Raw genomic sequence first — 56885 nt, 5'->3', positions numbered from 1 at the left:
GCATTGCTGACAAAATCTCCTACATCTCTACTGGCGGCGGCGCGTTCCTCGAATTCGTGGAAGGCAAAGTACTGCCAGCAGTAGCCATGCTCGAAGAGCGTGCTAAAAAGTAAGAATTTAATGGGCAGGGAAACCTGCCCAATTATTAGCGCGCTTTAGGGCGCGCGCCCTTTCCAAGGCCGAAGATACAGGACTCGCAACATGTCTAAAATTTTTGATTTCGTAAAACCAGGCGTAATCACTGGTGATGACGTACAGAAAGTTTTCCAGGTAGCTAAAGAAAACAACTTTGCTCTGCCAGCTGTTAACTGCGTTGGTACCGACTCCATCAACGCCGTACTGGAAACCGCTGCAAAAGTTAAAGCGCCGGTAATCGTACAGTTCTCCAACGGTGGTGCTTCTTTCATCGCGGGTAAAGGCGTGAAGTCCGACGTTCCTCAGGGTGCTGCAATCCTGGGTGCTATCTCTGGCGCACATCACGTTCACCAGATGGCTGAACACTACGGTGTTCCGGTTATCCTGCACACTGACCACTGCGCGAAGAAACTGCTGCCGTGGATCGACGGTCTGCTGGACGCGGGTGAAAAACACTTCGCAGCAACCGGCAAACCGCTGTTCTCTTCTCACATGATCGACCTGTCTGAAGAGTCTCTGGAAGAGAACATCGAAATCTGCTCCAAATACCTGGCGCGCATGTCCAAAATGGGCATGACTCTGGAAATCGAACTGGGTTGCACCGGTGGCGAAGAAGATGGCGTGGACAACAGCCACATGGACGCTTCTGCACTGTACACCCAGCCGGAAGACGTTGATTACGCATACACCGAGCTGAGCAAAATCAGCCCGCGTTTCACCATCGCAGCTTCCTTCGGTAACGTACACGGCGTTTACAAGCCGGGTAACGTCGTTCTGACCCCGACCATCCTGCGCGACTCTCAGGACTATGTTTCTAAGAAACATAACCTGCCGCACAACAGCCTGAACTTCGTCTTCCACGGCGGTTCCGGTTCTACTGCTCAGGAAATCAAAGACTCCGTAAGCTACGGCGTAGTGAAAATGAACATCGATACCGATACCCAATGGGCTACCTGGGAAGGCGTTCTGAACTACTACAAAGCAAACGAAGCTTACCTGCAGGGCCAGTTGGGTAACCCGAAAGGCGAAGATCAGCCGAACAAGAAATACTACGATCCGCGCGTATGGCTGCGTGCTGGTCAGGCAACCATGATCACCCGTCTGGAACAGGCTTTCAAAGAACTGAACGCGGTTGACGTTCTGTAATTTACGCCGTTCCACGTGACATGAGGCCCGCAAATGCGGGCCTTTTTTATTGCTATGTCAACGTTCTGCTGGCAGAGAATTCTGTGATCTGTTTGGCAAAATCCAGGTTTATTGTTTACCCTTGTCAGGTTGCCAGTCCCGTTAGGGCGGCTTTATTTCTCCCGTTTGGGTAAGCAAAAAAGGAATATTGAATGGAAGATTTGAATGTTGTCGACAGCATAAACGGTGCGGGCACCTGGCTGGTGCGCAACCAGGAACTGCTGTTGAGCTATGCCGTCAACATCGTTGCGGCCATCGCGATTGTCATTATCGGTATGATCGTGGCGCGCATTGTATCAAATACCGTTAACCGCCTGATGCTGGCGCGTAAAATTGATGCCACTGTTGCCGACTTCCTCTCTGCACTGGTGCGTTACGGTATTATCGCTTTCACGCTGATTGCCGCTCTGGGCCGCGTTGGGGTGCAAACAGCCTCCGTGATCGCCGTTCTCGGTGCCGCAGGTTTAGCCGTCGGTCTGGCGCTGCAAGGTTCGCTGTCCAACCTCGCCGCAGGTGTCCTGCTGGTAATGTTCCGTCCGTTCCGTGCGGGTGAGTATGTCGATCTCGGCGGCGTAGCGGGAACCGTGCTCAACGTGCAGATTTTCTCCACCACCATGCGTACCGTTGACGGTAAGATTGTAGTGATCCCGAACGGTAAAATTATTGCCGGGAACATCATTAACTTCTCTCGTGAGCCGGTTCGTCGTAACGAATTTATTATCGGCGTGGCTTACGACTCCGATATCGATCAGGTGAAAAAAATCCTCACTGATATCATTCAGTCGGAAGATCGCATTCTTAAAGACCGTGAAATGACGGTACGCCTGAATGAGCTGGGGGCTTCCTCAATTAATTTTGTGGTACGCGTCTGGAGCAACAGCAGCGACCTGCAAAGCGTCTACTGGGACGTACTGGAGCGTATTAAGCGCGAGTTCGATGCCAACGGCATCAGCTTCCCGTATCCGCAGATGGATGTGAACTTCAAGCGTGTGAAAGAGCGCGCGGCAGAGTAATTACGCACCCGGAGGCGCTTTTGCTTTCCGGGCCGATAAAAACTTTCTTTCCATTAATTTCCCTAATCTGCGATTAAAATTATCCATTTCCGCTAATGTTTTCCCCGCGCTATAGTCTGCTCCTAAGAGAAACAGTTCGGGATGATTAACGTGTTATCGTATTACTTTCAAGGGCTTGCACTTGGTGCGGCCATGATTCTTCCGCTTGGTCCGCAAAACGCCTTCGTGATGAACCAGGGCATTCGCCGCCAGTATCACATCATGATTGCTTTACTCTGTGCTATCAGCGATTTAGTGCTGATTTGTGCGGGGATCTTTGGCGGTAGCGCCTTGTTGATGCAGTCACCATGGCTGATGGCGCTGGTCACCTGGGGTGGGGTGGCTTTTTTACTCTGGTACGGTTTCGGGGCGTTAAAAACGGCGATGAGCAGTAATCTGGAACTGGCCAGTGCCGAGGTGATGAAGCAGGGGCGCTGGAAAATCATCGCCACCATGCTGGCGGTGACATGGCTCAATCCCCATGTTTACCTGGATACCTTTGTGGTGCTGGGGAGTCTGGGGGGGCAACTGGACGTTGAGCCGAAGCGCTGGTTTGCGCTGGGAACCGTCAGCGCTTCGTTCCTGTGGTTCTTCGGTCTGGCATTGTTGGCGGCCTGGCTGGCTCCGCGTCTGCGCACTGCTAAAGCGCAGCGCATCATCAATACGCTGGTAGGATTAGTGATGTGGTTTATTGCTTTTCAACTGGCAAAAGAAGGTGTTGCGCACGTTCATGCGTTGTTCAACTAAGTGTTGTCTGATGGACAACGCAGCGAGATCGTCTAAGCTTGCCTGCATGTGCCCTGAGTTTCGGGGTAATTATTGAAACATGGAGGAACGACCGTGAAGTTCAAAATAATGGCCCTGGCGGCATTAGTCGGATTCAGCGCACTATCGGTACAGGCAAATGAGTTGCCAAATGGACCGCACATCGTGACTTCCGGAACAGCGAGCGTGGATGCGACACCAGACATCGCTACGCTGGCAATTGAAGTGAACGTTGCTGCCAAGGATGCGGCTTCAGCGAAGAAGCAGGCCGATGAGCGCGTGGCGCAATATCTGTCCTTCCTTGAACAGAACCAGATAGCGAAGAAAGACATTAGCGCTGCAAACCTGCGTACCCAGCCGGATTACGACTACCAGAACGGTAAAAGTATCCTCAAAGGGTATCGTGCGGTGCGCACCGTTGAAGTCACGCTGCGCCAGCTGGACAAACTTAACGCTCTGCTCGATGGCGCGCTGAAGGCTGGTCTGAATGAGATCCGTTCGGTATCGCTTGGTGTTGCCCAACCGGATGCTTACAAAGATAAAGCGCGTAAAGCGGCAATTGATGATGCTATTCATCAGGCAGAACAACTGGCTGCGGGCTTCAATAGCAAACTTGGCCCGGTGTACAGCGTGCGCTACCACGTTTCCAATTATCAGCCGAGCCCGATGGTACGGATGATGAAAGCCGATGCCGCACCTGCTGCTTCTGCTCAGGAAACCTACGAACAGCCGGTTATTCAGTTTGACGATCAGGTTGATGTCGTCTTCCAGATTGAGCCGACGGCGGGGCAATCAGCTGCAACGCCAGCCAAAACTCAGTAATTGTTGCAGACCCGGCTTTCCAGCCGGGTTTTTTCTGTGAGCAACTGTAAAAATGAGACTTCACATCCGGTCTTTTTTTTCGCCGTAATGAGGATAGGCCATAGCGATTTTTAAGGGGACGCTATGGATATTTTTATCTCGAAAAAGATGCGTAATTTCATTCTGCTGGCGCAAACCAATAACATCGCCAGAGCGGCAGAAAAAATACATATGACCGCATCGCCCTTCGGTAAAAGCATTGCTGCACTGGAAGATCAAATCGGCTATACGTTGTTTACCCGCAAAGATAACAACATCAGCCTGAATAAAGCAGGACAAGAGCTGTATCAGAAGCTGTTTCCCGTTTATCAGCGCCTCTCTGCCATTGATAACGAAATCCATAACGCCTCTCGCTGCTCGCGGGAAATTGTTATCGGCATCGACAATACCTACCCAACGATTATTTTTGACCAGTTGATTAGCCTTGGTGACAAGTATGACGGTGTGACGGCTCAGGCCGTTGAATTCAGCGAGAATGGGGTGATTGATAACCTGTTCGATCGCAAACTGGATTTTATTATCTCGCCGCAGCACGTTTCCCCCCGCGTGCAGGAGCTGGAAAATTTGGCGATCAGCGAACTGCCTCCGCTGCGTTTGGGGTTTCTCGTTTCCCGGCGCTATGAAGAAAAACAGCCGCAGGATCTGCTGCGCGAGCTGCCCTGGCTGCAAATGCGCTTCCAGAATCGCGCCAACTTTGAGGCGATGCTGGATGCATACATGCGACCCTGCGGGATCAACCCGACGATTATCTATCGTCCGTACAGCTTTATGGCCAAGATTAGCGCGGTGGAGCGCGGGCAGTTTTTGACGGTGATCCCTCACTTCGCCTGGCGGCTGGTGAACCCGTCGACGCTGAAATATTTCGACGCGCCCGGCAGTCCCATGTATATGCAGGAGTTTCTCTATTCGCTGAAAAATCATCGCTATACCGCCACCATGCTCCAGCATATTGCTGAAGATCGTGACGGTAGTGCAAGTTAACCTAGCATCGAGCCTGTTTCGAGAAGGTTGCGATGTAGATCGAACGCATGGCTGAGATCGTGATGGATATGCCCGCCGGGCGCTTTCTCCAGATAGCGGTGCAAGTAATCTCTGTAAAGCGGATGCGCACAGTTATTGATAATTGTGTGCGCCCGCTGCATCGGAGATAACCCACGCAGATCGGCAATCCCTTGTTCGGTCACGATCACTTTAACGCTATGTTCGCTGTGGTCGACATGGCTGCACATCGGTACGATGGTTGAGATTTTCCCGCCTTTGGCAATCGACGGCGCCATAAAGATAGACAGGTAGGCGTTGCGCTCGAAATCTCCGCTGCCGCCGATGCCGTTCATCAGGTTCACCCCCGCAACGTGCGTGGAATTGGCATGACCGTAGATATCAAACTCCAGACCGACGTTGAGCGCAATGACTCCCAGCCGACGAATGATTTCCGGATTATTGGAGATCTCCTGCGGGCGCAACACTATCCGGCTGGCGAAGAAGTCCATGTTGTCGTAAATCTTCTGTAGCGACGGGGCTGAAATGGTCAGGCTGGAGGCGCTGGCACCAGTTATCTTGCCCGTTTCCAGCAGATGCACCACCGACTCCTGCAACACCTCCGAATACATCATAAAGGGCGGGATATCCGGGTTCTCGCCCAGTCGAGCCATTACCGCGTTGTTGATATTGCCCACCCCGCTTTGTAAGGGCAGAAACTCAGCTGGAATGCGTTTGTGCGCCATTTCTGCCAGCAGAAAAGAGACTACGTTATCGGCAATTTGTTGGCTGACCGGATTGGTTTTATCCGATGCATTTCCTGCATCGGGCAGTTCGGTATCCACCACCGCAACCACCTTTTTGGGGTCTATCTGTACGCACTGACTGCCTACGCGATCCATGGTATGAAAAATGGGTACGCTGTTACGCCGCGGCGGCGCACCGGGTATCACGATGTCGGCAAACTCCGCCACACGCGGATTATGGTAATGATTCAATTCAATGATCACTTTTTTCGCCCGCAGCAGCCAGGTGGGGGCATTACCGATACCGCTGGACAGCCAAATCCGGCCATCCGGCGCGATGGCTGAGGCTTCAATGACGGCAACATCGATCTCGCCAAAAAAGCCGTAATTAACCATTTGCGCCACTTCGCTCAAATGGAGATCGACAAACCTCACCTGGCCCTGATTAATTTTCTCGCGCAGGCCCGATGACGTTTGATAAGGCGCACGCCAGGAAACGGCATCCGCCGCGGATAGTACATCATCAGCGGCGGCGCCAATTGATGCTCCGGTCAGCAGGCGGATCTGAAAAGGCTGTCCGTTCTGATGCTGTTCGCAGGCGCGTTGGGCAATTGCGGTGGGTAACGCTTTTGGCGAACCCGCGGGGGTAAAGCCGCTAAACGCCACCATATCATCGTGCTGGATAATTTCTGCCGCCTTTTCGGCGCTCATCCGTTTCATGGCCGTCTCCTTCCTCAGACGTGATTAATGGCCGACAAAATTAGGTTTACGTTTTTCCATAAACGCGTTCATCCCTTCCTGATAATCCTCGCTGTCGTACACCGCGCGGCGCATGCCCTGAATGCGCTCGAACTCATCGGAATTCATGGTGTGCGCTTCACCCAGTACGCGCAGCTCTTCTTTAATGACAGCGATCGCCAGCGGCGCTTTCTCCGAGATGTGGTGCGCCATTTGCAGAGTGAAATCCTCCAGTTCGTCTACAGGAACCACATGGTTGAGGATCCCGACGGCCATCGCACGCTGAGCGGTGATAGGTGAGGCGGTAAAGATCAGCTCTTTCACGATGTGAAAACCGGCGTCGCGAGTCAGGTTGTGGATGCCGACTAGGTTATACGGCACGCCGAGGTTGACCGGGGTCATCGAGAAGGTGGATGTTTCAGCGGCGATGATCAGATCGGAACTCATGATCATCTCAAATGCGCCGCCCCAGACGCTGCCTTCAACCATAGAGATCACCGGTTTTGGATATTTTTGGATCATGCGGGTTATCTGACGCAGCGGATCGTCATAGGAGAGCGGATCGCGACGTCCGGTCGGGAGTTCATGAATATCATGCCCGGCAGAGAAAACTTTGGCTCCACTCGGAGCGCGCAGAATGATGCAGCGAATGTCCGCACGATTGAGATCGCTCAGCGCCTGCATCAGATCGTCAATAAACACTTTACTCAGGGCATTGAGCTTGCGGGCGTAATTGAACTCAATAACCGCGACTTTCTGGATGATGACCACGTTGACGTATTGATAAGACATAATGTTCTCTTTATTGAAAGTAATGATGCTGGATAAATTCGCTGATGTGCCGCAGACCGGTGCGCGGCGACAGATCGTTATTTTTGACGGCCTGTAGCGTCTGCTGGAAATAGCGGTCGAAATCAGTCCGCGCAAACAGCAGATGTAGGGCTTCTTCTTCAGCCTGCTGGTGTAACCAGTCCACCGCCTGCTGCTGGCGGACTTTTTCCAGTCGACCGCTGGCGGTAAGGCACGTTTTAAAGTCGGTTATCGCCTGCCAGACCTCCTCAATACCGCGTTTTTCCAGGGCGCTACAGGTCAGAACCAGCGGCTGCCACTCGTCATATTTACGGCGCAGAATATGCAGGGCGGATTCGTACATATGGCGGGCGATGGCCACGCTGGCATGGTTCTCGCCGTCGTCCTTATTGATGACGACCAGATCCGCCATTTCCATCAGACCTTTTTTGATGCCTTGCAAATCGTCGCCACCGCCGGCAATTTGCAGTGAGATAAAGCAATCCACCATGCCTGCGACTTCGGTTTCTGACTGCCCAACGCCGACGGTTTCTACAATCACCACGTCAAAGCCAGCCGCTTCGCAAAGCAGCATTAATTCGCGGGCGCGCTGGCTGGCTCCGCCTAAATGACCGCTGGAAGGGACCGGGCGAATAAACGCAGATTCGGCGCGAGACAGCTCCGTCATGCGGGTTTTATCGCCAAGAATGCTGCCGCCGCTAACCGGGCTGCTGGGATCGACGGCGATCACCGCCACCCGTAATCCGTGACGGATTAACAGCATGCCGAATGCTTCCAGAAAGGTGCTTTTGCCCGCGCCCGGCGTACCGGTTATCCCCAAACGCAGGGCGTTACCGGTGAACGGCATAATTGCGTCCAGCAACTGCGTACTCAGCGGCTGGTGGCGCGGGTGGCTGCTTTCGACCAGCGTCATGGCCTGGGCGAGCGTTGCCCGTTCGCCAAGTCGCAAGCGACGGACGGTATCCTCAAGCGTGGCGGCGTTAATCATGATGCTGACTGATACGGGTTAGCACATCGCGGACGCTGTCGAGCATTGGCGTGCCGGGGCCATAAATGGCTGCCACGCCATGCTCGTGCAGGAAGGCGTAATCCTGTGGCGGAATAACGCCTCCTGCTACCACGCAGATATCTTCACGCCCCCATTTTTTGAGCGCGGTAACCAGTTCCGGGATCAGCGTTTTATGACCCGCCGCCAGTGACGATGCGCCTATTACATGCACATCGTTTTCTACCGCCAGACGGGCGATCTCTTCTGGTGTGGAGAACATCGGACTGAGATCGACATCGAAGCCGAGATCGGAGTAGGCGCTGGCGATCACTTTCGCGCCGCGATCGTGACCATCCTGGCCCATCTTGGCGATCAGAATCCTCGGTCGGCGACCATTTTCCGCGAGGAACTGTTCGGTTTGCGCAACGATGGCGTCGAACTCATCGGCGGATTTGTCGGACTGGTGATAGCTTTGCGCAATCACGCCGGTGACGCACTGGCTGGGAACCAGATAGCGGTCAAAAGCGGTTTCCAGTGCGTCGGAGATCTCACCGAGCGTGGCGCGAACGCGGGCGGCGTTAACGGCGGCGGCCAGTAGATTTTCATTATGCTGCGCGGCGTGGGTCAGCGCCGCGAGCGCGGCATTGACGGCATCTGTGTCGCGAGTTGCGCGGATATGCTGCAACGAGGCAATTTGCTCGTTGCGTACCTTCACGTTGTCGATTTCCAGTACCGACGTTTCGTCTTCTTTATCCAGCTTGTACTTATTCACGCCGACGATAACGCGTTTACCCTGGTCGATCAGCGACTGCTCGCGCGCGGAAGCTTCTTCGATCATCCGTTTAGGGAGCCCGGCTTCGATCGCTTTCGCCATGCCGCCTGCCTCATCAATTTGTTTGATGATCGTGCGCGCTTGCTTCACGATTTGATCGGTGAGCGACTCGACGTAATACGATCCGGCCAGCGGATCGACGGTGCGGCAGATCTCTGACTCTTCCTGAATGATGATCTGTGTATTACGTGCGATGCGGGCGGAGAAATCGGTGGGTAGCCCGAGCGCCTCATCAAAGGCGTTGGTATGCAGAGACTGGGTGCCGCCAAGCGTAGCGCCGAGCGCTTCAATGGTCGTGCGGATCACGTTGTTGTAAGGATCCTGCTCGGTCAGACTCCAGCCGGAGGTCTGGCAGTGGGTACGCAGAGCGAGAGATTTCGGGTTGTTTGCGCCAAAACCGCTGACTGCTTCACTCCACAAATAGCGAGCCGCGCGCAGCATGGCGACGTTCATAAACAGATCCATGCCGATGCCGAAGAAGAATGACAGGCGCGGCGCGAAATCATCAATTTTCAGCCCGGCAGACAGCGCGGCTTTGATGTACTCAATGCCGTCAGCCAGCGTAAACGCCACCTGCTGGACGCAGTTCGCCCCGGCTTCCCCCATGTGATAACCGCTGATACTGATGGTGTTATAGCGCGGCATATTGGCGGAACACCAGGCGATGATGTCGGCGATGATGCGCATTGAAGGTTTTGGCGGGTAAATGTAGGTGTTGCGGCACAGGTACTCTTTCAGAATATCGTTCTGAATGGTCCCGGTGAGTTGCTCCGGCGTTACGCCTTGTTCTTCTGCAGCCACGATATAAAACGCCAGTACCGGCAGCACCGCGCCGTTCATGGTCATTGATACCGACATCTTATCCAGCGGAATTTGGTCGAACAGCACCTTCATATCTTCGACAGTATCGATCGCCACGCCCGCTTTGCCGACGTCACCTGCCACGCGCGGGTTGTCAGAGTCATAGCCGCGATGGGTGGCAAGGTCAAAGGCGACGGAAAGTCCTTTTTGCCCGGCGGCGAGGTTGCGGCGGTAAAAGGCGTTGGACTCTTTAGCGGTAGAGAAACCAGCGTACTGGCGAATGGTCCACGGCTGCGCGGTATACATGGTGGCGCGCGGGCCACGCACGTAAGGCGGTAGGCCGGGAAGAGTGCCCGTGACTTCCAGATTATCGAGGTCCGCTTCAGTGTATAGCGGCTTGATGGCAATTCCTTCCGCCGTCTGTCTTTCCAGCGATTCGACGGTTTTTTCCCGTCGACTGAGTTCTTTATTAGCGAGTGTTTGCCACTCCTGCACATTTGCCATTTTTTGCTCCGTATTACGCAATAAGTTGAATCTTTGCGGATACGGTGAGCTTTTTCATTTGGCTTGTCGCCAGCAAAAAATAGCCAACAGGGCGTCGTTTTTTGCCGCATGGCATGTTTTATTTTGTGATGTATTTCAAAGACGTGGCGGGAATAGCATGAAAAGAGGGTAAGGATTGTCGGCCGGATAAGGCGTTACGCCACCATCCGGCACTCTGGAGCAATAAACGGTTTAATCCTGACGCAACACCTTGTGCCCGTATTCCAGCAGCGCGTCGGTAACGTTGCGCATCATGCGGCTTTCCGGTGCAAAACGGTGCCAGTACAGCATCCGACGCTGGAACAGACCTGGCGTTAAATCGATCAGCTCGCCGCTTTCCAGCTCTTTCTCAATCTGTAAGTGCGGGATCATGCAGCAGGTGGTGCCCTGACGTGCCAACTGGACGAAGGCTTCAGAAGAGTTAACGATGTGGCACGGCACGCTTCCCGGCGGCAGGTCGAAGTTTTGTTGCAGGAACGCCTGATGCATATCATCAAGATGGTCAAACGCTACCGCCGGGGCTTTCAGCAGGGCGGAGCGGGTGACGCCGTTAGGGAAATAACGCTCGGCGAAAGGTTTGGAGCCAACAAACAGGTAGTCCAGCGCGCCGAGTTTATCCACCAGACAGCTTGGCAGCGCCTGATGTTGGATACTCACAGCCCCGACCACTTCACCACGACGCAGACGTTCCTGGGTGCGCGTTTCATCCTCAACCTGCAGGTTCAGCCGAATCGGTGAATTGGCCAGTACCGGGGCTAACGCCGGAAGCAACCAGGTCGCCAGACTGTCGGCGTTCACTGCCAGTGAGAGCAGCAGTGGCGTCGATCCGGTTTGTTCATCACCCAGCCACTCGTCTTCCAGCAGTTCAACCTGACGCAAAAGCGCCAGTAGTTTCTGCCCCTGTTCGGTTGGGCGTGGTGGTACGGTACGCACCAGCAGCGGTTGTCCGAACATATTCTCAAGCTGTTTTATGCGCTGTGAAACCGCGGATTGCGTGATGCACAGCTTTTGCGCCGCGCGCTCAAATCCTCGTTCACGAATAACCGCATCCAGTGCTTGTAGTGTTCTGTAGTCCGGACGTTTCATTGCTTTGACGCACTCCTGAAAATTTTGCTTGTTCTGCACTATGACACAAATTTAGGTTGGGTAAAGACGAAATCCGCCGCTTGCGAGCGGGTGTGGGGACATTTTTCTGCACAATGTTCTATAATGCGCGTGAATTTTCCCACCATATTCACACCACAGGCGAAACGATCATGACGCAGGATGAACTGAAAAAAGCAGTAGGATGGGCGGCACTTCAGTATGTACAGCCCGGTACCATTGTGGGCGTAGGTACAGGTTCAACAGCCGCACACTTTATTGATGCGCTGGGCACAATGAAAGGTCAGATTGAAGGTGCGGTATCCAGTTCGGACGCTTCAACCGAAAAACTCAAAAGCCTTGGCATCCACGTGTTCGATCTTAACGAAGTTGATAGTCTCGGCGTATACGTTGACGGCGCGGATGAAATCAACGGCCACATGCAGATGATCAAGGGCGGCGGTGCAGCGTTGACCCGTGAAAAAATCATTGCTTCTGTGGCGAAGAAATTTATCTGCATCGCGGATGCGTCCAAAGAAGTCGACATTCTCGGCAACTTCCCGCTGCCGGTTGAAGTGATCCCAATGGCGCGCAGCGCTGTGGCTCGCCAGTTGGTGAAGCTGGGCGGTCGTCCTGAATACCGTCAGGGCGTAGTGACGGACAACGGCAACGTGATCCTTGATGTACATGGTCTGGAGATCCTTGACGCCGTGGCCATGGAAAACGCCATCAATGCGATTCCGGGCGTGGTAACCGTCGGTCTGTTTGCCAACCGTGGTGCGGATGTCGCGCTGATCGGTACCCCAGACGGCGTGAAAACTATCGTAAAATGATCTGATGGGAGTGTCTTCTCCCGTTAAAAAAATTTTGGCAGGGCAAATTTGGTGACTTGTGTCACGTTTATAATATTGTCCTGCCGATCTCTCCAAAGAAAAAGTTATCGCCAGTATTTTCCTCTGACATTTCTCTCTGAATGACATTTCTTCAGCACGGCGACGCAAACGTTCATATTGCCGCAATATTATTTTTTGATATGTTGAAGAGGCGGATGAAAATCCCACACACAACACATCAGTTTGAACAAAAAAAGACAGGGTCGGGGAAATGGCAAAGGTATCACTGGAGAAAGATAAGATTAAATTTCTGCTGGTAGAAGGCGTGCATCAAAAAGCACTCGAAAGCCTTCGTGCAGCAGGTTATACCAACATCGAGTTTCACAAAGGCGCTCTGGACACTGAACAACTGAAAGAGTCCATCCGTGATGCCCACTTCATTGGCCTGCGATCCCGTACCCATCTGACTGAAGATGTGATTGACGCCGCAGAGAAACTGGTCGCGATTGGCTGCTTCTGTATCGGCACCAACCAGGTTGATCTGACCGCTGCGGCAAAGCGCGGGATCCCCGTGTTTAACGCGCCATTCTCTAACACGCGTTCCGTTGCGGAACTGGTGATTGGCGAACTGCTTCTCCTGCTACGCGGTGTACCCGAAGCGAACGCCAAAGCACACCGCGGCGTGTGGAACAAACTGGCTACCGGCTCCTTTGAAGCGCGTGGCAAAAAACTGGGGATCATCGGTTACGGCCACATTGGTACTCAGCTAGGCATTCTGGCGGAATCGCTGGGGATGCATGTCTATTTCTATGATATTGAAAATAAACTCCCACTCGGCAACGCCACGCAGGTGCAGCATCTTTCCGACCTGCTCAATATGAGCGACGTGGTCAGTTTGCACGTACCGGAAAATGCCTCCACCAAAAATCTGATGGGCGCGCGTGAGATTGCGTTGATGAAACCAGGCGCGCTGCTGATTAACGCCGCACGTGGTACGGTTGTTGATATTCCTGCGCTGTGCGACGCGTTAGCGACCAAGCACCTGGCAGGGGCGGCAATCGACGTATTCCCAACCGAGCCGGCAACCAACAGCGATCCTTTCACTTCGCCGCTGTGTGATTTCGACAACGTGATCCTGACGCCGCACATTGGTGGTTCAACGCTGGAAGCGCAGGAAAACATCGGTCTGGAAGTGGCTGGGAAACTGACCAAGTATTCCGATAACGGCTCTACGCTGTCTGCAGTTAACTTCCCGGAAGTTTCGCTGCCGCTACACGGCGGTCGTCGTCTGATGCACATTCACGAAAACCGTCCGGGCGTACTGACCGCGCTGAACCAGATTTTTGCCGAGCAGGGCGTCAACATTGCCGCACAGTATCTGCAGACTTCCGCACAGGTAGGTTACGTGGTTATTGATATTGAAGCGGATGAAGATGTGGCGGAGAAAGCGCTGCAGGCGATGAAAGCTCTTCCGGGAACCATTCGCGCTCGTCTGCTGTACTGATTTCCTCTACATGGGCAGGCAGTTGACCTGCCCATCTTTCCTCTGATTATCCTGCCTTACTATCTCTTTGTGTAACGCATACATTCCGTTTTCGATCTTTGCCGCAATTGGTAATTAAAGGCTGCGCTCTGCGTTGTACATCAATAAAAGGAATTTACGATAGGGGCTCAGCATCGTGCTGAAACGGGAAAGCCCCTACCGAAGCAGGGGCTTTAAAAAGGAAAGGGACGATGATGAGATACGTCATCATGCTGCTGATCCTGTTAATCATCGCTTCGCCAGCATATTAACAGAGAGTACGCAGGAGGGAGGTTCGCCTCCCTCACCCTTCACCGAGAAAGTTAGTTTAAAAAAACGGCGCTGTCAATCGACAAAAAAGCTACCATTCCCATACTTTTGACGGCGTCACCACCGCAGGCAGCGGGATATCCCATTCTTCAACAGGCAGCTTTTCTACTCGCTGACAATCGTGCGCGTAGCCTACGGGCTGGATCTTATGCTGCTGCCAGTTTTGTAGCGTGCGGTCATAAAATCCGCCGCCCATGCCCAGGCGTTGCCCATATTCATCAAACGCCACTAGCGGCGTAATCAGTACATCCAGCTGTGACAGCGGTAATACGTCACGTACATCAAGTCGTGGTTCCTGGATCTTTAAGCGATTGGTTACCAGGTCGCTATGCGGATGATAGTGCAGGAACAGCAAATTACCGGTGCTGAAGGGATGAAGAACCGGAAGATAAACGCGCTTGCCCGCTCGCCACAGCTGATCTATTAGCGGCTGGGTATCGAGTTCGCCATCGAACGAGAGGAATACTGCCACCGTATGAGCGAGTACAACAGGGGGAAAGCTGAGCATTCGGGTCGCGGCTTGCTGACCGTATTGTCGTTGCTGTTCGGAGGTAAGCGCACGACGACGCTGCCGAATCAGTTGACGAATTTCTTGCCGGGATAAAGGGAGTTCAGAAAGTAATGTCATGGCTGTTGCCAGGTAGAAGGGAATCTCCGAGATGCCGCCGCAGGCTGTAACCCTTGAACCCTTGGTTCAAGGTGAATGTGTCGTCACAGTTTTAAGGCTTCTCGGACGGGCCGAGCATGCTCACCAACCGTGGAGCGCCACATTCTTGTGGTATGAAATATCGGCTCAGGGGACTGGCCCGCTTGCAAACATCTCAGAGAAATTTTGTCTTCACGGTCACTCTACCACAGTAAACCGAAAAGTGTTATTCAAAGTTTTGGCCCGTTTTTTCGGTTATGCGACCCTGATCAAGCAACGCCTGTTCGATGGTCTGTTGTAGCATCCGAATACGTTGCTCCATGCTCGCCGCGTACTCACGCGTCTTCGCTTTTTCCTGAGTTAATTCATAGCTGATGTTCAACGCGGCGATGAAAACCAACTGCTCAGTATTTGTGACTCTAGTGCGAACTTTCAGATCTTGCAATCGCTGATTGAGATCGTCCGCAGCCTGATTCAACGCATCCCTTTGTTCAGGCGGGCAATTCACTCGCAGTGAACGGCCAAATATTTGGATATCGACGGGTTGTGCAGACATGCCACCTTCCTGCTGATTGACTGCGCTGCCTTCGTCTCCAGACCGTGGGTCCGCGAAGGGGCGACACTATAGCTACCCTGGTATCAAGATACAAGCCCTTTTCTGGTCCACCAGGGTCCAAAGTGGTAGCATACCATGAATATTCCTCCCTTTGATGACGAATGCTTATGTCTATACAGAACGAAATGCCTGGTTACAACGAAGTTAGCCAGTTTTTGAACCAACAAGGGGCTGGATTAACCCCGGCCGAAATGCACGGCTTGATAAGCGGAATGATTTGCGGTGGAAACAACGACAGCTCATGGCAGCCGCTGTTGCACGACCTGACGAACGAAGGTCTGGCCTTTGGTCACGAGCTGGCTCAGGCGCTGCTGAAAATGCACTCTGCCACCAGCGATGCCCTCGAAGACGACGGCTTCCTTTTTCAGCTTTATCTGCCTGAAGGGGATGACGTCAGCGTGTTCGATCGCGCTGATGCGCTGGCGGGATGGGTAAACCACTTTTTGCTGGGCCTTGGCGTCACGCAGCCGAAGCTCGACAAAGTAACCGGCGAAACCGGGGAAGCGATTGACGACCTGCGCAATATCGCGCAGTTAGGGTATGACGAAGACGAAGATCAGGAAGAGCTGGAAATGTCGCTCGAAGAGATCATCGAATACGTGCGCGTAGCCGCTTTGCTGTGTCATGACACGTTTACGCGTCAGCAGCCGACTGCGCCGGAAGTCCGTAAACCGACTCTGCACTAAGAACGAAACGCAAAGGAGAGTGTGATGAGCGAGATATCTCAGCAAGAATTCCAGCGTCGTCGCCAGGCTTTACTGGCACAAATGCAGCCCGGCAGCGCCGCGCTGATTTTTGCCGCGCCTGAAGCGACGCGCAGCGCGGACAGTGAATACCCGTACCGCCAAAGCAGTGATTTCTGGTACTTCACCGGTTTTAACGAACCTGAAGCCGTGCTGGTGTTGATTAAAAGCGATGACACTCATAACCATAGCATTTTGTTCAATCGGGTTCGCGATCTGACGGCGGAGATCTGGTTTGGTCGCCGTCTGGGCCAGGATGCTGCCCCGGCAAAACTTGGCGTTGACCGGGCGCTGGCCTTCAGTGAAATCAACCAACAGCTGCACCTGTTGCTCAATGGCCTGGACGCGGTCTACCACGCACAGGGCGAATATGCCTGGGCCGACGAGATTGTGTGCACGGCACTGAATAAACTGCGTAAAGGCTCCAGACAAAATCTGCACGCACCTGCCGCGATTATCGACTGGCGTCCAATGGTGCATGAGATGCGCCTGTTCAAATCACCGGAAGAGATTGCGGTCATGCGTCGTGCCGGAGAAATCACCGCGCTGGCGCATACCCGTGCGATGGAAAAATGCCGTCCGGGAATGTTTGAATACCAGTTAGAAGGGGAGATTCACCACGAATTTACCCGCCATGGTGCGCGTTATCCGTCCTATAACACGATTGTCGGCAGCGGTGAAAACGGCTGTATCCTGCATTACACCGAAAATGAAAGTGAAATGCGCGATGGCGATTTGGTGCTGATCGACGCTGGCTGTGAATACAAAGGCTATGCGGGCGACATTACGCGTACCTTTCCGGTAAATGGTAAATTTACCCCAGCACATCGTGAAATCTACGATATCGTGCTGGAATCCTTAGAGACCAGCCTGCGTCTGTATCGTCCCGGAACGTCCATTCAGGAAGTCACCGGCGAAGTGGTGCGCATCATGATTACGGGTCTGGTGAAACTCGGTATTTTGCACGGTGATGTCGATCAGTTGATTACCGAAAATGCACATCGCCCATTCTTTATGCATGGTCTAAGCCACTGGCTTGGGCTGGATGTGCACGACGTCGGCGTTTATGGTCAGGACCGCTCACGTATTCTTGAGCCGGGAATGGTGCTCACCGTCGAGCCGGGACTGTATATCGCGCCAGACGCCGATGTACCACCGGCTTATCGTGGTATCGGCATTCGTATTGAGGATGACATTCTCATCACCGAGGACGGCAATGAAAACCTGACCGCCAGCGTAGTGAAGAAAGCGGATGACATTGAAGCCTTAATGGCTGCGGCGCGACTGCAATGAGCGTGATTATCGTTGGTGGTGGTATGGTTGGCGCGACGCTGGCGTTGGCCATTTCTCAGCTCAGCCATGGGACTCTGCCGGTTCATCTGATAGAAGCGAGCGAACCTGAAACTGACAGCCATCCCGGGTTTGATGCCAGGGCGATCGCTCTGGCGGCAGGAACCTGCCAACAGCTGGCGCGAATTGGCGTATGGCAGGCGATTGCCGATTGCGCAACGGCCATTAAAACGGTTCACGTCAGCGATCGCGGTCATGCCGGATTTGTGACGCTGGATGCGCAGGAATACCGTATTCCGGCTCTGGGCCAGGTGGTAGAACTGCACGACGTCGGGCTGCGTCTGTTTGCGCTGCTGCGCAAAGCTCCGGGCGTCACATTGCACTGCCCCGACCGCGTAGCCAGCGTGTCGCGCACGCAGGAGCGCGTTGAAGTAACGCTGGAAAATGGCGAAATAATTGATGGTCGCCTGCTGGTGGCCGCCGACGGTACGCGCTCCGCACTGGCTACCGCCTGCGGTGTTGACTGGCTGCAACAGCCTTATGAGCAACTGGCGGTAATTGCCAACGTCACGACCTCTGTACCGCACGACGGTCGAGCGTTTGAACGCTTCACGCAATATGGTCCGCTGGCAATGCTGCCGATGTCTGACGGTCGCTGCTCGTTGGTGTGGTGCCATCCGCTGGAGCAGCGTGATGAGATTATGGCCTGGTCCGACGAACAGTTTTGCCGTGAACTACAAACCGCTTTTGGCTGGCGACTGGGACGTATTACCCAGGCCGGTAAACGCAGCGCCTACCCGCTTTCGTTAACTACAGCGCTGAAGGCGATTACCCATCGTACCGTGCTGGTAGGGAACGCCGCCCAGACGCTGCATCCCATTGCCGGGCAAGGTTTCAACCTGGGTCTGCGTGACGTAATGAGCCTGGCTGAGACGTTGACGCAGGCGGAAAACGGCGCGGAAGATGTGGGTGATTATGCGGTGCTGGCACGCTATCAGCAGCGCCGCGAAAGCGATCGTGATACGACGATTGGTGTGACCAATAATTTAGTGTATTTGTTTGCCAATCACTGGGCCCCGCTGGTTGTTGGGCGTAATGCCGGGCTGATGGCGATGGAATTATTCCCCCCTGCGCGCGATGCGCTGGCGGAGCGGACCCTGGGCTGGGTTGCGCGCTAAATATAACCTGTAGGCCGAATTAAAGAAGTAGGCCTGATAAGCGCAGCGCCATCAGGCAATGTCGCGGAATTGATGCCGGATGGCGGCTTTGCCTTATCCGGCCTACGGTTTTTGATTGTCCTATTTTCAGGAGCAAACAGTGCAAAGTGTTGATGTAGCAATTGTTGGTGGCGGCATGGTAGGACTGGCGGTTGCCTGCGGCTTACAGGGCAGCGGGTTGCGCGTTGCTGTATTAGAACAACATGTTCCGCAGCCGTTGGCGGCGGATGCACCTCCTCAGCTTCGTGTTTCGGCCATTAATGCCGCCAGCGAAAAACTGCTTACCCGTCTTGGCGTCTGGTCCGACATTGTTGCCCGTCGCGCTTGCTGCTACCACGGCATGGAAGTCTGGGACAAAGACAGCTTTGGGCGTATTGCGTTTGATGACCAGAGCATGGGCTACAGCCATTTGGGGCACATTGTCGAAAACTCAGAGATTCATTATGCGCTGTGGCAAAAGGCGCAGCGTTCAGCGGATATTACGCTGATGGCACCCGCTGAATTACAGCAGGTGGCCTGGGGTGAGAACGAAGCATTTCTGACCCTGAAAGATGGTGCGATGCTGACGGCTCGTCTGGTCGTCGGTGCTGATGGTGCTAACTCCTGGCTGCGCAACAAAGCGGATATTCCGCTCACCTTCTGGGATTATCGTCATCATGCGCTGGTGGCGACTATCCGTACGCAGGAAGCGCACGGTGCAGTTGCGCGTCAGGCGTTTCACGGCGAGGGGATCCTGGCATTCCTGCCGCTCAGCGATCCACACCTGTGTTCTATCGTCTGGTCGCTCTCGCCGCAGGAAGCAGAACGTATGCAGCAGGCAAGCGTTGACGAGTTTAATCAGGCGCTGAATATCGCTTTTGATAATCGTCTGGGGCTGTGCAGCCTTGAAAGCGAACGCCAGGCATTTCCGCTGACGGGACGTTATGCCCGTCAGTTCGCCGCCCATCGTCTGGCGCTGGTGGGGGATGCGGCGCATACCATCCACCCGCTGGCGGGTCAGGGGGTTAACCTTGGCTTTATGGATGCGGCGGAGCTGATCGATGAACTTAAGCGGCTACAGCGTCAGGGTAAAGATATTGGTCAGTATCTTTATTTACGCCGCTACGAACGCAGCCGTAAGCACAGCGCAGCGCTGATGCTGGCAGGGATGCAGGGTTTCCGTGAACTGTTTGCAGGCGAGAATCCGGCGAAAAAACTGCTACGCGATATTGGGCTGAAACTGGCCGATACCCTCCCGGGCGTAAAACCACAACTCATCCGTCAGGCGATGGGACTGAACGATCTTCCCGAGTGGTTACGTTAGTGTCCGTAAGGACAATCTTAAGAGTTTGAGACCCGTCACACTTTCCTCTCCCGGCCTGCGCGCCGGGGTGCTTCTCTCATTTGAAATAATCTAATTCCACGCCTTTTTTCGCATTAGTTTTTTTAATATCACGTTTTTTTCATAACGCCATTTTTGACATTTTTTCCACATTTAATGTGGATTGGTGCTGTAGGTTTGCGCTTATCTTTGTTTTTTATTCTGATTTATTACTATGTACATGGAGTTTTATTCTGTTGGCGATCTGGCTGTTTTTCGCCATAAGCTAATGTGATGGTTAATTTTGACTTATGGTTTAGCGTCTGTTTCGGTGGTAAGTTCAGGACAAAGAGAACGTTTGCGTCGTAGCCCCTGGAGCGGCTGCGGTGCTGGGTTTCGTGGCGAAAATTTCACCGCGAAAGAGTTGGTAGCCCCGCTTATTCAACGAGGAAAAGATGGCTCAACAGACTCCTTTGTACGAACAACACACGCTATGTGGCGCGCGCATGGTCGATTTCCATGGCTGGATGATGCCACTGCATTACGGTTCTCAGCTCGATGAACACCATGCTGTTCGCACCGATGCCGGAATGTTTGATGTGTCGCATATGACCATCGTCGACCTGCGCGGTAGCCGCACCCGGGAGTTCTTGCGTTATCTGCTGGCAAACGACGTCGCAAAGCTAACGAAGACGGGTAAAGCCCTCTACTCCGGTATGCTTAACGCTTCGGGCGGCGTGATAGATGACCTGATTGTCTACTACTTCACTGAAGATTTCTTCCGCCTCGTTGTAAACTCCGCCACCCGCGAAAAAGACCTCTCCTGGATTACCCAACACGCTGAACCTTACGCCATCGACATCACCGTTCGTGATGATCTGTCGCTGATTGCGGTACAGGGTCCAAACGCACAGGAAAAAGCAGCTACGTTGTTTACTGACGAGCAGCGTCAGGCGGTAGCAGGCATGAAGCCGTTCTTCGGCGTTCAGGCGGGCGACTTGTTTATCGCAACCACCGGTTATACCGGCGAAGCAGGTTATGAAATTGCCATGCCGAATGAAAAGGCGGCAGATTTCTGGCGTGCGCTGGTACAAGCAGGTGTCAAACCATGCGGTCTCGGCGCGCGTGACACGTTGCGTCTGGAAGCGGGCATGAACCTGTACGGTCAGGAGATGGACGAAGGCATTTCTCCACTGGCGGCCAACATGGGCTGGACCATCGCATGGGAACCAGCTGACCGCGACTTTATCGGTCGTGAAGCGTTGGAAATGCAGCGTGAAAAAGGCCACGAACAACTGGTTGGGCTGGTGATGACCGAGAAAGGCGTGCTGCGTAATGAACTGCCGGTGCGCTTCACCGATGCTTCCGGCAACCAGCAGGAAGGCATTATCACCAGCGGGACATTCTCCCCAACTCTTGGTTACAGCATCGCGTTGGCGCGTGTCCCTGCGGGTATCGGCGAAACTGCGATCGTGCAGATCCGTAACCGCGAAATGCCGGTAAAAGTGACTAAACCTGTTTTTGTGCGTAACGGCAAAGCCGTCGCGTAATTCATCCTTTTTTGGAGATTGATTGATGAGCAACGTACCTGCAGAACTGAAATACAGCAAAGAACACGAATGGCTGCGCAAAGAAGCTGACGGCTCTTACACCGTTGGTATCACCGAACACGCTCAGGAGCTGTTAGGTGACATGGTTTTCGTTGACCTGCCAGAAGTTGGCGCCACCGTCAGCGCGGGCGATGATTGTGCCGTTGCGGAGTCCGTAAAAGCGGCATCCGATATCTATGCGCCAGTAGGTGGTGAGATTGTGGCGGTTAACGACGCGCTCAGCGACTCCCCGGAACTGGTCAACAGCGAGCCGTATGCGGGCGGCTGGATTTTCAAAATCAAAGCCAGCGATGAAAGCGAAATTGAATCGCTGCTGGATGCGGCCGCATATGAAGCATTGTTAGAAGACGAGTAAATACGCTTTTGCCGGATGGCGCTGCGCTTATCCGGCCTACAAAGCATGCGTAGACCCGGTAAGCGCTAGCGCTGCCGGGCTCGTAGACAGAGACAATCACGATTCACTGCACGTTTCAGGAACCATCGCCCATGACACAGACGTTAAGCCAGCTTGAAAACAGCGGCGCTTTCATTGAACGCCACATCGGACCGGACGCCGCGCAGCAGCAAGAGATGCTGAATGCGGTTGGCGCCGAGTCGTTAAACGCGCTGATCGGCCAGATTGTGCCGAAAGACATTCAGCTCGCAACCCCGCCGCAGGTGGGCGAGGCGGCGACCGAATACGCTGCGCTGGCTGAATTAAAAGCCATCGCTGGGCGTAACAAGCGCTTCACGTCCTACATTGGCATGGGCTACACCGCCGTGCAGTTGCCACCGGTTATCCTGCGCAACATGCTGGAAAACCCGGGCTGGTACACTGCATATACGCCGTATCAGCCAGAAGTTTCTCAGGGGCGCCTGGAAGCGCTGCTCAACTTCCAACAGGTCACACTGGATCTGACCGGTCTGGACATGGCCTCCGCCTCTCTGCTAGATGAAGCCACCGCAGCGGCTGAAGCGATGGCGATGGCAAAACGCGTCAGCAAACTGAAAAACGCCAACCGCTTCTTCGTTGCGGCTGATGTTCATCCGCAAACGCTGGACGTCGTGCGTACTCGTGCACAAACCTTTGGTTTTGAGGTGATTGTTGATGACGCGGCGAAAGCACTGGATCACCAGGATGTGTTTGGCGTGCTGTTGCAGCAGGTTGGCACCACCGGTGAAGTGCATGACTACAGCAAACTGATTACCGAGCTGAAATCCCGTAAAGTTGTGGTCAGTGTCGCTGCCGACTTTATGGCGCTGGTACTGCTGACTGCTCCGGGCAAACAGGGCGCGGATATCGTTTTCGGTTCTGCACAACGCTTCGGCGTACCGATGGGTTACGGTGGCCCACACGCGGCATTCTTCGCCGCTAAAGACGAATTCAAACGCTCCATGCCAGGCCGTATTATCGGCGTCTCCAAAGATGCGGCGGGCAATACCGCACTGCGCATGGCGATGCAGACTCGTGAGCAGCATATCCGCCGCGAGAAAGCGAACTCCAACATTTGTACCTCGCAGGTCCTGCTGGCCAACATCGCCAGTCTGTATGCTGTTTATCATGGTCCAGTTGGCCTGAAACGCATTGCTAATCGCATCCACCGCCTGACTGATATCCTGGCAGCCGGTCTGCAACAGAAAGGATTGAAGCTGCGTCATGCGCACTACTTCGACACCCTGTGCGTTGAAGTAGCCGATAAGGCCGCAGTGCTGGCGCGTGCCGAAGCGGCAGAAATCAACCTGCGTAGCGATATCCATAACGCGGTAGGTATTACGCTCGATGAAACCACCACCCGTGAAAACGTGGTGCAGTTGTTCAATGTACTGCTGGGCGACAGTCACGCTCTGAACATCGATACGCTGGATAAAGACGTGGCGCTCGACAGCCGTTCTATTCAGGAAAGCATGCTGCGTGACGATGCGATCCTCAGCCATCCGGTGTTCAACCGCTATCACAGTGAAACCGAGATGATGCGCTACATGCACTCACTGGAGCGTAAAGATCTGGCGCTGAATCAGGCAATGATCCCGCTGGGTTCCTGCACCATGAAGCTCAACGCCGCTGCCGAGATGATCCCTATCACCTGGCCTGAATTCGCTGAGCTGCATCCGTTCTGCCCGCCAGAGCAGGCTGAAGGTTATCACCAGATGATCGGCCAGCTTTCCGAGTGGTTGGTTAAACTGACCGGTTATGATGCCGTCTGCATGCAGCCGAACTCCGGTGCGCAGGGCGAGTATGCGGGTCTGCTGGCGATTCGTCATTATCACGAAAGCCGTAACGAAGGTCATCGCGATATCTGCTTGATCCCGGCTTCTGCCCACGGTACCAACCCGGCATCTGCACAGATGGCGGGTATGCAGGTAGTGGTGGTCGCCTGTGATAAGAACGGCAACATCGACCTGGACGATCTGCGAGCAAAAGCAGAACAACATGCCGACAACCTTTCTTGCATCATGGTGACATACCCATCCACCCACGGCGTTTATGAAGAAACGATCCGTGAAGTGTGCGACGTTGTGCACCAGTTCGGCGGCCAGGTTTACCTTGATGGCGCTAACATGAACGCTCAGGTTGGGATCACCACGCCGGGCTTTATTGGCGCAGATGTCTCGCACCTCAACCTGCATAAAACATTCTGCATTCCGCACGGCGGCGGCGGCCCAGGTATGGGACCGATCGGCGTGAAATCACATCTGGCGCCGTTTGTACCGGGCCACAGCGTAGTGCAGATTGAAGGGATGCTGACCCGTCAGGGCGCAGTTTCTGCGGCGCCGTTCGGTAGCGCATCCATTCTGCCAATCAGCTGGATGTACATCCGTATGATGGGCGCAGAAGGTCTGAAGCAGGCAAGCCAGGTGGCGATTCTTAACGCTAACTACATTGCCAGCCGTCTGAAAGATGCTTATCCGGTACTGTATACCGGTCGCGATGGTCGCGTGGCGCATGAATGTATTCTCGACATTCGTCCACTGAAAGAAGAGACCGGCATCAGCGAACTGGATATTGCCAAGCGCCTAATCGATTACGGTTTCCATGCGCCGACTATGTCATTCCCGGTCGCGGGTACCCTGATGGTTGAACCGACTGAATCTGAAAGCAAAGTGGAACTGGATCGCTTTATCAATGCGATGCTGGCAATCCGCTCTGAGATCGATCGCGTGAAAGCCGGTGAATGGTCACTGGAAGATAACCCGCTGGTTAACTCACCGCACACGCAAAACGAGCTGGTCGCGGAGTGGAATCACGGTTATAGCCGCGAAATCGCCGTCTTCCCGGCGGGTGTGGCGAACAAATACTGGCCAACCGTGAAACGCCTTGATGACGTTTACGGTGACCGTAACCTGTTCTGCTCCTGTGTACCGATGAGCGAATATCAGTAATCTGCTGATTCAACTATCTTTTAAAGGCGCTTCGGCGCCTTTATTTTTTGGGAGAAACGTTATGGCTATAGCATTGGTGACGGGCGGCAGTCGTGGCATTGGTCGAGCAACCGCGCTGCAACTGGCGCAAGAGGGTTACACGGTCGCCGTGAATTTTCATCACAATATTCGTGCGGCAACCGAGGTGGTGAACAGCATCGTCGCTGCAGGCGGTAAAGCATTTGCTTTGCGTGCGGATATCAGTGATGAAAGCCAGGTGGTGGCAATGTTTGAGTCTATTGACCGTGAAGGCGAGCAACTGACTGCCCTGGTGAATAATGCCGGGATCTTGTTTGAGCAAAGCACGGTCGAAAACTTAACCGCCGAACGAATTAATCGCGTACTGGCAACCAACGTTACCGGCTATTTTCTGTGCTGTCGGGAAGCGGTAAAGCGCATGTCGTTCAAGCACGGCGGTCAGGGTGGCGCGATTGTAAATGTCTCTTCGGCGGCATCGCGGCTTGGTGCGCCATTCGAATATGTTGATTACGCGGCCTCGAAAGGTGCTGTGGACACGCTCACCACCGGCCTGGCGCTGGAGGTTGCGGCGCAAGGGATCCGCGTAAACTGCGTGCGACCAGGTCTTATCTACACTGAAATGCACGCATCAGGCGGCGAGCCGGGAAGGGTCGATCGCGTGAAATCACTGTTGCCTATGCAGCGTGGCGGGCAGCCGGAAGAAGTCGCGCAGGCAATTACCTGGCTGTTGAGCGAGAAGGCATCTTACGTAACGGGCAGTTTTCTTGAACTGGCGGGCGGGAAGTAGGGACTTGATTGCCGGATAGCGCTGCGTTTATCCAGCCTACGGGAGTATAACCTGTAGGCTGGACAAGGCGTTTACGCCGCCATCCGGCAAAAATTACAGATTCTCGCCGTTGCTGGCAATCACCTCTTTGTACCAGTCAAAACTCTTCTTTCGTGAACGCGACATATCGCCGGTGCCGTCGTCATGTTTGTTCACGTAGATAAAGCCGTAACGTTTGCTGTACTGACCGGTGGTAAACGATACGCAGTCGATGCAGCCCCATGGCGTGTAGCCCATCAGGTCTACGCCATCATAGGTCACCGCTTTCATCATTTCTTCGATGTGGGCGCGCAGATAGTCGATGCGATAGTCGTCGTTGATGCTGCCGTCTTCTTCTACTTTGTCATAAGCGCCAAACCCGTTTTCAACGATAAACAGCGGCTTCTGGTAGCGTTCATACAGCTCACATAAGGCATAGCGTAGACCGACGGGGTCAATCTGCCAGCCCCAGTCGGAGGCTTTTACGTGCGGGTTCGGTACGCTGCCCTCAAAACCAGAAATGGCATCGCCGCTGCCGCCTTCCGCTTTTACCGCGTTGGTCATGTAGTAACTGAATCCGAGATAGTCACAGGTGCCTTCACGCAGGATTTGCTCATCGCCGGCCTCCATTCGGATGTTGAATTCGCGGCGTTCCCACTCGTTCAGTACATATGATGGATAGTAGCCGCGCAGCTGAACGTCAGTGAAAACGTAGCGCTCACGCATCGATTCCTGCGCGAACATCACATCTTCAGGCTTACAGGAGAACGGGTACAGTGGCACCATCGCCAGCATGCAGCCTACTTTCATTTCCGGGTTGATGCGACGTGCCGCCTTTACCGCCAGCGCGCTGGCCACGAACTGGTGATGCAGCACCTGGTACATAGTCTCTTCAGGGTTTTCATGCTCGGTATACACCTCGCCGGAGCAGCAATAGCCAAACAGCGGCGCGCGCCAGTTACGCTGGTTGTTGATCTCATTGAAGGTCATCCAGTATTTGACCTTGTGCTTATAGCGCTCAAAAACGACTTCAGCAAAACGGACAAAGAAATCGACGACTTTACGATTGGTCCAGCTACCGTACTGTTGAACCAGGTGCAGCGGCATTTCAAAGTGGGAAAGGGTGATGACTGGTTCAATGTTGTACTTCAGCAGTTCATCGAACATGTCGTCGTAGAACTTTAGCCCTTCTTCATTCGGTTGGATTTCGTCCCCTTTGGGGAAGATACGGGTCCAGGCGATGGAGGTACGGAAGCATTTGAACCCCATCTCGGCAAACAGCTTGATGTCTTCTTTGTAATGACTGTAAAAATCGACAGCTTCGTGGTTGGGGTAGTACTTACCGGGCTCAACTTCCTGAGTGATTTCTCGCGGAACACCGTGTGCCCCTCCGGTCAGTACGTCGCAAATGCTGGGGCCTTTGCCACCTTTGTTCCAGCCGCCTTCAACCTGGTGCGCCGCAACCGCGCCGCCCCATAAAAAATCGTTTGGTAAGGTAAGTTTTTTCATCTGCGCTCAGTCTCAAATTAATACAATCTGATTTTGAGTCTAACAAAGGAAAGATAAATGTCACGATATAACAAAATAGCGTAAATGTGATTTGTTACATCAAAAAAACAGATTGTTTTTTACGCTATTCTTTTCGCCAGCTTGCGACCGAGTGATTCCAGAATATAAATAACGGGGATCTGCGTGGTTATATCGTATACCCCGGCAATACGTGTTTGTGGAACATGCCAGGAGAGGTTAAAGTCGGCGAGTTTCGCCAGGCGAGAGTGTTCATGGCTGGTGACCGACAGAACCTTACAGTTGTGCAGACTGAACTGGCTGGCAAAGCGCAGGATCTCTTCTGTTTCACCAGATACGGAAAGCACGATCGCCAGCGCGTTTCTGGCCATGTCGTTAGTTACCGGGAAATAAGGATCGTCAATGTGATTACTGAATTTACCGACGTTTGAGAAAAAACGTGCGCCATATTTTGCCAGCGCTCCAGACGTTCCTGCTCCGACGAATATAATACGTTCGGACGATAATATAATATCAACAGCCTGATCGAGCAGTTTATCGAACTCGTCGTTATTGACGCCTTTAAAGAAACTGATAATTTCGCTGGCACCGAAATTAGCCTGTTGCGGTTCATTCTGCTCTAAATATAATTTGAAGCGCACGCGAAATTCTGAGTAACCTTCACATTTAAGCTTGCGGCAAAAGCGCAGTACGGTGGTAGTGGAAACACCCACGGCATCGGCCAGCTCGCGAATGGTCATGTACATGACTTTGTCACGGTTTTTGATGACATAGTTGTAGACCAGCATCTCAAGATTGTTGAGACTGGCGATGGCAGCGTGGGAGAACATACTCACAATGGCAAAACTCACTCATCAGACTTCATCTACAGGGAATAATAACATGCAGCCAAATGACATCACTTTTTTTCAGCGTTTCCAGGATGACATTCTGGCCGGACGCAAGACCATCACCATTCGTGACGAGTCCGAATCACACTTCAAAGCCGGGGACATTTTACGGGTTGGGCGCTTCGAAGATGACGGTTACTTCTGCACGATTGAGGTTGTTGGCACCTCAACCGTCACGCTGGATACGCTAACGGATAAACATGCCCAGCAGGAAAACATGACGCTTGAAGAACTTAAACATGTGATTGCCGAGATTTACCCGAATCAGACGCAATTTTATGTGATTGATTTTAAATGCCTTTGATTTAAAGAAACATCTGTTAGTTGAAAAATCACTTACAACACAATGATTTTAAAGGATTAATATTAATGTGATATTTATTTTAGCTAACAGGTGTTCACTGGAACCATTCTCAGTTACGCTAGAGGCGCAATAACGAAAGTGTTCGTTTCTGGGGAGTAACTTATGGTTCAGAAGCCATTAATCGCGCAGGGATATTCGTTGGCAGAGGAAATAGCCAATAGCATCAGTCACGGTATCGGGCTGGTGTTTGGGATTGTCGGACTGGTGTTATTACTGGTCCAGGCAGTAGATACCAACGCCAGCGCTATGGCCATTACCAGCTATAGCCTGTACGGCGGCAGCATGATCCTGCTGTTCCTCGCCTCAACCTTGTATCACGCGATCCCCCATCAGAGAGCGAAAGTCTGGCTGAAAAAATTTGACCACTGTGCGATTTATCTGCTGATTGCCGGGACCTACACGCCATTTCTGCTGGTGGGGCTTGATTCGCCGCTGGCACGTGGACTGATGATTGTTATCTGGAGCCTGGCGCTGATCGGTATTTTATTCAAACTGACCATTGCGCACCGATTTAAGGTTCTGTCGCTGGTAACCTACCTGACAATGGGCTGGCTATCGCTGATTGTGGTGTATCAACTGGCGGTTAAGTTGGCAGCGGGAGGCGTGACGTTGCTGGCTGTTGGCGGTGTGGTGTATTCCCTGGGCGTAATTTTCTACGTCTGTAAGCGTATTCCTTATAACCATGCGATCTGGCACGGCTTTGTGCTGGGCGGCAGCGTTTGCCACTTCCTGGCGATCTATCTGTACGTTGGTCAGGCGTAATCACTGACGCCGGATGGAGGCTAGCGCCTTATCCGGCCTACAAAACAAAAGCCAGCATGCCTGATAGACGCATCGCAATCAGGCATTATTCATTTACTCTTCCAGCGAATACGGCAGCGGTACGATTTGCAGCGTTTTTGCGTCGTCACGAACGCGGAACACGCTGTCGGCCTCCATGTCGTTATTCATCACAACTTGCACCAGTACCTGACCATCGGCCAGTTTTACTGCGGCAAGTACGGTACCGGTACGACGCCAGTTCTCGCCCATTTTTAATTCAAGGTCTTCGCCAGCTTCCGGTACTCGACCGGCGGCACCCGCCAAAGTCCACATGGCGCGTTTATTGGCTCCGCGGAATTTTGCACGAGCAACCATTTCCTGACCGGTGTAGCAGCCTTTTTTAAAGCTGATCCCGCCCAAAGCCTGCAGATTGGTAGCCTGTGGAATAAACTGTGCACTGTTGGCTGTATCAATAACGGGGATACCCGCTTCGATATCCAGCGCCAGCCACTGCTGGCTGTTATTTAACTCTGCTTCGCCACGCAGCTTTTCAACCAAGGTTTCTGCTGTGGTGGCATCAACGATTAGCAGAAAACGTTCAGCAGGGTGTTCGAACCACAATACCGTGGAGGCACCTTCGGTAATGGCCTGCTTATCACTGTTCGGTAATTCGCTAAAGAGATTGGCCAGCGCTGCACGTGCCTGGAATCCCGCAACGCCCAGCAGGACACGCTCGTCATCCGGGGCAATCGCCACCTTCGAGAAGACCGCGTATTTTTTCAGCTCGGTGAGCTGCGCATCACGCAGGCTACGGCGCTCAAGCCATGCAAAACCGTCACCCTGTCGGAACAGACGCAGGTTGCTCCACATTTTACCTTTGGCGTCACAATGTGCAGCTAACAGGTGCTGATGCTCGGTCATCTGGCTGACATCCGCCGTGACCTGACCCTGAATATACTTCTCACTGTCGACACCGGTGATGGTGGCGAGCGCCCAGTCATCGAGCGTCATTAGCGTCAGAGGCAAACGCGTTGACGCGAAAGGCTGGCGAGGAGGAAAAGATGTAAAAGCCATAATAATGTCCTGATTTGCTTAACGCAGTGATAATGACTAATGGTAAAAGAGCTATGGCCCATTGCAAGCGGTTTAAACAGGCTATTTGTGCCATATATTGCGCTTTGCGAGGAAACATCAAAAAATGGTGAATCCTTTGGCTTAATAAGGTTTTATTTAGCGAGCGAGCTTCAGTTTACTGATATTCCCGTAAAAGAGCGGGAAAAACACGTTACAATAGCGGGATACTTCGTTTTCGCGAGACAGGGAGAAGAACATGGATATTAACAACAAAGCACGTATTCATTGGGCATGCCGCCGCGGTATGCGCGAGCTGGACATCTCGATCATGCCGTTTTTCGAATATGAATATGACAGCTTAAGTGACGAAGAAAAGCGTATCTTTATCCGTCTGCTAGAATGTGATGATCCAGATTTATTTAACTGGTTGATGAATCATGGGAAACCAGCTGATGCTGAGCTGGAGCAGATGGTGCGACTTATCCAGACACGGAATCGGGAACGTGGTCCAGTGGCAATCTGATTTACGCGTATCATGGCGCGCGCAGTGGCTTTCACTGCTAATTCATGGGCTGGTCGCGGTGTTTATTTTATTGATGCCCTGGCCATTGAGCTACACCCCATTATGGCTGGTTTTGCTCTCTCTGGTGGTATTCGATAGCGTTCGCAGTCAGCGTCGAATCAACGCCTGTCAGGGTGAGATTCGGCTGTTGATGGATGGCCGTCTGCGCTGGCAAGGGCAAGAGTGGTCTATCGTTAGCGCCCCCTGGATGGTTAAAACAGGCATGATGCTGCGTTTGCGCTCTGATGCCGGAAAACGTCAACATTTGTGGCTGGCGGCAGACAGTATGGATGATGCAGAGTGGCGGGATTTACGGCGGTTGATGCTGCAAAAGGCGAAGCAGAAGTAGCACTGACGGTAAGGTTGCGACCTTAGCCGTCAGTCGGCAGAAATTCAGGACCAGTGTTCGGCCATTTCGCCAAGAATTTGCTCGCACCAGGCCTGAATGCGTTCATCGCTGAGATCGTACTGGTTCGTTTCATCCAGCGCCAAACCAACAAACAGCTGTCCATCGGCAATGACGGGTTTATCGCTGGTGAATTCGTAGCCTTCGGTGGGCCAGTAGCCGACAAACTTTACACCTTTGGTGATCAGTTTATCGTGCAACATACCCAGCGCATCCAGGAACCATTCACCGTATCCCAACTGATCGCCCATACCGTAAAGCGCGACAATCTTTCCTTCCAGGTTGAGGTCGTCCAGTTGCTCCCAGACCGCTTCCCAGTCCTCCTGAATTTCACCGAAATCCCAGGTTGGGATGCCCAAAATGAGCACGTCATACTGCTCCATTAGGGTCGGGGAATCGTCTTTGAGGTTGTGCAGTGTCACCAGTTCGGGACCCAGGATATCGCGGATTTTTTCTGCTGCCATTTCGGTGTAGCAGGTGCTGGAACCGTAAAAAAGACCCATGTTCATGACGTAAACATCTCAATTCTGCTGTAGCGTTGCGGGTAGTGTAACAGAATCGCCGCAATCCCGGCACAATGAGGCATAATGCATCAAAAATGAGAGTGGAATAAGGGGCGCGAGTGGAACAGGATCTGGCGCGCATCGAGCAGTTTCTTGATGCCCTGTGGCTGGAACGAAATCTGGCGGAAAACACATTAAGTGCGTATCGTCGCGATCTGACCATGCTTGTGGAATGGTTACATCACCGCGGCGCTTCGCTTGCGACCGCGCAAAGTGATGATCTGCAAGCCTTGCTGGCTGAGCGGATGGATGGAGGGTATAAAGCCACCAGTTCTGCACGTTTGCTCAGTGCGACGCGACGTTTTTTTCAGCATCTGTACCGCGAAAAATATCGCGAAGATGACCCCAGCGCCTCGCTTGCATCACCTAAACTTCCGCAGCGTCTGCCCAAAGATCTCAGCGAAGCGCAGGTAGAACGACTGCTGCAGGCGCCGCTTATCGATCAACCGCTGGAGCTACGCGACAAAGCCATGCTGGAAGTGTTGTATGCAACGGGCCTGCGCGTGTCTGAACTGGTAGGACTGACGATGAGTGACGTCAGCCTGCGTCAGGGCGTGGTACGGGTGATCGGTAAAGGTAACAAAGAGCGCCTTGTCCCGTTGGGTGAGGAGGCAGTGTACTGGCTGGAAACATACCTGGAGCATGGGCGTCCATGGTTGCTCAACGGCGTATCGATTGATGTGCTGTTTCCTAGTCAGCGGGCGCAACAGATGACCCGTCAGACCTTCTGGCATCGTATCAAACACTATGCTGTGTTGGCGGGAATCGACAGCGAAAAGCTGTCACCGCACGTCCTGCGGCACGCATTTGCCACGCATCTGCTCAACCATGGCGCAGATCTGCGCGTGGTGCAGATGCTACTGGGGCATAGCGATCTCTCGACAACGCAAATTTATACTCATGTCGCAACGGAGCGCTTGCGGCAACTACATCAACAGCATCACCCGCGAGCGTGAGTGCTGACAGGATAGGATAGGCTATGAAAAAACGTTTTATGATGTTCACCCTGCTGGCGACGGCGTTTTCCGGCATGGTACATGCAGACGACGCGGCAATTCGCCAGTCATTAGCAAAGCTGGGTGTGCAGAGCACCGAGATTCAACCTGCTCCGGTTGCGGGCATGAAAACCGTACTGACCAATAGCGGCGTGCTGTACGTAACTGAAGACGGTAAACATATTATTCAGGGACCGATGTATGACGTGAGCGGCGCAAGTCCGGTGAACGTCACCAACCAACTGCTGATGAAGCATCTGAACGCGCTGGAAAAAGAGATGATCATCTACAAAGCGCCGCAGGAAAAACACGTCATTACTGTTTTCACCGACATCACTTGTGGTTACTGCCACAAGCTGCATGAAGAGATGAAAGATTACAATGCGTTGGGGATCACCGTACGTTATCTGGCCTTCCCACGTCAGGGGCTGGACAGCCAGGCTGAGCAGGACATGAAGTCTATCTGGTGTGCTAAGGACAAAAACAAAGCCTTTGATGACGCGATGACTGGCAAGGGTGTAAAAGCGGCGACCTGTGATGTGGATATCGCTAACCACTATGCGCTGGGCGTACAGTTTGGCGTCAGCGGTACACCGGCGATTGTGCTGAGCAATGGCTATGTCGTACCTGGTTATCAGGGCCCGAAAGAGATGAAAGAATTCCTCGACGCACATGCAAAACAAACCAGCGGTAAATAATTCGCGTGAAACAACAGATACAACTTCGTCGGCGTGAGGCCGACGAGACCGCCGAGCTACCTGCCGACTTGCCGCCACTGCTGCGCCGTTTATACGCCAGCCGTGGTGTACGTAGCGCGCAGGAGCTTGAGCGTAGCGTGAAAGGCATGCTGCCGTGGCAACATTTGAACGGCGTCGAAAAAGCGGTTGAGATCCTCTACAACGCCTTTCGCGAAGGAACCCGAATCATCGTTGTCGGCGATTTTGATGCTGATGGTGCGACCAGCACGGCGCTAAGCATCCTGGCGATGCGCGCGTTGGGCTGCAGTAACGTTGACTACCTGGTGCCAAATCGTTTTGAAGACGGTTATGGTTTAAGCCCGGAAGTCGTTGATCAGGCCCATGCCCGGGGCGCTCAGCTGATTGTCACCGTAGACAACGGCATCTCGTCTCACGCGGGTGTCGAACATGCCAGAACGTTGGGGATCCCGGTCGTTGTGACCGATCACCACCTGCCAGGGGATACGCTGCCGGGCGCAGAGGCTATCATCAACCCTAACCTGCCCGACTGTGAATTCCCGTCGAAATCGCTGGCTGGCGTTGGTGTGGCCTTCTACTTGATGCTGGCGCTGCGCACGTTTTTGCGTGACAAAGGCTGGTTTGATGAACGCGGCATTGCACCGCCGAACCTGGCGGATTTGCTCGATCTGGTTGCACTTGGCACGGTGGCGGACGTGGTCCCGCTGGATGCCAATAACCGTATTCTGACGTGGCAAGGCTTAAGCCGCATTCGTGCCGGAAAGTGCCGCCCTGGTATTAAAGCGCTGCTGGAGATTTCCAATCGCGACCCCCTAAAGCTGGCAGCCAGTGATTTAGGTTTTGCCCTCGGGCCACGGCTGAATGCGGCGGGCCGTCTGGACGATATGTCCGTTGGTGTGGCGCTGTTGCTGTGCGACAACATTGGCGAAGCGCGTGTGCTGGCCAATGAGCTTGATGCGCTCAACCAGACGCGCAAAGAGATCGAGCAGGGTATGCAGGCCGAAGCACTGACTTTGTGTGAAAAGCTGGAACGCAGTAGCGATACACTACCGGGCGGCCTGGCAATGTATCATCCTGAGTGGCATCAGGGCGTTGTGGGGATTCTGGCATCGCGTATTAAAGAGCGATTCCATCGCCCAGTAATAGCGTTTGCCCCGGCAGGTGACGGTACTCTCAAAGGATCCGGGCGTTCGATTCAGGGGCTGCACATGCGCGATGCGCTGGAGCGCCTGGACACCCTTTATCCGGGCATGATCCTCAAGTTTGGCGGTCACGCCATGGCGGCGGGTTTATCGCTTGAAGAGGCGCAGTTTGAGCGTTTCCAGCAGCGTTTTGGCGAGCTGGTAACCGAGTGGCTGGATCCTGCCTTACTGCAAGGTGAAGTGGTGTCGGATGGCCCACTGAGCGCGGCGGAGATGACCATGGAGATCGCACAAATGCTGCGCGATGCCGGACCGTGGGGGCAAATGTTCCCGGAACCGCTGTTTGACGGGCATTTCCGTTTGCTCCAGCAGCGTCTGGTCGGTGAGCGTCATCTGAAGGTGATGGTCGAGCCCGTGGGCGGTGGTCCGCTGCTGGACGGTATTGCGTTTAATGTCGATACCACCTGCTGGCCGGACAACGGCGTGCGCGAAGTTCAGCTTGCCTACAAACTGGATATTAACGAGTTTCGCGGCAACCGCAGCTTGCAGATTATAATCGACAATATCTGGCCACTTTAGCGTCACTAATCGCTATAAAAAAGGGCGTGGATTAGTTACAATCCCGCTCTTATCACCGCATTTTGACTAGTCCAATAAAAGAAATCAGACAATGTTTGAAATTAATCCGGTAAATAACCGCATTCAGGACCTCACGGAGCGCTCTGACGTTCTTAGGGGGTATCTTTGACTATGATGCCAAGAAAGAGCGTCTGGAAGAAGTAAACGCCGAGCTGGAACAGCCGGACGTGTGGAACGAACCCGAACGCGCTCAGGCGCTGGGCAAAGAGCGTTCCTCCCTTGAGGCCATCGTTGATACGCTCGATCAGATGAGCCAGGGCCTGGAAGATGTCTCCGGCCTGCTGGAACTGGCTGTAGAAGCCGACGACGAAGAAACCTTTAACGAAGCCGTAGCAGAACTCGATACGCTGGAAGATAAGCTGGCCCAGCTGGAATTCCGTCGTATGTTCTCCGGTGAATATGACAGCGCGGATTGCTATCTCGATATTCAGGCAGGTTCTGGCGGTACGGAAGCGCAGGACTGGGCAAGCATGCTGATGCGCATGTATCTGCGTTGGGCTGAAGCGCGCGGCTTTAAGACTGAAATCATTGAAGAGTCTGAAGGTGAAGTAGCGGGTATTAAATCCGTGACCATCAGAATTGCTGGTGAATATGCGTACGGTTGGCTGCGTACTGAAACCGGCGTACACCGCCTGGTACGTAAGAGTCCGTTCGACTCCGGCGGACGTCGCCATACGTCGTTCAGTTCGGCGTTTGTTTATCCGGAAGTTGACGATGATATTGATATCGATATCAACCCGGCGGACCTGCGTATCGACGTTTACCGTGCCTCCGGTGCAGGCGGTCAGCACGTTAACCGTACGGAATCTGCGGTGCGTATTACCCACATCCCGACCGGGATTGTGACGCAGTGTCAGAACGACCGTTCCCAGCACAAGAACAAAGACCAGGCCATGAAGCAGATGAAAGCGAAGCTTTATGAACTGGAAATGCAGAAGAAGAATGCCGAGAAACAGGCGATGGAAGACACCAAGTCAGATATCGGCTGGGGTAGCCAGATTCGTTCTTATGTCCTTGATGACTCCCGCATCAAAGATCTGCGTACCGGGGTTGAAACCCGTAACACGCAGGCGGTGCTGGATGGCAGCCTGGATCAATTTATCGAAGCAAGTTTGAAAGCAGGGTTATGAGGAACCAACATGTCTGAACAACACGTACAGGGCGCTGACGCGGTAGCCGACCTTAACAATGAACTGAAAACGCGCCGTGAGAAGCTGGCGAGCCTGCGTGAGCAGGGGATCCCGTTCCCGAACGATTTCCGTCGCGATCATACCTCAGACCAACTGCATGCTGACTTCGACGCGAAAGAAAACGAAGAGCTGGAAGCGCTGAACATTGAGGTATCCGTTGCTGGCCGTATGATGACCCGTCGTATTATGGGTAAAGCATCATTCGTTACGCTGCAGGACGTTGGCGGCCGTATTCAGCTGTACGTTGCTCGCGATGACCTGCCGGAAGGCGTCTACAACGAGCAGTTCAAAAAATGGGATCTGGGCGATATCCTCGGCGCGAAAGGTAAGTTGTTCAAGACCAAGACCGGTGAGCTGTCTATCCACTGCACCGAACTGCGTCTGCTGACCAAAGCGCTGCGCCCGCTGCCGGACAAATTCCACGGTCTGCAGGATCAGGAAGCACGCTATCGTCAACGTTACCTGGATCTCATCTCTAACGATGAATCCCGCAATACCTTTAAAGTGCGTTCACAGATTATGGCTGGCATCCGTCAGTTCATGGTTGCTCGCGGCTTTATGGAAGTCGAAACCCCGATGATGCAGGTGATCCCAGGCGGTGCGGCAGCGCGTCCGTTTATCACCCATCATAACGCGCTGGATCTGGACATGTACCTGCGTATCGCGCCGGAACTTTACCTCAAGCGCCTGGTGGTTGGCGGCTTCGAACGCGTATTCGAAATTAACCGTAACTTCCGTAACGAAGGCATCTCTGTTCGCCATAACCCAGAGTTCACCATGATGGAACTCTACATGGCTTATGCGGACTACAAAGATCTCATCGAACTGACTGAATCTCTGTTCCGTACGTTGGCGCAGAACGTTCTGGGAACGACTGAAGTGCCTTACGGTGAAGAAGTCTTTGACTTCGGTAAGCCGTTTGAAAAACTGACCATGCGCGAAGCGATTCAGAAATACCGTCCGGAAACCAACATGGCCGATCTGGATAACTTCGACTCTGCAAAAGCGATTGCTGAATCTATCGGCATCAAAGTTGAGAAGAGCTGGGGTCTGGGTCGTATCGTGACCGAGATCTTTGAAGAAGTTGCAGAAGCGCACCTGATTCAACCAACCTTCATTACCGAGTATCCGGCAGAAGTTTCTCCGCTGGCGCGTCGTAATGACGAAAACCCGGAAATCACCGATCGCTTCGAATTCTTCATCGGCGGACGTGAGATCGGTAACGGCTTCAGCGAGCTGAACGATGCCGAAGATCAGGCGCAGCGTTTCCAGGATCAGGTTAACGCCAAAGATGCGGGTGATGACGAAGCGATGTTCTACGACGAAGACTACGTTACCGCTCTGGAACACGGTCTGCCGCCGACTGCGGGTCTGGGCATTGGTATCGACCGTATGGTTATGCTGTTCACCAACAGCCACACCATCCGTGACGTGATCCTGTTCCCGGCGATGCGCCCGGTTAAGTAAGATGTGAAATGCCGGATGGCGGCTGACGCCTTATCCGGCCTACGATTCGTAATGTAGGCCAGATAAACGTAGCGCCATCAGGCAATAATTTGTTGGCAGTAATTCTGCAACAGCGCACGCGCTTCTTTGTTTGCAACCTGCATTACCATCCACGGACTGAAAGCCCACGGCGTCGCGTCAATCCCGCTTAAGACATCCTCAAGATTGCTCCACTGGCAATCCATCACTTCATCTGGGTTTAGCTGTAGCTCACTGACGATATGTGCGGCATAAACCGGACATACTTCGTTTTCAACTATTCCACTCGGGTCCGTGGCGCGATAACGAAAATCAGCGTATACGGGGGTGAGCAAGTTGATATCTGCACCCAGTTCGAAGCGAGCCCGGCGGACAATAGCAGCTTCGTTGGTTTCACCTAACTGCGGGTGACCGCAGACAGAGTTGGTCCAGACACCTGGCCAGGCTTTTTTGTGCAGCGAGCGGCGGGTGACCAGCAGTTGGCCCTGCTCGTTAAATATCCAGCACGAGAAAGCGGAGTGCAGGGGGGTTGTGGCGGTATGCGCCGCATACTTTTCCAGCGTTCCGCAGGGTTGGTCCTGCTCATTCAATAAAATGACATGTTCCTGTCGCATAGCGTCCACCATCAATCTTAAGCACTCACATTATATGCTTAATTAAGTCAGAGTGATTAACAGAGGGTGTGAAATGCCAGAGCTGCCGGTTCGTTGCGCGATATGATTTGGCATCCGGTTTCTGGCTGCTATGATAAAGCGTCTGAAAATGTTGCGAGGTATTGTTTTGAGTGCAGGACGCCTGAAGAAAAATGGCCTGGGTATCGTGATGCTGCTGTGTGTCGGTCTGCTGTTAGCGGGCTGTTCCGGGAGCAAGTCGTCTGATACAGGAAGTTATTCCGGCTCCGTGTATACCGTGAAGCGGGGAGATACGCTATACCGTATTTCGCGCGCCACCGGTACCAGCGTGAAAGAGATCGCTCGCCTGAATAATATTTCACCGCCCTATACCATTGAAGTGGGGCAAAAGCTGAAGGTCAGCGGCGGCGCGAAAACCAGTTCAGGATCTGGCAAAACAACCAAGAAATCCTCAACCAAAACGGCGGCGGTCAGACCATCTTCTTCTGTGCCGCAGTCGTCCTGGCCACCAGTAGGGCAACGTTGCTGGCAGTGGCCTGCCAGCGGTAAGGTGATCCTGCCTTATTCTACGGCGGACGGCGGCAATAAGGGCATTGATATCTCGGCTGCGCGCGGTACGCCGATTTATGCGGCCGGAGCAGGGAAGGTGGTTTATGTCGGTAATCAGCTGCGGGGCTACGGTAATCTCATCATGATTAAGCACAGTGAGGACTACATCACTGCGTATGCGCATAATGACACCATGCTGGTGAACAACGGTCAAAACGTGAAGGCCGGGCAGAAGATAGCGACGATGGGCAGCTCGGATGCGACGACGGTGCGCCTGCATTTCCAAATCCGCTACCGGGCAACGGCTATCGATCCGCTGCGTTATTTACCGCCGCAGGGGAGTAAGCCAAAATGCTGACGGTGAATTAATCGCCAGTCAGTCGGTTAGTCCCTTGCCAAGAAGAGCGTAAGGTTTATAATCCCTTACGCACTTCAATGCGGGCGTAGTTCAATGGTAGAACGAGAGCTTCCCAAGCTCTATACGAGGGTTCGATTCCCTTCGCCCGCTCCAGATCTCTCCCCTTGTGGCAAAACTTCGATAAAAATCGTTTTGCTTTCAACAACTTAATTAACATAAGTTGTCGTGTTCGTTCTACCATTGAACGACGATTTACCAACACAAGGTACACTGTTAGTTGTCACGGATAGTTACTATGGAAGTAAGAGTATAACTATTCGGCGGCGGCAGTTGTAGCCCTCACACCGCGATAGCACAACGTGAAGGAAAAGCCTGATCCGGGCATTGTCTCTTACACCAGACTGATCACACGCATTCAAGCCCGATGTGTGGCCCTATGAGCCACGTAAACAGGTTTATGGTGATAACGTACCTACAAACGACATGTAGGCTCTATCAGCGTTTCAGCCACGCTCCCGCAAGGGTACACGGTTATCCTGATAAGGTGTGATCCCTCTGACAGTCTGATGAAGTCGCTACGCTCCGCTTGTTGCTGTATCACCAACGGGGCTTTATGGCTTCTATTGTCCAGAATCTTTGAGTTGCACATTTTCAGTGTGCTGGATAACCTGAGATTAATCCTAACCATCAGAGAAAAGAGACTATGCAGATCACTGTCACATCCCAAAACGTAGACACGCATAAGAAAAACATCAGACGTGATGACCTGAAAGGGTTAACTTGTTTCATGCAAATGGCACATAGTGTGCGTGTGACCGCATCGCAAGATCACCAAGCCATCGTTCAGAGTGTTTTGGGGAAACCTGATAGCGATCACCACCATCAATTATCATCTTATTGGACATGGAATGATGTGGACGCCGTAAAGCTGGTTGATGTGCTGTACGCAGTCGCTAACGCATGAAGCCGTCGGAAGTTTCTTGTTTTAACGGAAGTCTAGCGCTTAGCAACTTGATAAACCTGTTATGGGTAATAGAGCCACTCAAACGAAGGTTTTCAAATGGAAATGTTAAAAAGTGCGGTGTTCTCAGATTGTAAGCAGTATCGCTATTCAATAACCAGGACCTGGGATGAAACAAAGCCCTATGTGGTCTTTATAGGTCTGAACCCTTCTTATGCTGATGCTGAACAAGATGATCCTACGCTTGGGCGTTGTATCTCGTTTGCTCAGGGGTGGGGAATGGGGGGAGTACGTATTGTTAACCTCTTTGCATTCGTACATACAAACCGCTTCGAGATGATGAAAGTTGCTGATCCGGTTGGTGCTGATAATGATCGCTACATAGTTGAAACGGTAGCTAATGCTGGCATAGTGGTTGCTGCATGGGGCAATGAGGGACGGCATTTTCAACGCTCTGCTGCAATACGTGCTTTATTACCAGCTCACACTAAATGCTTTAAAATCAATGCAACAGGTGAGCCTAAACACCCCCTCTATGTACATGGTGACACAGCGCTAATTCCCTTTATTTAATTGGTAAGGTATCCGGTGAGTTTACCTATTCCGTATTGTGAAACAACGTCATTAACCCCATAATCCCTTTTAACCTTGGGTGATCTCAGGTGTTGAAACCTACTGCAATGGGAGATTAGAAATGGGTATGATTACGTGTGAAGAATGCGGGGCTGAGTACAACGAAGAAGACGGTTACTGCGTAGCTTGTGATGAGTCTACGCCACCACCAGGTGAACAGTGTGAATTTTGCGATAACCCTGCAACCTCTTATGTACAAGATCATCCGGTGTGTGATGATTGTTTTGATGATGCCTATCCTGTTGATTGATAGTTTCTCTAACAAAAAAGGGGGCTTTGCGCCCCCTTGTATCATCCTCTCAAAGCCTGTAGCCACATCATAAGCAAATGAAGCTGACTTCCTGTCATTGCTGGTACTTTAACCGCTTGACCTCGTTCTGCGTTGCACAGCGCGAGCGCTAACGCCATAATGCTGCTGTTCTGCATTTCCTTCTCTCCGTTGGGAATGTTGAATACGGCGGGGGCTGGCTTCTTGGTGGTTGGCGGCCCCTGCCACCTGATTAACTTGCTGATCAACTGCTCTTCTAAGGTTTGTTGGTAACAGGTAACGCTGTATCGTCGTCCCTGCAAACTTCACTACCTGCGTATAAACGCACACCGTAGCACCACACCAGATAAAGCTGGTGATTAGCTCTTCTTCCTTTTTCACTCTTCCGAATCCTCTGTATTGAAGGTTTTCGCATAGGGACATTTCCCCTTAGTTACGTAGGTGAACAGGTAATTGGTGTTCTCATACACGCACAGCGTTTTTCCGTTCTCCGTCTGTTCCTCCTGTGGGTTGGTCATCGTAATTTGTCCGGCATTAGCCAGGGGTGGCAGTAGCACCAGCGTCAGCACCAGTAAGCTGTTTTTCATGTGTACCCTTATAAATCCATCTCATTGATCACACGGCTAACGGCTTGCTTGTCTAAGTCCAGATAGCGCCTGGTGTCGGTAATGTTGCTGTGATTGAGCACGGTCATAGCTAACGCGATGTTGTTTGCTGAACGCTTGTAAATTGCATTACCTCCCGCCTTTCGGAAGCTGTGCGCCGATACAGTGCCATGAATCCCGATAGCTTTAGCGGCTTCTGCGATCTGCTTGCTCACTTCTTCGCGGCGTACTGGTGCTTGCTTGTTCATTGATCGGTTACGCTGGCTCCTGAACACATGCACGTCATGCGGATACTCAGCACGGCGACGTGCGATCATCTGCACCACTGGAGCCGGAAGGGTGAGGGCTTTACGCTTCCCTGTCTTCTGTTCTTCTATGTCTATCTCTCCGTTGATCACTTCGTCGAAGCGCAAAGCGACGGCATCCCCCACACGCAGTACGGCGGCTTGCATCATTAACGTAACGTCAGCTATCAGGCTCTTGTTACGTGCGTTGAGCCACTCCCTGATCGCTTTGGCTTGCTGTTCGTCTAACACTACTGCTCTGTTCAATTTACCCTCCTTCAAGGTCACACATCTAAACCGATGAAATAAACATTATGATCAATTTCAGTGAGTTGCAAGATAAATGATCAAAAATTGATCTGTGTTGTGTGTGGTAAATGGCGCGATTGTGTCCAGGGTTCAGCACGAAGAATCACGGCTCCCTGTTTGAAATTTGCATGATTTTGAAATATCTTGAACAAAATCATAATGTTGGCATTTATAAACATGTGTTTGGACGTTGCCAAATGGTCGTATCGGCAAGAAGAAGAGCGGCAAAACTGGAACATCACACTACACATGGTTGTGTGTGGTCTTTGTCTATCTCATTGTTTTTGCATAGGTAAATGGGGGGCTGTTAGGCGAGGGCGGCGCTAACCTGCCAGTATGCACGGAGTATGCAGAGTTTATTCATTCGAAACTGATTGAATAATGAAATGATTAGAATGCTAATTAATTGGCGGTTTTGGCATGGAAAAATCAGCGGCGTTTCATTTCGTGAAACTCGTTCGACAAATTGCACCTGTCATGAAAGTGTACATTCTCCACAATGATCGCTGTGAGCCGCACGGCGTAAGGCTCCCGCATAAGTGAGGGTAAAGTGTATTGATAGATAGAAAGTGATTCAGAGAGCGTTACAGGTGGATTATTTAGAATAGATTAAGCATCGCTTTACCTAGGGTTTAGCGGGTATTTAGAATGTATTTAGCGTGGGATTTTTCCGGCGCTATGGAGTGTTGTTTCATGCGAGCACTGCGAACATGAAAAGATTATTGCATGTGTAGCATGTAATGCGGAGCATGAAAGAGTTATACAGGAGATGATCACTGGATAAAGATAATTTGGTTCAATAATTTCTCCTGTAATAGTCATTTGTCATGCTCGCTACGCTCACCGACAATTAACACCTAACCACTAACCCTTAATTAAATTAAGGTTATTAATTATCCCTTTTATGTTCTCGTACTCCTCGAACATACATCTATTGTGCAAGATGGCTTTGTGCAATCACATTTCATGCAACATCCACCCGCTGATCGCTGGTTCATCGTGAGCCTACATTTTCCGAAGGTATCAAAATAAATGTAAAAGGACTTATCATTTAAAATGATACCTCCTCTTACGTGATACCCTCGTAATCAGCTTGATTGTGCAATGTAGCGTAGCTACAAAATCGGCTCACTTGCATGAAGAGCCGGAAATGATACCCTCTCTTGAGTTGCCGTCTTCTCTAACGCATAAAAAATGATTGACAGCAAATTTGTTTTGTGGTAGGGGTTGACAAATAGGTAAGAAAAATGTTATAGTACCCATGTAGCATAAAACTTTATCCACATAATCCAATCAATCAACGCACTTCGAAACCATAAGGTTTGCGAGGTGTTTTTCTTTATACGCCTAACCAAGGAGGCACTATTGAGATACTTCGACATTGAAGACACACTTCGACAATTAAAAGACGGAACCACCACCCGTTACCACATCCGAGCATTACGCAACGCCTGCCGCGCTCGTGGATACCACGAAAGAGAAGCCTTTCTTACAGAAGTATTGAAGCGATGGGATGAAATCCGCGCTTCGACCACTGAATAAACTTTGAGGAATAGATAATGAAGATCAACTTCACCCCTGAGACTTATCAGGCACTGATCAAACGTGCCAATCGTGAAAATAAAGCCGCCGCCGCACTGGTGAGCGAATTATTAACAGAAATCCTTAACAAAGAGGAAACCAATGAACCAAAGAAGAAGAATAACCTACGTTGATGCAATTTGCGGATCTGGAAAATCCACCACATTACAGCACTACATCAAATCAAGTTTATTAACAAATTCCGAAGCAATTCCCCCTCGTTATCTCCTGGTGATGCCAACACATGAATTATGTGGACAGGTGAGGGAAGAACTCAAAGACAGACGGGTTAAGAGTTATCACGTAGACACTGAAACAGAAGCAGTGAATCACCTGGTGGCAACTCTTGAGAATGACTTCGAACACTCTGTAATTATCTGCACTCATCAATGTTTCATCCATTACTGTTATCGTGCAGAATTCGAGCCTGAATTACAAAACCTCCTGAAAAATTTCAGTGTGGTAACTGACGAAATTCCTGATGCAATGTTTGGCGCTTACATCAAAGTGCAGCATACAGATCAGACGGAAGAAAACTTCCCATTCCTGGAATGGCTGGAAGAGCGGGACGGATTGTTATTCCTGCGTGAAGATTGTCGGGATGAATTTTATAAATACTGGCATGAAAAACAGGCGAGCGGTGCTGAGTTAAAGCGCCTACTCTGGGCGATTATGCAAGGTGCTGGACTTCTCTATGAAGAAAATAAACACCTGTTTGCATTTACTGCGTCACCAATAATCAGATCGGTAGAATGGGCTGAACAATTTACACTTTTAGGTGCTGGCTCTTCTCGTAGTTTATTTGTCTGGACTGCTGAACATCTGGCAGGGTATGCAGTAGAGGAAGCTGGTGAACATCTACAGCCACCACTTGAAAGACGTAAACACAAGAGTGTGCCGATCTCTCTGGTCGCCGTATGTGAGAACAGATGCACTTTGACAGCATTACAGAAAGTGTTTCACGAACATCTACAGGAAATTATCCAGCGTGTTCCAGGTGAATTTATCTTCGCTACCAACAGGGATAAAGCCTTGTGCCAGTTTACGACTATTGGAGATGAAATTCTTTCAAATTCTGCCCGTGGTGAGCGTGTTTCAATGGCTTCCTACGGATTAAACCACTACCAGCACATTCACAATGCTGTGTTTCTTGGATGCAGTAATCTTGACAGAGATTTTCAGGGTAAATGGCGGCAGTATGCAGAGCTTAACGGATGGGATGTTGAAGAATTTGAACAGAAACAACGAGCCGCAATGAATTATGAACGGTGCTACCAGTTTATTAGCCGCACATCTGTACGTAATGCTGACACTGATCACCCTCTGGTGTTCGTAGTGCCGGATCTGGCAACTGCTGAATACATCAAAGAGCATTATTTCCCAGGTGCAAAGGTTGAATGTCTCAACTTTGGTAAAGCGAGGAAGAAGCGAAATACATCGAAGGGTGACAATACCCGCGCCGAAATACAGAAGCATAAAGCTAACGGACTAACTCAGAAGCAAACAAGAGAATTAATGAATGTGGGAATCGCCACTGTTAAACGAAACTGGAACTAAACAGGAGGAATAATTGATACAATACATAAAACTGAATAACACGAAACAGATTCAAATCAACGATAGCGGGAAGAGCGTTTATTACGCGCTTGTCTGGTTCTGGAAAGGTAAGAAAACAAAAATTAGCTACGGCGAATTATCTGATAAATCCGGTGTAAGTGATAACGGGATCAGATTCTGGCTTCGTGCTCTGCGCAACATTGGCGTAATTGAGATAGATGATGAAAGTAATTATTTATCTTTCACGCTAAAACAAATCGAGCGCGATAATGTAGAATTTATCTACACCAATTTCTAAAACACACTACGGGAAACTTTTATGATCGTCGCTATCTATTGGCTATTTGCATTTTACGCAGTATGGACATTAATGAGAAAACACGGAAGTTTCCCTCTACGAGGAATGAATGGGAAAAAGAGAACGCAGTAACATTGTCAGAATCGAAAAAACAGTAAGAGCAACAAAACGCAAATTCACTACCACGCTTAAAGATTATTCAAGAGAATCTATTCCTGGAGAATGGAACACCGAAGTAATAGAACACCCTCCAACGGTTCCAACCGGATCAGAGTTTGAATTATTGCAGGATGTTTTAGCATCTTCTGAAACTGTCTTTTACAAACCACGCCGCCGCCGTGAATACCGGGTTGATTCATCCAATCTGAAAAAATGGCAACTATTCTCAGAAAATTACATTGACTACGTAGGCTATTCACAAACTAACGGCCTATCTAATCACACTCAAGATTTAGATTTTTTATTTCATGACGACAAGGAAAATTATAATGACTAACACATACAGCACTATCCAAACTAAAATTATCAGCTTTGAAGAAAATTGGCATTTGCCAACATTATCTTTGGTCAATCAGGCGCATCGATCAGGAACGCCCTCCGCGCTCTTGGAAGCCGTGAAGCACACGGATCAGGCAATTACAGCGCTTGAGCACCTGCAAACGTCCGTGGCGTTACTGGTGCAGCGTGACGGCAGCACGATCACACCGCAAGAGGCCTGGCGCATTGCGAATGACCTTGAAGAACTGGCTTGTTCCTTCCAATACATCACGCTTGAGCTTGGAGAGCTTGCCATAGAGATCGCAGAAGAATGCGCTGTATGTGAAGGTGAATAATTATTCACTCAAAGTGCTTGACAATTCGTAACGAAAATGTTATACTTAAAGATAGGGGACACATTGAACGGATCGGTGTGCCTCCTCTGCTTCTACTACTCCCATAGTAGGAATGGCTTTTCTCTTTCCTGCCGAACCAGAAAAGCCCTCTTCCCTAAAATCATTCTCTCATTGATTTTTGGTTGTGTCTTTATTGCTACGTTTCGTTTGTTTTTCTAACAAAGGATTCTCCACTGCCTTATTTATTGCCTCTTCTCGATAAATAGGGGGTATCCGGTGGAGAACACCTTTATTAACGGTAGTAATTCACAACGAGTGATTTTATAGAAGAGCAATTCCGCTCTTTACAACTGTAATCATTATACGCCTGTATAATGTGCAGCTGTCAGACGAAAACATCTTGGACGAATGGAACATTGTTTCTATTGTCGAGTGTTATTGTCTCTTCATTAATTATTGAGCTTCCCGAAAGGCTGAATAGCTAATGAAATTCCATAGGTTATTATTGCCAGCGTGGAAACACGTTTAATAATCTCGGCTGGATTCCTCCTAAGATTGCCAGCCTCCCATAAGCCCCTTAATTGGGGCTTATTTCACCCCTGTAGTAACAAATTTGTTAAGGAAACACCATGTTCCTGATGAACTATGATCGTGTAATAACTCATAAATCCTCTTCAATTATCCTCACTGAAAAGATGATTAAACAAGCTGCTGATGTATTCGGCGTGAGTGTAGAAGAGATTAGAGCGGCTACAGAAAAATTCTGGCCTACATCAACGATCACAAAAAACAAAGAGAAGCCTCACCCATTATCAGGGCTTGAGGGACGATTAAAACTATTAGCTAATAAAGGAAAATAACCAATGCAATTTGGAACATTTCAAACATTAAACGGGGATAACAGCCACGCCCGTTACAAAGTGGTGGCCTATGCCTCAGATCTAATTATGCAGGATAAGCTAATCAAGCCAGCCTCACCAATTACCGCCGATCTTATTGTGGGCGACCTTGTTGATTCCAGTGGGAATCTTGCAACGTCAGTTGATGCAATTGCGTATGTTGTCGTAGAACCTGCTCCAGTGGGCGCTAAGGCGTTTGTAGTGGCTTCTCCAGAACATACCATTCTATCACTTGCAGGTATTGAATTTGGTAGCCTTGATAAATCATTAGCTCAAGCGCAGCTTGCCACTCTTGGCTTTACCTTTACTGACTTTGACACTGTAGCGCTACGCACTACCTAATAAGGAAATTAAAATAATGTCTAAAGATTTATTCTCTGGTGTAGTGTACGACAGTTTTACAAGCCCGTTCACTTTCAGCACTCAGCTAAACCGTATTATTTCAAATCTGGGCTTATTCCGTCAGGAGTCCCACAACGTAAATCTGATCGCCCTCGAAAAGATTACCGATGTTAAAAATCTGGTGGCTAAGGAAAATAGCCCATACGCTCAAAGCGATTGGAACTCTGCACAACGTCCAGAATTTAGCAATGCACTATACCAGCTTAAATACCACGGTATTCTAAACAGTGTTACCTCTCTTGACCTGCAACAATACGCCGCGCGTGGAATTGCTGACACTGCCGATCAAGTGTCAATCGCCCTTAGCGATTTCTCAGATAGTCAGTATTCTATGGCAGAAAATGCCGTTGAAATTGATCTGGTGAATGCTCTGTTAGGACTTCGTGTTAACAGCGACTATGCCGGACAGGGTGATCTTGATTTCCTTGCTGGCGGTGCTCGTACAGAATACACCCTGGACACTTCCGACACGGCGAACATCTTCGAACAACTAAGCGAAATTGCCCGTATTCAGAATGTGGCTCTTGGTGATGGCCTGGCACAACAGAAACAAGGCGCTGTGATCCTGGCTTCTGGCTTAGCGGCAAAGGCGCTAAGGTATCATCCATCTATTAAAGATTTCATGGTGTACACCCTAAGCGTAAATAGCTCTGACAACTTCTACACTCGAACAGTAGAAAGTAATCCGGCTTACGAGGTGTGGACTCTGAACGGGATCACGGTGATCGATGTAACAGGCTATAGCCTCATTAGTGACAAGATCGGTGTGGACGGGTTCGCCGTCATCCCACGCATGAGTGAGGGGAGTAATGCACTGGTGCTGCACACTGGGATCGGCGTTCGTCATTTAACACTCGGCAAGAGTGCTACTCTGCATAATCAGTATGTTGTTTCAGATGCAAAATGGCAATTCCCATCTATTGCAACAGAAACCAGCTATCTACCAATTAATAACATCCCTACAGCGATCGTTTTCGGTAGCATTGCGCCAGCGGCGAAGAAATAGAACTTTAAATAAAGTTCAATAGAAAACTATGAGCATAGGGGAGGGCGTAGAAATACGCTTTCCCCTTTTTTATTTGTAAGGAGTCCATTTTATGGAAATTATACTCAAGAGTAAAGGTGTTCATCTGCATCTTGATAATACAACAGCAGAACAGCTATTAAATCTCTCTGCTGTAGCTCGTTTGCTTGAAGTCAGCCCAACACATTTACGCCAGCTTTTACACCGTGGGATGAGTGTTAGCGATGCTCTGCATTATCTGACAAGCAAGGAGGGTAATAATGCTTGAAATTCAGACCAGTAAAATTAATAACGTGGTGACATTCACCGTTGATCGTAATTCAATGAAGCAAGCTATGGACGCTTTCGATCAAATTCAGAAAAAAGCGAAAGGTATGAAAGACCCCACTTTGAACATGAAAAAATTCAATCAGGGGTTAAAGTCTGCTGAAAGAGAATTAGATAAGCTGAATAAGAAAGCCTCTAAGCCTCGTAATAGCGATGAACGAGAAAAGGCAAGGGCAGCTAAAGCCGCGCTTCGTGTAGAGCAACAGGCAGCGAAAGAGGCCCAAAGAACAGCAGTACGCAGAGAACGTGCTGAATTGAAGCTACTCGACACGGCAAGCAGCTTTAAGAGTATGCAGCACCTTACCAATGTTGAGCTTACACAGGCAGCACTGGCAGCGTCACGCATAACTAAAGCGTACTCCCAGGGCACGATCAGCCTACAACGCCAAAACAGCGAGATTAAGCGCCTCCAGCAGAGCTACAGACGCATTAACGCAGAGCGTAGGGCAGCGGCAAAGGCGGGAGGGGCTAACGCTCTTGCTGGCGGTGGTAAAGCGACAGGGGCGATCTCTGGCTCTCTGATGGGCTTAGGTGGCGGGGCGATTGCTGGCGCTGGTATCGGTGCGGCGGCTTATGGCGCTTATTCTTGGGGCAAAGATGCAGTAACGGCACAGGAAGAGCGTAGCGAGATTGTACAGCGTGCCAGATTAGGGAACGTTGATTACAACGCGCTACAAGCACAAAGCCAGTATGCGACGGCTAACGGGATTGATTCCGGTATGGGCTTGCAGGGAATGAGAAAACTCCTTGATAATTATAAGGATATTCAGGATCGCATTGGTCAAACCCTCAACCAGGCTAAATACGATAAGAAGTCTGGAGAGTGGAAAGGTGGTGATCAGGGGATTCTGTCAGCAGTGAACACTGCCGGATTCACGATGGACGATTTACGCCGATACCAAACAAACCCGATGGGCTTTACCTCTGCCTATGTTAACACCTTGGAAAAACAAGGGAAATCCTCAGAGCAAATCCTCGCATCTTTGGAACAGCTTGGTGATGACATGGGTTTGTATGTGGGTGCTTTCCGCAATCAAGGTAAGGCACTCACTGATCAGGTGGACGTGCTCAAGCGTAACGGGCAATGGTTGAACCAGGAACAGCAAGATCAGCTTGTAGCCTATCGCAAATTCAATCAGGAAATGGACATTCTCAACGATAGCCAGAAGTTGGCCTTCTTTGAAGGTTTCATGGAGTCTCTCGACCCTGCGACGGTTAAAGAGTTTAAGGAAGCTATGCAGGAGGCGTTACCCTTCTTCAAAGGCTTAGGGAAAGCGGCGGGTGATGTTGTAGACGGCCTAATGAAGCTAACCAACTGGATCACAGGCAAGCTAAACCTCCTCAATGGTGACAACACAACTAAAGAGGCGGTGAGCCAGCATTACGGCACAACGTCAGCACCTGCACAGCCTAGAAGTAATCCTGTGGCTAACGCCTATGGAGCCAGCCAGCCTAAAGCAGACGGCACACACCCGCATAATGTGTTTGATACGGTGCGCGAGTGGTGGAACGGCACAGGCGATGCTAAAGACGTGAGCAGCTACGCACAGGGCGCTAACGGTGATTATTCTCCTGTTTCGATGTTGAAACAATCCGCAGCGGCTACAGCAACACCGCCAGTTAATAATACGATGGTGCAACCTGTAGTATTACAAAATAACCTGCCGGAAGGAATGATCTCTCTCACTATTGCCCCTGATCCGACATTCGGAAACATGCTAAATGCGAGCGTGGATCAGCGTATTAATCAGAACAATCAGCGCATGGTGCTGGCTGTTTCATCTGGACAAGGGACGGGGGGCTAATTGCCCCTCTTCGTAAGGAATAAAATAAAATGGCAACACCAGGAAGTTTAACAATCGGGGGCGATTCTTCCCGAATCAATTCAACCTCAAATAGTAATAACAGCAGTGCTACACGTAATAAAGGTGAAAACGGATTCACTATTCTTGCATCTGTTTATAATCCAGCTTCTGATAGCTACATTCAAAACTATCAGGCAATTGTATTTGATGCCGTGACGGATACGGGAATACGCAGACAGGCAGACATTACAAGCTATCCCGTTGAGAGCAGGGCAGAAGTGAGTGATCACGTTCAGATTAAGAATAATACATTCAAGCTATCAGGAATTATTACAGAAACTCCGGTAAGGCTTGAGAAAGATTTATTATACAGTGCTGGCGTTAATGGTACTCGTATTTCTCAGGCTATCCAGTATCTTGATAAAATCTTTGATAGTCGTCAGCCTATTACATTAGTGACAGAGCACAAAGTGTATGAGAATGTCATTCTCTCTGGAATCAGTTACGATTATAAATCTGAATACGCGATGCAATTCGATCTTGAATTTGAACAGATCAGACTTGTTAGCAAAGCTACAGTTAATGTAATTGCTACTAAAACGCAGGGGAATAAATCTGTAGGCGGTACGGTGAAACAAAGGGTGGTGAACAATGCATCTAAGAAAACCGAGGGTGATACGGTTACTACGGAATTTAAGAAATAAAAAAGGGCATTTTGCCCCTTTTACAAGGAAGATGATTCGAGCTATACCAACGAATCTACGTTCTCAAATGGGATGGATTTAAAAAGATAACCCTGTAACCCCCAAATGCCTACTTCACGCAAGATTTCTATACTTTTTCTATCCTCAATGCCTTCAATAACAATTTTGTCGCAGTATTTTTTAATTAATACAATTAATTCGTAGAAGGTTGGTTTTTTCACCTGCTCATTAAAGAAAATGCGATCTATTTTTACTACTTCAAAGTAACCTTCTATCAAACTAACTACATTCGAATTACCTGCCCCAAGGTCATCGAGCCACAGCCCATTCACACCCTGGCTCAGCGACTTTAACAAGGGGCTATTTAATCCTTTATCTAAACCTGGGAAATTCTCAGAAAGCTCAAGTTTGATGAATGGCATCGATTCGAAAGTTTGTCTAAGTATGTAGTCATGACGTATCAGAAAAGCCATTTGCTGATCAATGTTCAGTGTACAAAATAGATTCTTTCGTTCGAACCACTTTTGCATACTGGCAATGTTTCCGCATTGTTCGTATAGGAAAAGCCGTTTCCTATCTAAATCCCAAGATGAAATTGCGAACTCAGGATGAAGGGGGCGTCCATCTGGGGAAATGAAGCGAGTGAGAAGCTCAACGCCCAACAACTTTTCGTCAATGCTTACTATAGGTTCAGCAATGAATGTAGTATCCATAACAAACACCTTAAATTTCTACATAGGTTCATTCATAATGTGGTGTTTGTAACAAAAAATCAATAATGATTTCTGTTATTTAAGTGTATAACCTACTGAATTTTGGTAGGTTTTTGTTTTTTTTTTGGTTTTAGTGTTAAGGGTTTTATGCTCTTTTGTTACTATTTTAATCTTGCTTTGTTTGTAAAGCAAGAATTGGCGTGTATAATTCATAAATAATAGCTTATTAATCTAATCAATTTGTTTATAAAAAAGGGGCTTACGCCCCTTTTTCCGTTTTTGAAAAGATCAACTCGGGATAATCTACCATTTCCACATAGTCGGATAGCTCTTTCATGGAACATCCAGCGCTGTATGTCTTAAACGCTTCTGTGGCTGCGGCCTGGGAAGAATGCCCGGTAATGTAACCAATTCTTTGTTCAGGAATGCCAGCCCGATCCAGGCAAGTGATAAAATGCCCCCTGAGACTGTGGAAACATTGACGATCTGTAGCGGTAGGCAATACACGATGGCGTAGCCTGGTAAACGCTTGTGAGTAGAATGGGCCTTTCTTACCGTCAGCACGGTTAATCTTGTTAGCCTGTGGGAATAGGTATTCTCCATAGCCGTGGCTTAGGTATTCATCGACAATTGTAGTTAGTCGGGAGTGAATCGCCACATGTCGGATTCCAGCCTTAGTCTTCGACTTTGAAATGAAGAACGTGCGTACACCTTCCACCGTTTTGATTTCTGACTTCTTGAGGCTTGCCAGTTCATCAAGGCGGCATCCTGAAAACAGCCCCATTATTATAATGTTCCTGATTTCCGACTCTGCTGCATCAAGTAGCTTTTGCATCTGGTCAGGCTCAAACGGCTGATAGCTCTCAATTGTTCGCCTTGCCTCGAGGTTATGACCGTGAAACGGGTTATCTGGTGTTATGTCGTCGTAACTCCTCCGCGCATACTCGTACAGACTTCCCAGGCATGTTAGCCAGTTCTGCACGGTTTGAGGGGCTTTCTTGTCCTGCTGGTTGATGAACATTGCCACTTGTGAGCGTCTGACCTCAGTGATCTGAATGTCTGCACGATTAAGAGAAGTAAGAAATACTTCTACGGCACGAGCAGATTTAGCCAGCGTCGAGAATGAGCGCTTATCTCTGTATCTGTCAGCGTATTGATCGCGGATAGCGGTTAACGTTGGCACTGTCTGGAGTGGGGCGCGTAGCATGGTTTGTTTATGCAATCCGGCTATGGCGTTTTGTATGCGCCGTTCCTCCGTATTCGGGGAATACTGTTCCTTGAGTGTCTTCCACTCGATCAGCATGTGATTACGGAAGTGCTTAGCGGCGTTAAGGTCTTTGGTTCCCGTTGATTTCCGGTAGAGACGTTTCCCCCCGAAGATGTGGCGCATGTACGACGGGATGAAGATCTGAAACATCCAGACTCCTTCCGCAGTTGGATAAAGATAAGATTGGCCCTTGATAGACATGAGATTAATCCTCTAAAATCTCCGCTATCAACTACCAATGTTGAGATCTTTCGCGGTTCCTGGGCTTCTTTGTTCGATTCCCTTCGCCCGCTCCAAACTCAAGTCTTCTGAAGTCTACCAAACTCAATTTTCCCTTGATAAATCAGCAGTTATAGCATTCTATTAGTCTATTGAACTCAATTGTACTCCCCCAGGGTCAAGCTCAATGTGGGGGTATGGATGGGGGTATAATTGTACCCCCTGCTGAGAGGTACCCCCAATGAAGCTGACAGCTCGTCAGGTTGAAACTGCAAAACCTAAAGATAAGCCCTACAAACTCGCTGATGGTGGTGGTCTTTACCTGCTGGTTAATCCCAACGGTAAAAGATACTGGCGTCTCAAATACCGTTCGCTAGGTAAAGAGAAGCTGCTCGCTATTGGCGTTTACCCCGATGTTTCTTTAGCTGAAGCCAGAAATAAGCGTGAGGATGCAAAAAGGACATTAGCGGCTGGCAACGATCCTTCTCTTGAACGGAAAATTGAGAAACTTAGTCGTCAACAAGATGCAGAAAACTCTTTTGAGGCTATCACGCGGGAGTGGTATCAGCGTCGCTATGACCGCTGGTCTGTCTCCTACCGCGAAGAAATGTTGAGAACCTTTGAAAAGGATGTGTTCCCTTATATCGGTCACCGGCCAATCAAAGATATCAAACCGATGGAGTTGCTTGCTGTTCTTTCAAAGATAGAAGTTCGAGGAGCAACTGAGAAGGTCCGTAAGGTTCGCCAGCGTTGTGGAGAGGTCTGGAAGTATGCCGTTGTGACTGGCAGGGCTGAGTACAATCCAGCTCCTGATCTAGCCAGCGCAGTAGCTCCCCATGAGAAAGAGCACTATGCTTTTTTGACCCAGGATGAATTGCCAGAGTTTCTTCAAACTCTGAACACCTACGCAGGTAGTGTACTTGTTAAAATAGCGATGCAATTACTTATTTTGACTGGAGTAAGGCCTGGGGAATTGAGGCAAGCGGAGTGGCAGGAGTTTGATTTTGAGCGGAAGGTTTGGAACGTGCCAGCAGAGCGCATGAAAATGCGCCGCCCTCATCTGGTTCCGTTATCAAGCCAGGTAATTGACTTGCTTAATCAGCTTAAACCCATGACGGGAGCGGGAACGTTGCTGTTCCCAGGACGTAATAATCCAAAGAAACCGATGAGTGATATGGCATTGACTGTGCTGGTCAGGCGTATCGGCTATGCCGGGCGTGTTACGGGGCATGGATTCCGCCACACGATGAGTACTATTTTGCATGAGCAGGGATTTAACTCAGCTTGGATCGAGCTACAACTGGCTCACGTCGATAAGAACTCAATTCGTGGAACGTATAACCATGCTCAGTATCTAGAGGGAAGGAGGGAGATGATGCAGTGGTATGGCAATCTAATCATTGATTTGAATTCAGCAGTACGGTCAGGCTGACCTGCCCCCACGATTAGATACAACACTCAGTTAGTAACGTCGGAATCTTCATTCTCAGAATGACCCTTTCTCCAGCCCGCTGCAAATTCAGACGGTGTCTGATAATTCAGCGTGGAGTGCGGGCGGCATTCGTTATAATCCTGCCGCCAGTCATTAATAATTTTCCTGGCATGAACGATATCGCTGAACCAGTGCTCATTCAAACATTCATCGCGAAATCGTCCGTTAAAGCTCTCAATAAATCCGTTCTGCGTTGGCTTGCCCGGCTGGATTAAGCGCAACTCAACACCATGCTCAAAGGCCCATTGATCCAGTGCACGGCAAGTGAACTCCGGCCCCTGGTCAGTTCTTATCGTCGCCGGATAGCCTCGAAACAGTGCAATGCTGTCCAGAATACGCGTGACCTGAACGCCTGAAATCCCAAAGGCAACAGTGACCGTCAGGCATTCCTTTGTGAAATCATCGACGCAGGTAAGACACTTGATCCTGCGACCGGTGGAAAGTGCGTCCATGACGAAATCCATCGACCAGGTCAGATTGGGCGCCGCCGGACGGAGCAGCGGCAGACGTTCTGTTGCCAGCCCTTTACGACGTCTTCTGCGTTTTACGCCCAGGCCACTGAGGTGATAAAGCCGGTACACGCGCTTATGATTAACATGAAGCCCTTCACGGCGCAGCAACTGCCAAATACGACGGTAGCCAAAACGCCTGCGCTCCAGTGCCAGCTCAGTGATGCGCCCTGATAAATGCGCATCAGCAGCCGGACGGTGAGCCTCATAGCGGCAGGTCGACAGGGATAAACCTGTAAGCCTGCAGGCACGACGTTGCGACAGACCGGTCGCATCACACATCAACATCACGGCTTCCCGCTTCTGGTCTGTCGTCAGTACTTTCGCCCAAGAGCCACCTGAAGCGCCTCTTTATCCAGCATGGCTTCGGCAAGCAGCTTCTTGAGTCTGGTGTTCTCTTCCTCAAGCGACTTCAGGCGCTTAACTTCAGGCACCTCCATACCGCCATACTTCTTACGCCAGGTGTAAAACGTGGCATCGGAAATGGCATGCTTGCGGCAGAGTTCACGGGCGGGTACCCCAGCTTCGGCTTCG

59 protein-coding genes, 1 tRNA gene and 1 other RNA gene (1 of these 61 running past the window's edge) are annotated in these 56885 nt (G+C 50.9%); 42 read left to right on the top strand and 19 right to left on the bottom strand.

Annotation, left to right across the window (positions count from 1 at the left end):
* The 6 genes from pgk to srsR form a co-directional block, all read left to right on the top strand.
* Window positions 1-113, top strand: partial view of a phosphoglycerate kinase gene (gene pgk / locus OGX67_RS07730; protein ID WP_003027032.1) — the final stretch only. The gene continues 1051 nt to the left of window position 1, outside the view; only the last 113 of its 1164 coding nucleotides appear in the window; the start codon falls outside the window, past its left edge; it ends in the stop codon at window positions 111-113.
* 88 nt (window positions 114-201) lie between these two features.
* On the top strand, window positions 202-1281 hold the full coding sequence (gene fbaA / locus OGX67_RS07725; RefSeq protein WP_003027029.1) for a class II fructose-bisphosphate aldolase: 1080 nt from the start codon (window positions 202-204) through the stop codon (window positions 1279-1281).
* 191 nt (window positions 1282-1472) lie between these two features.
* A complete protein-coding gene (locus tag OGX67_RS07720; RefSeq protein ID WP_003027007.1) occupies window positions 1473-2333 on the top strand; it encodes a small-conductance mechanosensitive channel MscS in 861 nt (286 codons plus the stop codon).
* A 150-nt stretch (window positions 2334-2483) separates the two neighbouring features.
* Entirely contained in the window at window positions 2484-3119 is a 636-nt protein-coding gene (argO, locus tag OGX67_RS07715) for an arginine exporter ArgO (RefSeq protein WP_003027005.1), read from the top strand.
* A 93-nt stretch (window positions 3120-3212) separates the two neighbouring features.
* The gene (locus OGX67_RS07710; RefSeq protein ID WP_103848964.1) at window positions 3213-3959 is read left to right on the top strand and encodes an oxidative stress defense protein; all 747 of its coding nucleotides are present in this window, start codon (window positions 3213-3215) and stop codon (window positions 3957-3959) included.
* A 123-nt stretch (window positions 3960-4082) separates the two neighbouring features.
* Window positions 4083-4979, top strand: a complete 897-nt coding sequence (gene srsR, locus OGX67_RS07705) for a LysR family transcriptional regulator SrsR (RefSeq protein ID WP_257651815.1) — start codon at window positions 4083-4085, stop codon at window positions 4977-4979.
* Here srsR and scpC read toward each other — a convergent pair.
* The 5 genes from scpC to argP form a co-directional block, all read right to left on the bottom strand.
* The gene (gene scpC, locus OGX67_RS07700) at window positions 4976-6442 is read right to left on the bottom strand and encodes a succinyl-CoA:acetate CoA-transferase ScpC (RefSeq protein ID WP_257651816.1); all 1467 of its coding nucleotides are present in this window, start codon (window positions 6440-6442) and stop codon (window positions 4976-4978) included. The two genes, srsR and scpC, sit on opposite strands and share 4 nt — an antisense overlap.
* Window positions 6443-6466: 24 nt before the next feature.
* Window positions 6467-7252, bottom strand: a complete 786-nt coding sequence (gene scpB, locus OGX67_RS07695) for a methylmalonyl-CoA decarboxylase (protein WP_003026994.1) — start codon at window positions 7250-7252, stop codon at window positions 6467-6469.
* A 10-nt stretch (window positions 7253-7262) separates the two neighbouring features.
* Window positions 7263-8258: a methylmalonyl Co-A mutase-associated GTPase MeaB gene (meaB, locus tag OGX67_RS07690; protein WP_003838244.1), complete on the bottom strand. Its 996-nt coding sequence runs from the start codon at window positions 8256-8258 to the stop codon at window positions 7263-7265.
* Window positions 8251-10395 carry a methylmalonyl-CoA mutase gene (gene scpA / locus OGX67_RS07685; RefSeq protein ID WP_003838245.1) on the bottom strand — a complete coding sequence of 715 codons (2145 nt, stop codon included), beginning with the start codon at window positions 10393-10395 and terminating at the stop codon, window positions 8251-8253. The genes meaB and scpA overlap by 8 nt, the downstream gene beginning before the upstream one ends.
* Window positions 10396-10626: 231 nt before the next feature.
* On the bottom strand, window positions 10627-11520 hold the full coding sequence (argP, locus tag OGX67_RS07680) for a DNA-binding transcriptional regulator ArgP (protein ID WP_003026988.1): 894 nt from the start codon (window positions 11518-11520) through the stop codon (window positions 10627-10629).
* Between the two features lie 170 nt (window positions 11521-11690).
* Here argP and rpiA point away from each other — a divergent pair, with 170 nt between their 5' ends.
* Both rpiA and serA read left to right on the top strand, forming a co-directional pair.
* Window positions 11691-12350, top strand: coding sequence for a ribose-5-phosphate isomerase RpiA (gene rpiA, locus OGX67_RS07675; RefSeq protein WP_003026986.1), 660 nt, complete (start codon window positions 11691-11693; stop codon window positions 12348-12350).
* A 271-nt stretch (window positions 12351-12621) separates the two neighbouring features.
* Window positions 12622-13854, top strand: a complete 1233-nt coding sequence (gene serA, locus OGX67_RS07670; protein ID WP_048217182.1) for a phosphoglycerate dehydrogenase — start codon at window positions 12622-12624, stop codon at window positions 13852-13854.
* 379 nt (window positions 13855-14233) lie between these two features.
* Here the strand turns inward: serA and OGX67_RS07665 are convergent, their stop codons facing one another.
* From OGX67_RS07665 to zapA, 3 genes are all read right to left on the bottom strand, one after another.
* Complete coding sequence (locus tag OGX67_RS07665; RefSeq protein ID WP_044700824.1) at window positions 14234-14830, bottom strand: 5-formyltetrahydrofolate cyclo-ligase; 597 nt, start codon at window positions 14828-14830, stop codon at window positions 14234-14236.
* 19 nt (window positions 14831-14849) lie between these two features.
* Window positions 14850-15033: non-coding RNA, 6S RNA (gene ssrS, locus OGX67_RS07660), on the bottom strand.
* A 41-nt stretch (window positions 15034-15074) separates the two neighbouring features.
* Window positions 15075-15404 (bottom strand): cell division protein ZapA, encoded by a 330-nt coding sequence (zapA, locus tag OGX67_RS07655; RefSeq protein WP_003026980.1) that lies wholly within the window; start codon window positions 15402-15404, stop codon window positions 15075-15077.
* A 167-nt stretch (window positions 15405-15571) separates the two neighbouring features.
* Here zapA and OGX67_RS07650 point away from each other — a divergent pair, with 167 nt between their 5' ends.
* From OGX67_RS07650 to OGX67_RS07615, 8 genes are all read left to right on the top strand, one after another.
* Complete coding sequence (locus OGX67_RS07650) at window positions 15572-16150, top strand: YecA/YgfB family protein (protein ID WP_003026978.1); 579 nt, start codon at window positions 15572-15574, stop codon at window positions 16148-16150.
* Between the two features lie 24 nt (window positions 16151-16174).
* Window positions 16175-17500, top strand: a complete 1326-nt coding sequence (gene pepP, locus OGX67_RS07645) for a Xaa-Pro aminopeptidase (RefSeq protein ID WP_286526271.1) — start codon at window positions 16175-16177, stop codon at window positions 17498-17500.
* Complete coding sequence (gene ubiH / locus OGX67_RS07640) at window positions 17497-18675, top strand: 2-octaprenyl-6-methoxyphenyl hydroxylase (RefSeq protein WP_257651818.1); 1179 nt, start codon at window positions 17497-17499, stop codon at window positions 18673-18675. The genes pepP and ubiH overlap by 4 nt, the downstream gene beginning before the upstream one ends.
* A gap of 139 nt (window positions 18676-18814) precedes the next feature.
* Window positions 18815-20017, top strand: coding sequence for an FAD-dependent 2-octaprenylphenol hydroxylase (gene ubiI / locus OGX67_RS07635; RefSeq protein WP_003838254.1), 1203 nt, complete (start codon window positions 18815-18817; stop codon window positions 20015-20017).
* 452 nt (window positions 20018-20469) lie between these two features.
* The gene (gene gcvT / locus OGX67_RS07630) at window positions 20470-21564 is read left to right on the top strand and encodes a glycine cleavage system aminomethyltransferase GcvT (RefSeq protein ID WP_003026967.1); all 1095 of its coding nucleotides are present in this window, start codon (window positions 20470-20472) and stop codon (window positions 21562-21564) included.
* Window positions 21565-21589: 25 nt separating this feature from the next.
* Entirely contained in the window at window positions 21590-21979 is a 390-nt protein-coding gene (gcvH, locus tag OGX67_RS07625; RefSeq protein WP_003838257.1) for a glycine cleavage system protein GcvH, read from the top strand.
* A gap of 131 nt (window positions 21980-22110) precedes the next feature.
* Window positions 22111-24984 carry an aminomethyl-transferring glycine dehydrogenase gene (gene gcvP / locus OGX67_RS07620; RefSeq protein WP_204583291.1) on the top strand — a complete coding sequence of 958 codons (2874 nt, stop codon included), beginning with the start codon at window positions 22111-22113 and terminating at the stop codon, window positions 24982-24984.
* 61 nt (window positions 24985-25045) lie between these two features.
* Window positions 25046-25789 carry an SDR family oxidoreductase gene (locus OGX67_RS07615; RefSeq protein WP_204583292.1) on the top strand — a complete coding sequence of 248 codons (744 nt, stop codon included), beginning with the start codon at window positions 25046-25048 and terminating at the stop codon, window positions 25787-25789.
* 93 nt (window positions 25790-25882) lie between these two features.
* On the opposite strand, the gene bglA is transcribed toward OGX67_RS07615, so the two are convergent.
* Both bglA and OGX67_RS07605 read right to left on the bottom strand, forming a co-directional pair.
* Entirely contained in the window at window positions 25883-27316 is a 1434-nt protein-coding gene (bglA, locus tag OGX67_RS07610) for a 6-phospho-beta-glucosidase BglA (RefSeq protein WP_286526265.1), read from the bottom strand.
* Between the two features lie 119 nt (window positions 27317-27435).
* Window positions 27436-28164 carry a MurR/RpiR family transcriptional regulator gene (locus tag OGX67_RS07605; RefSeq protein WP_003838265.1) on the bottom strand — a complete coding sequence of 243 codons (729 nt, stop codon included), beginning with the start codon at window positions 28162-28164 and terminating at the stop codon, window positions 27436-27438.
* A gap of 52 nt (window positions 28165-28216) precedes the next feature.
* Here OGX67_RS07605 and yqfB point away from each other — a divergent pair, with 52 nt between their 5' ends.
* Complete coding sequence (yqfB, locus tag OGX67_RS07600; protein ID WP_003026949.1) at window positions 28217-28528, top strand: N(4)-acetylcytidine aminohydrolase; 312 nt, start codon at window positions 28217-28219, stop codon at window positions 28526-28528.
* A 162-nt stretch (window positions 28529-28690) separates the two neighbouring features.
* Window positions 28691-29350, top strand: coding sequence for a PAQR family membrane homeostasis protein TrhA (gene trhA / locus OGX67_RS07595; RefSeq protein WP_003026947.1), 660 nt, complete (start codon window positions 28691-28693; stop codon window positions 29348-29350).
* 93 nt (window positions 29351-29443) lie between these two features.
* On the opposite strand, the gene ygfZ is transcribed toward trhA, so the two are convergent.
* Entirely contained in the window at window positions 29444-30424 is a 981-nt protein-coding gene (gene ygfZ / locus OGX67_RS07590; RefSeq protein ID WP_204583293.1) for a tRNA-modifying protein YgfZ, read from the bottom strand.
* Window positions 30425-30680: 256 nt separating this feature from the next.
* Between ygfZ and sdhE the strand changes: the two genes are divergently transcribed.
* Together sdhE and OGX67_RS07580 are read left to right on the top strand one after the other, a co-directional pair.
* A complete protein-coding gene (gene sdhE, locus OGX67_RS07585) occupies window positions 30681-30947 on the top strand; it encodes an FAD assembly factor SdhE (protein ID WP_086504552.1) in 267 nt (88 codons plus the stop codon).
* Complete coding sequence (locus OGX67_RS07580; protein WP_003026936.1) at window positions 30928-31335, top strand: protein YgfX; 408 nt, start codon at window positions 30928-30930, stop codon at window positions 31333-31335. Before sdhE ends, OGX67_RS07580 begins: the two co-directional genes overlap by 20 nt.
* Before the next feature lie 44 nt (window positions 31336-31379).
* Here the strand turns inward: OGX67_RS07580 and fldB are convergent, their stop codons facing one another.
* Complete coding sequence (fldB, locus tag OGX67_RS07575) at window positions 31380-31901, bottom strand: flavodoxin FldB (RefSeq protein ID WP_003026933.1); 522 nt, start codon at window positions 31899-31901, stop codon at window positions 31380-31382.
* Between the two features lie 113 nt (window positions 31902-32014).
* Between fldB and xerD the strand changes: the two genes are divergently transcribed.
* From xerD to lysS, 5 genes are all read left to right on the top strand, one after another.
* On the top strand, window positions 32015-32911 hold the full coding sequence (xerD, locus tag OGX67_RS07570; RefSeq protein ID WP_003026928.1) for a site-specific tyrosine recombinase XerD: 897 nt from the start codon (window positions 32015-32017) through the stop codon (window positions 32909-32911).
* A gap of 23 nt (window positions 32912-32934) precedes the next feature.
* Window positions 32935-33648, top strand: coding sequence for a bifunctional protein-disulfide isomerase/oxidoreductase DsbC (gene dsbC, locus OGX67_RS07565; protein WP_003825520.1), 714 nt, complete (start codon window positions 32935-32937; stop codon window positions 33646-33648).
* Window positions 33649-33653: 5 nt separating this feature from the next.
* Window positions 33654-35387, top strand: coding sequence for a single-stranded-DNA-specific exonuclease RecJ (recJ, locus tag OGX67_RS07560; RefSeq protein WP_016150943.1), 1734 nt, complete (start codon window positions 33654-33656; stop codon window positions 35385-35387).
* 91 nt (window positions 35388-35478) lie between these two features.
* A protein-coding gene (gene prfB / locus OGX67_RS07555) for a peptide chain release factor 2 (protein ID WP_096878465.1) occupies window positions 35479-36577 on the top strand; the annotation gives its coding sequence in 2 pieces (ribosomal slippage) (window positions 35479-35553 and window positions 35555-36577; 1098 coding nt in all).
* A 9-nt stretch (window positions 36578-36586) separates the two neighbouring features.
* Complete coding sequence (lysS, locus tag OGX67_RS07550) at window positions 36587-38104, top strand: lysine--tRNA ligase (RefSeq protein WP_003026911.1); 1518 nt, start codon at window positions 36587-36589, stop codon at window positions 38102-38104.
* A gap of 77 nt (window positions 38105-38181) precedes the next feature.
* On the opposite strand, the gene idi is transcribed toward lysS, so the two are convergent.
* Window positions 38182-38736, bottom strand: a complete 555-nt coding sequence (gene idi / locus OGX67_RS07545) for an isopentenyl-diphosphate Delta-isomerase (protein WP_032948043.1) — start codon at window positions 38734-38736, stop codon at window positions 38182-38184.
* Window positions 38737-38902: 166 nt separating this feature from the next.
* Between idi and actS the strand changes: the two genes are divergently transcribed.
* From actS to OGX67_RS07520, 5 genes are all read left to right on the top strand, one after another.
* Window positions 38903-39661, top strand: coding sequence for an amidase activator ActS (gene actS / locus OGX67_RS07540; protein WP_003026902.1), 759 nt, complete (start codon window positions 38903-38905; stop codon window positions 39659-39661).
* Window positions 39662-39740: 79 nt separating this feature from the next.
* Window positions 39741-39814 (top strand) — tRNA-Gly (locus OGX67_RS07535).
* 550 nt (window positions 39815-40364) lie between these two features.
* The gene (locus OGX67_RS07530; RefSeq protein ID WP_211819380.1) at window positions 40365-40625 is read left to right on the top strand and encodes a hypothetical protein; all 261 of its coding nucleotides are present in this window, start codon (window positions 40365-40367) and stop codon (window positions 40623-40625) included.
* Window positions 40626-40721: 96 nt separating this feature from the next.
* Entirely contained in the window at window positions 40722-41195 is a 474-nt protein-coding gene (locus OGX67_RS07525; protein WP_077270580.1) for a DUF1643 domain-containing protein, read from the top strand.
* A 121-nt stretch (window positions 41196-41316) separates the two neighbouring features.
* Complete coding sequence (locus OGX67_RS07520) at window positions 41317-41505, top strand: hypothetical protein (RefSeq protein ID WP_139134468.1); 189 nt, start codon at window positions 41317-41319, stop codon at window positions 41503-41505.
* Between the two features lie 108 nt (window positions 41506-41613).
* Here the strand turns inward: OGX67_RS07520 and OGX67_RS07515 are convergent, their stop codons facing one another.
* Genes OGX67_RS07515 through OGX67_RS07505 form a run of 3 tightly spaced genes read right to left on the bottom strand, consistent with a single transcriptional unit; the run spans window position 41614 to window position 42679 of the window.
* On the bottom strand, window positions 41614-41904 hold the full coding sequence (locus OGX67_RS07515) for a hypothetical protein (protein ID WP_222137767.1): 291 nt from the start codon (window positions 41902-41904) through the stop codon (window positions 41614-41616).
* A complete protein-coding gene (locus tag OGX67_RS07510) occupies window positions 41901-42110 on the bottom strand; it encodes a hypothetical protein (protein ID WP_179952809.1) in 210 nt (69 codons plus the stop codon). The genes OGX67_RS07515 and OGX67_RS07510 overlap by 4 nt, the downstream gene beginning before the upstream one ends.
* Before the next feature lie 8 nt (window positions 42111-42118).
* Window positions 42119-42679, bottom strand: coding sequence for a tyrosine-type recombinase/integrase (locus OGX67_RS07505; protein WP_071199478.1), 561 nt, complete (start codon window positions 42677-42679; stop codon window positions 42119-42121).
* A 1601-nt stretch (window positions 42680-44280) separates the two neighbouring features.
* Between OGX67_RS07505 and OGX67_RS07500 the strand changes: the two genes are divergently transcribed.
* The 11 genes from OGX67_RS07500 (at window position 44281) to OGX67_RS07450 (ending at window position 52151) form a co-directional block, all read left to right on the top strand.
* Entirely contained in the window at window positions 44281-44436 is a 156-nt protein-coding gene (locus tag OGX67_RS07500; protein WP_170844020.1) for a hypothetical protein, read from the top strand.
* The gene (locus OGX67_RS07495) at window positions 44405-45859 is read left to right on the top strand and encodes a DEAD/DEAH box helicase (protein WP_222137766.1); all 1455 of its coding nucleotides are present in this window, start codon (window positions 44405-44407) and stop codon (window positions 45857-45859) included. The genes OGX67_RS07500 and OGX67_RS07495 overlap by 32 nt, the downstream gene beginning before the upstream one ends.
* A gap of 13 nt (window positions 45860-45872) precedes the next feature.
* The gene (locus tag OGX67_RS07490; RefSeq protein WP_071199476.1) at window positions 45873-46157 is read left to right on the top strand and encodes a hypothetical protein; all 285 of its coding nucleotides are present in this window, start codon (window positions 45873-45875) and stop codon (window positions 46155-46157) included.
* A 109-nt stretch (window positions 46158-46266) separates the two neighbouring features.
* Entirely contained in the window at window positions 46267-46653 is a 387-nt protein-coding gene (locus OGX67_RS07485) for a hypothetical protein (protein ID WP_257651823.1), read from the top strand.
* A complete protein-coding gene (locus OGX67_RS07480) occupies window positions 46646-46990 on the top strand; it encodes a hypothetical protein (protein WP_109956654.1) in 345 nt (114 codons plus the stop codon). Before OGX67_RS07485 ends, OGX67_RS07480 begins: the two co-directional genes overlap by 8 nt.
* A 629-nt stretch (window positions 46991-47619) precedes the next feature.
* Complete coding sequence (locus OGX67_RS07475) at window positions 47620-47850, top strand: hypothetical protein (RefSeq protein ID WP_222137765.1); 231 nt, start codon at window positions 47620-47622, stop codon at window positions 47848-47850.
* Between the two features lie 3 nt (window positions 47851-47853).
* A complete protein-coding gene (locus OGX67_RS07470; RefSeq protein ID WP_222137764.1) occupies window positions 47854-48231 on the top strand; it encodes a hypothetical protein in 378 nt (125 codons plus the stop codon).
* A gap of 16 nt (window positions 48232-48247) precedes the next feature.
* A complete protein-coding gene (locus tag OGX67_RS07465) occupies window positions 48248-49297 on the top strand; it encodes a major capsid protein (protein WP_222137763.1) in 1050 nt (349 codons plus the stop codon).
* A gap of 91 nt (window positions 49298-49388) precedes the next feature.
* Window positions 49389-49583 (top strand): uL22 family ribosomal protein, encoded by a 195-nt coding sequence (locus OGX67_RS07460; RefSeq protein ID WP_222137762.1) that lies wholly within the window; start codon window positions 49389-49391, stop codon window positions 49581-49583.
* On the top strand, window positions 49576-51447 hold the full coding sequence (locus tag OGX67_RS07455; RefSeq protein WP_257651824.1) for a hypothetical protein: 1872 nt from the start codon (window positions 49576-49578) through the stop codon (window positions 51445-51447). The genes OGX67_RS07460 and OGX67_RS07455 overlap by 8 nt, the downstream gene beginning before the upstream one ends.
* Window positions 51448-51476: 29 nt before the next feature.
* Window positions 51477-52151 carry a phage baseplate protein gene (locus tag OGX67_RS07450; RefSeq protein ID WP_222137761.1) on the top strand — a complete coding sequence of 225 codons (675 nt, stop codon included), beginning with the start codon at window positions 51477-51479 and terminating at the stop codon, window positions 52149-52151.
* A gap of 41 nt (window positions 52152-52192) precedes the next feature.
* Here the strand turns inward: OGX67_RS07450 and OGX67_RS07445 are convergent, their stop codons facing one another.
* Both OGX67_RS07445 and OGX67_RS07440 read right to left on the bottom strand, forming a co-directional pair.
* On the bottom strand, window positions 52193-52864 hold the full coding sequence (locus OGX67_RS07445) for an EAL domain-containing protein (protein WP_222137760.1): 672 nt from the start codon (window positions 52862-52864) through the stop codon (window positions 52193-52195).
* A gap of 259 nt (window positions 52865-53123) precedes the next feature.
* A complete protein-coding gene (locus OGX67_RS07440; protein WP_222137759.1) occupies window positions 53124-54332 on the bottom strand; it encodes a tyrosine-type recombinase/integrase in 1209 nt (402 codons plus the stop codon).
* Window positions 54333-54591: 259 nt separating this feature from the next.
* Between OGX67_RS07440 and OGX67_RS07435 the strand changes: the two genes are divergently transcribed.
* A complete protein-coding gene (locus OGX67_RS07435; RefSeq protein ID WP_048998164.1) occupies window positions 54592-55782 on the top strand; it encodes a tyrosine-type recombinase/integrase in 1191 nt (396 codons plus the stop codon).
* Between the two features lie 26 nt (window positions 55783-55808).
* Here OGX67_RS07435 and OGX67_RS07430 read toward each other — a convergent pair.
* Window positions 55809-56885, bottom strand: a protein-coding gene (locus tag OGX67_RS07430) for an IS3-like element ISSen4 family transposase (RefSeq protein WP_171866509.1) whose coding sequence is annotated in 2 segments (ribosomal slippage) — window positions 55809-56671 and window positions 56671-56885 — 1078 coding nt annotated over the 2 segments. Because the reading frame shifts where the segments join, the coding sequence is not laid out codon by codon here. This gene is flagged as partial in the annotation.

It is taken from the genome of Citrobacter sp. Cf118 (genome assembly GCF_030334095.1).
GTDB lineage: Bacteria > Pseudomonadota > Gammaproteobacteria > Enterobacterales > Enterobacteriaceae > Citrobacter > Citrobacter freundii.
The sequence above is the reverse complement of the archived record's forward strand: the minus strand, read 5'-3'. Positions and strand labels throughout refer to the sequence as shown.

What these genes read in the sequence shown, in the direction of transcription:
- OGX67_RS07615 (WP_204583292.1), top strand. Translation starts at nt 25,046, where the DNA reads ATGGCTATAGCATTGGTGACGGGCGGCAGTCGTGGCATTGGTCGAGCA.
- scpC (WP_257651816.1), bottom strand. Translation starts at nt 6,442, where the DNA reads ATGAAACGGATGAGCGCCGAAAAGGCGGCAGAAATTATCCAGCACGAT.
- OGX67_RS07650 (WP_003026978.1), top strand. Translation starts at nt 15,572, where the DNA reads ATGTCTATACAGAACGAAATGCCTGGTTACAACGAAGTTAGCCAGTTT.
- trhA (WP_003026947.1), top strand. Translation starts at nt 28,691, where the DNA reads ATGGTTCAGAAGCCATTAATCGCGCAGGGATATTCGTTGGCAGAGGAA.
- OGX67_RS07460 (WP_222137762.1), top strand. Translation starts at nt 49,389, where the DNA reads ATGGAAATTATACTCAAGAGTAAAGGTGTTCATCTGCATCTTGATAAT.
- srsR (WP_257651815.1), top strand. Translation starts at nt 4,083, where the DNA reads ATGGATATTTTTATCTCGAAAAAGATGCGTAATTTCATTCTGCTGGCG.
- OGX67_RS07500 (WP_170844020.1), top strand. Translation starts at nt 44,281, where the DNA reads ATGAAGATCAACTTCACCCCTGAGACTTATCAGGCACTGATCAAACGT.
- yqfB (WP_003026949.1), top strand. Translation starts at nt 28,217, where the DNA reads ATGCAGCCAAATGACATCACTTTTTTTCAGCGTTTCCAGGATGACATT.
- pepP (WP_286526271.1), top strand. Translation starts at nt 16,175, where the DNA reads ATGAGCGAGATATCTCAGCAAGAATTCCAGCGTCGTCGCCAGGCTTTA.
- idi (WP_032948043.1), bottom strand. Translation starts at nt 38,736, where the DNA reads ATGCGACAGGAACATGTCATTTTATTGAATGAGCAGGACCAACCCTGC.
- ubiH (WP_257651818.1), top strand. Translation starts at nt 17,497, where the DNA reads ATGAGCGTGATTATCGTTGGTGGTGGTATGGTTGGCGCGACGCTGGCG.
- OGX67_RS07720 (WP_003027007.1), top strand. Translation starts at nt 1,473, where the DNA reads ATGGAAGATTTGAATGTTGTCGACAGCATAAACGGTGCGGGCACCTGG.
- OGX67_RS07445 (WP_222137760.1), bottom strand. Translation starts at nt 52,864, where the DNA reads ATGGATACTACATTCATTGCTGAACCTATAGTAAGCATTGACGAAAAG.
- fbaA (WP_003027029.1), top strand. Translation starts at nt 202, where the DNA reads ATGTCTAAAATTTTTGATTTCGTAAAACCAGGCGTAATCACTGGTGAT.
- scpB (WP_003026994.1), bottom strand. Translation starts at nt 7,252, where the DNA reads ATGTCTTATCAATACGTCAACGTGGTCATCATCCAGAAAGTCGCGGTT.
- dsbC (WP_003825520.1), top strand. Translation starts at nt 32,935, where the DNA reads ATGAAAAAACGTTTTATGATGTTCACCCTGCTGGCGACGGCGTTTTCC.
- scpA (WP_003838245.1), bottom strand. Translation starts at nt 10,395, where the DNA reads ATGGCAAATGTGCAGGAGTGGCAAACACTCGCTAATAAAGAACTCAGT.
- OGX67_RS07520 (WP_139134468.1), top strand. Translation starts at nt 41,317, where the DNA reads ATGGGTATGATTACGTGTGAAGAATGCGGGGCTGAGTACAACGAAGAA.
- ygfZ (WP_204583293.1), bottom strand. Translation starts at nt 30,424, where the DNA reads ATGGCTTTTACATCTTTTCCTCCTCGCCAGCCTTTCGCGTCAACGCGT.
- OGX67_RS07510 (WP_179952809.1), bottom strand. Translation starts at nt 42,110, where the DNA reads ATGAAAAACAGCTTACTGGTGCTGACGCTGGTGCTACTGCCACCCCTG.
- gcvT (WP_003026967.1), top strand. Translation starts at nt 20,470, where the DNA reads ATGGCTCAACAGACTCCTTTGTACGAACAACACACGCTATGTGGCGCG.
- sdhE (WP_086504552.1), top strand. Translation starts at nt 30,681, where the DNA reads ATGGATATTAACAACAAAGCACGTATTCATTGGGCATGCCGCCGCGGT.
- OGX67_RS07485 (WP_257651823.1), top strand. Translation starts at nt 46,267, where the DNA reads ATGGGAAAAAGAGAACGCAGTAACATTGTCAGAATCGAAAAAACAGTA.
- gcvP (WP_204583291.1), top strand. Translation starts at nt 22,111, where the DNA reads ATGACACAGACGTTAAGCCAGCTTGAAAACAGCGGCGCTTTCATTGAA.
- argP (WP_003026988.1), bottom strand. Translation starts at nt 11,520, where the DNA reads ATGAAACGTCCGGACTACAGAACACTACAAGCACTGGATGCGGTTATT.
- meaB (WP_003838244.1), bottom strand. Translation starts at nt 8,258, where the DNA reads ATGATTAACGCCGCCACGCTTGAGGATACCGTCCGTCGCTTGCGACTT.
- OGX67_RS07470 (WP_222137764.1), top strand. Translation starts at nt 47,854, where the DNA reads ATGCAATTTGGAACATTTCAAACATTAAACGGGGATAACAGCCACGCC.
- gcvH (WP_003838257.1), top strand. Translation starts at nt 21,590, where the DNA reads ATGAGCAACGTACCTGCAGAACTGAAATACAGCAAAGAACACGAATGG.
- OGX67_RS07475 (WP_222137765.1), top strand. Translation starts at nt 47,620, where the DNA reads ATGTTCCTGATGAACTATGATCGTGTAATAACTCATAAATCCTCTTCA.
- lysS (WP_003026911.1), top strand. Translation starts at nt 36,587, where the DNA reads ATGTCTGAACAACACGTACAGGGCGCTGACGCGGTAGCCGACCTTAAC.
- OGX67_RS07530 (WP_211819380.1), top strand. Translation starts at nt 40,365, where the DNA reads ATGCAGATCACTGTCACATCCCAAAACGTAGACACGCATAAGAAAAAC.
- OGX67_RS07525 (WP_077270580.1), top strand. Translation starts at nt 40,722, where the DNA reads ATGGAAATGTTAAAAAGTGCGGTGTTCTCAGATTGTAAGCAGTATCGC.
- OGX67_RS07480 (WP_109956654.1), top strand. Translation starts at nt 46,646, where the DNA reads ATGACTAACACATACAGCACTATCCAAACTAAAATTATCAGCTTTGAA.
- OGX67_RS07465 (WP_222137763.1), top strand. Translation starts at nt 48,248, where the DNA reads ATGTCTAAAGATTTATTCTCTGGTGTAGTGTACGACAGTTTTACAAGC.
- OGX67_RS07435 (WP_048998164.1), top strand. Translation starts at nt 54,592, where the DNA reads ATGAAGCTGACAGCTCGTCAGGTTGAAACTGCAAAACCTAAAGATAAG.
- rpiA (WP_003026986.1), top strand. Translation starts at nt 11,691, where the DNA reads ATGACGCAGGATGAACTGAAAAAAGCAGTAGGATGGGCGGCACTTCAG.
- OGX67_RS07665 (WP_044700824.1), bottom strand. Translation starts at nt 14,830, where the DNA reads ATGACATTACTTTCTGAACTCCCTTTATCCCGGCAAGAAATTCGTCAA.
- OGX67_RS07450 (WP_222137761.1), top strand. Translation starts at nt 51,477, where the DNA reads ATGGCAACACCAGGAAGTTTAACAATCGGGGGCGATTCTTCCCGAATC.
- OGX67_RS07605 (WP_003838265.1), bottom strand. Translation starts at nt 28,164, where the DNA reads ATGTTCTCCCACGCTGCCATCGCCAGTCTCAACAATCTTGAGATGCTG.
- zapA (WP_003026980.1), bottom strand. Translation starts at nt 15,404, where the DNA reads ATGTCTGCACAACCCGTCGATATCCAAATATTTGGCCGTTCACTGCGA.
- bglA (WP_286526265.1), bottom strand. Translation starts at nt 27,316, where the DNA reads ATGAAAAAACTTACCTTACCAAACGATTTTTTATGGGGCGGCGCGGTT.
- fldB (WP_003026933.1), bottom strand. Translation starts at nt 31,901, where the DNA reads ATGAACATGGGTCTTTTTTACGGTTCCAGCACCTGCTACACCGAAATG.
- serA (WP_048217182.1), top strand. Translation starts at nt 12,622, where the DNA reads ATGGCAAAGGTATCACTGGAGAAAGATAAGATTAAATTTCTGCTGGTA.
- OGX67_RS07455 (WP_257651824.1), top strand. Translation starts at nt 49,576, where the DNA reads ATGCTTGAAATTCAGACCAGTAAAATTAATAACGTGGTGACATTCACC.
- OGX67_RS07440 (WP_222137759.1), bottom strand. Translation starts at nt 54,332, where the DNA reads ATGTCTATCAAGGGCCAATCTTATCTTTATCCAACTGCGGAAGGAGTC.
- OGX67_RS07495 (WP_222137766.1), top strand. Translation starts at nt 44,405, where the DNA reads ATGAACCAAAGAAGAAGAATAACCTACGTTGATGCAATTTGCGGATCT.